We start from the raw sequence: 49,692 nt of genomic DNA on the forward strand, positions 1-49,692 counted from the left end.
GCGAGATCCCGAAGAACGCCGGATCGAACTCACCCGCCTCGTACAGGAACCCGCCATGCCGCGCATACGTGGTCCCGTGACTGTCCGGGTCCGGGTTGTAGAGCTTGTCCAGGTCCCAGCCACGGTCCACGGGGAACTCCCCGATCGTGTCCTGCTCGCGGATCACGACGTTCCACAGGTCGTCAGGGGAGCTCACGCCGCCGGGGAAACGGCAGGCCATGCCGACGATCGCGATCGGCTCGTCCGCCACGGGCCGGGCGGCCACCACGGCCTGGGTGACGTGCTCGCCGGCCAGCTCGGCGCGCAGGAAGCCGGCCAGCGCCTGCGGCGACGGGTAGTCGAACAGCAGCGAGCTGGGCAGGTGCAGCCCGGTGGCGGCGTTGAGCCGGTTGCGCAACTCGACGGCGCTGAAGGAGTCGAAGCCGAGCGCCTTGAAGGCGGTGCCGGGGTCCACGGTCGCGGCGTTGGCGTGGCCGAGGACGAGCGCGATGCAGGTGCGTACGAGCTCGAGGATCGCCTGCTCCTGCTCGGCCTCCGGCAGGCCGCGCAGCCGGTCGGCGAGCGACCGCGTCTCCTCTCCCGAGGCGGACGGCTCCGGAGCCGCGTGCGGGGGCGGGGGCGGCGCGGAGCCGTCCGCCTCGGGAAGCCAGTGGTAGGTGCGCTGGAAGGCGTAGGTGGGCAGCGGGACGCGGCGCGCCCCGGGCAGCACGGCGTCCCAGTCGAGCGTGGCGCCCCTGACCTGCAGCCCGGCCAGCGCCAGCGCGGCGCTGCGGCGTTCCGCCCCGGGGTCGCGCAGCGTGGCGATGAACTGCGTGTACGGGCTGGCGGGCAGGCAGTGCTGCCCCATGGCGGCCAGCACCGACCCTGGCCCCACCTCGACGAACGTGGTGACGCCCGTGTCGGCCAGGGCGCGGATGCCGTCGCAGAACCGTACGGCCTCGCGGACGTGCCACACCCAGTGTCCTGGCGAGCACAGGTCCTCGGCGGACGCGACGGCCCCGGTGAGGTTGGAGACGATCGGGATGGCCGGCTCGCGGTAGGTGAGCGCCTCGGCCACCTGCCTGAACTCCGCCAGCATCGGATCCATCAGCGGGGAGTGGAAGGCGTGGCTGACCCGCAGGCGGTGGGTCTTGCGGCCGCGTCCGCGGAACTCCTCGGCGATCTCCATGACGCGGCTCTCGGAGCCGGAGACCACGGTGGAGTCCGGCCCGTTGATCGCGGCGATGCTGACCGTGGTGTCCAGGAAGGGCAGCACCTCCTCCTCGGTGGCCTGCACGGCGACCATCGCGCCGCCGGCCGGGAGGTTCTGCATCAGCCTGCCGCGCGCCGCGACCAGGGCGCAGGCGTCGGCCAGCGACAACACGCCGGCGACGTGGGCGGCCGAGATCTCGCCGATGGAGTGGCCGATGAGCCGGGCGGGGCGCACTCCCCAGTGCTCGTACAGGCGGGTGAGGGCGACCTCGAAGGCGAAGAGCGCGGGCTGGGCGAAGCCGGTCTGGTCGAGCAGGCCGGCCTCATGAGAGCCCTCGTCGGCGAACATCACGTCGAGGAGCGGCCGGTCGAGCGTGCCGTCGAAGCAGGCGGCGATCTCGTCGAGCGCCCGCGCGAAGACCGGGTGCGCCGCGTACAGCTCGCGGCCCATGCCGGGCCGCTGGCTGCCCTGCCCCGAGTAGAGGAAGGCGATGTCGCCGGTGCTCGGCCGGCCGGTCACGATCTCGGCGGCCGGCTCGCCCTTGGCCAGCCGGTCCAGCACGCCGGCCAGCACGTCGGCCTGCGCTGACGGCTCGTCCACGACGAGCGCCGCCCGCCGGTCGAAGGCCGTACGGGTCGTCGCCAGCGAGTACGCCACGTCGGCGGGAGCGGTGCCCGGCTCGTCGAGCAGGCGGTCGCGCAGCCGGCCCGCCTGGGCACGCAGCGCGGCCTCGCTCTGCCCGGCGAGCGGCACGATCAGCGACCCGGAAAGCGGCCCGGAAAGCGGCCCGGAGAGTGGCTCTGTGCGCGGTCCGGTCACCGAGGTCGGCGGCCCGTCCTGGCGTGCGGCGGAGGCGGTGGGGGCCGCCTGCGGGGGTTCGGCGAGCACCACGTGGCAGTTGGCGCCGCCCATGCCGAAGGAGCTGACGCCGGCCACCAGCGGCGCGTCCTCGCGCGGCCACGCGGACGTCTCGGTGTTGACGCGCAGGTTGAGCTCGTCGAACTCGATCTGCGGGTTGGGCGTCTCGAAGTTCAGCGACGGCGGCAGCGTGCGGTGCCTGATGGCCAGCACCGTCTTCAGCAGGCCGACGATGCCCGCGGCGCCCTCGAGGTGGCCGACGTTGGTCTTGGCGGAGCCGACGACCAGCGGCGTGCCGGAGTCCTTGGCGGTGCCGATGGCCGCGCCGAGCGCGCGGGCCTCGATCGGGTCGCCGACGCGGGTCCCGGTGCCGTGCAGCTCGACGAACTGCACGTCGGCGGCCTCCACGCCGGCCCGCCCGCAGGCCAGCCGGATGACCTCCTCCTGGGCGCGCTGGTCGGGCACGGTGAGCCCGTCGCCGCCCCCGTCGTTGTTGATGGCGCTGCCGGCGATCACGCAGTACACCCGGTCACCGTCGGCGAGCGCGCGGGCCAGCGGCTTCAGCACGACGACGCCGCCGCCCTCGCCGCGGACGTAGCCGTTGGCGCGGGCGTCGAAGGTGAAGCACCTGCCGTCGGGCGACAGGGCGCCGAACCGCAGCGCGGCGAGCGTGCTGTCGGCGGTCAGGTTGAGGTTCACGCCGCCGACGATGGCCAGGCCGGTCTCGCCGTTGCGCAGGCTCTCGCACGCCAGGTGCACGGCGGTCAGCGAGGCCGACTGCGCGGAGTCGACGGTCATGCTGGGCCCGTTGAGCCCCAGCGTGTACGAGATGCGGTTGGCGAGCAGGGCCCGGCTGATGCCGGTGAGGCTGTGCCGGGTCAGCGCCGCGCGCCCGTTGCCCTGGAGCAGCTGGGCGTAGTCGCCGGCCATGGCGCCGATGAAGACGGAGGCGGCGGTGTCGCGCAGGCTCGCCGGGACGATGCCGGCGTCTTCGAGCGCCTCCCAGCTCAGCTCCATGAGCAGCCGCTGCTGCGGGTCGATCATCGCGGCTTCGTTCGGGGAGACGCCGAAGAACTCGGCGTCGAATTCCGCTATCCCGTCGATGAAGCCGCCGCGCAGGGAACTCGTCTCCGGCGCGTCCCACCGCCCGCTGGGCACGTCGGTGATCGCGTCGCGGCCGTCGCGCAGCAACCGCCAGAAGGATTGCGGGTCCGGAGCCTGGGGGAGCCGGCACGAGATTCCGACGATCGCCACCGCGTCGTCGGAAAAACTACGAGAGGAGAGTTCGTAGGACATTGAACCAATCCAAATTCCGACGGAGCGGGAATAGGGCAGGAGAACGCTCTTGCGTGATCAGCTGACGACGTCGTACTTGCCGAATCCGGTGGCCACGGTCACCGGCTCACGAAAGAGGTCGAGCGGAGCTTGGGGGTTGAAGACGCCGGAGTGCGCGTACGCGTCGAGCGTGCCGTCGGGGCGCAGGCCGAGCAGGTCGGGCCGCCCGTCGAGGTCGATGTCCGTGAGCGTCATGATGCGCATGTCCTGCCAGCCGCGGGCGACGGTGTGCCACGTGCCCTCGGCCGTCGTGCCCGGCTTGCCGGCGAACTCGAACAGGTCCATGTCACCGTTGGCGCGGCGGACCAGCAGGTCGGGCGTGCCGTTGCCGGTGAAGTCGGCCATCGCGACGGGGAAGTCGTCGACGTCGACGTCGACGAGCCGCACCGGCTCCTTGTCGTAGGTGTCGTTCCTGACGACGCCCTGGTCGCGGTGCGGGAAGAGGTCGATGTTGCCGGCGTTCTTGCCCCGCCCGAACGTGTCGTCGGTGCCGGTGCCCGTCACGTCGGCGAAGCCGATGGTCTCCCATTCGCGGCCGTCGTCGCGCTTGCTGGACACGCGGAGCGGCTCGGCGAACGGGCCGATCTCGCCGGGCCCGCCGAGGTTGCGCAGCAGGAAGAAACCGAATTCGCCGTTCTCGCCGGGATTGATGTCGTATTCACTGGTGCTGAAAGCGCATATGTCGGCGCGTCCGTCGCCGGACGCGTCCACGGCGCGGACGAAGAAGAAACGCCACCAGCCGAATCCGTCCCCGATCTTCACCGGCGCGCGGAACGTGTCGGTCCCGTCGAACTCACCGCTGTGCGGGTGAACGAAGAGCTCGCCGGTTTCCGTGTCACGTACCAGCAGATCCGGCAGCCCGTCGCCCCGAAAGGACCGGCACTGACCGTTCGCGAAATTCGGCGCCATTGTTTAACGCTCCTCCCCGCCAGGATTTCCCGGTCAAGCGACATCAGTATTTGCGAGGCGGGATAAGGCGGGTAACCCCTAGCAGCCCATTAAATCGGCCGGTCGGCCCCAGTGCGGGAGGCCCCGGGCATGCCGCGGACCCGGCGCGCGGGGTGGCGCGCCGGGTGCCGGGTGAGGCGGCTCAGGCGAGGCGAGAGCGGGAGCGGCTCAGGCGACGCCGGAACGGACGCGGCTCAGGCGTCGCGGGAGCGGAACAGGGCGAACGCCGCGATCAGCAGCACGGCGGTGAAGGCGGCCATCACCCCGAAGCCCGGCCACGGGAGCATGCGCTCGGCGTTCTGCACGGTGGTGGTGATCTGCAGGCCGGCCTGGATGGGCCAGTACGTCTGCACCCAGGCGCCGACCCCGTCGGGCAGCAGCCTGGGACCGATGATCGGGATGATGAAGTTGACCGCGACCAGCACGGTCGTGGCGCTCATGGTGGAGCGCAGCAGGCCGCCCAGCGCCACGCCCGACAGGCCGACCAGCACCCACAGGAGCCCCATGCCGACGACGGCGCGCAGGACGCCCGGCTCGCCGAGGGAGGCGGTGGGGGCGCCGCCGGACCCGAGCACGGCCTGCCCGAGGAAGAACGAGCCGAAGCTGGACACCCAGCCCATCAGCAGGGCGATCAGCGCGAACGTGGCCACCTTGGCGCCCAGCAGCCGGCCGCGCCGCGGCACCACGGTCGTGCTGGTGCGGATCAGGCCGGTGGCGTACTCGTGGGTCACCACGAGCACGCCCAGGGCTCCCACGGTGATCTGGGCGAACAGGAACCCGCCGTACATGCTGATGTAGGTGGGGTCGAACACCGCCCTGGTGGCCTCGGAGGCGGCCTGGTAGTTCTCGCTGGCGCCGTTGGCGGTCAGGGCGCCGGGGAACACCATGAGCGCGACGGCGGTCAGCATGGTGGGGATGTTGGACGGGATCGTCCGGAACTTGGTCCATTCGGAGCGGACGGTGTCCGCGAACGCCATGCTCATGCCGCACTCGCCTGGAACTCGATGCTGTCACGGGTCAGATCCATGTACGCCTGCTCCAGGGAGCGCTGCGGCGTCAGCTCCGTCAGCACCACCTTGGCGTCGAGCGCGGCCTTGCCGACTTCCCTGGCCTCCAGGCCGGTGACGATGAGCGCCCCGTCGGCGCCCGGGAGCACGGTGCCGCCGGCCTCGGTCAGCTTGGCGGCGAGCCGCTCCTGGTCGTCGGCGCGTACGAGCACGTTGGAGCCCTGCCGGATGAACTCGGCGATCCCGATGTCGGCGATCAGCTTGCCCTTGCCGATGACGATGAGGTGGTCGGCGGTCTGCGCCATCTCGCTCATCAGGTGGCTGGAGACGAGGACGGTGCGGCCCTCGGCGGCCAGGCCGCGCATCAGCTCGCGGATCCACTTGATGCCCTCGGGGTCGAGCCCGTTGACGGGTTCGTCGAATAACAGCACCTTCGGATCTCCGAGCAGCGCCACCGCGATGCCGAGCCGCTGCCCCATGCCCAGCGAGAAGCCTCCCGCGCGCTTGCGCGCCACCGACTCCAGCCCGACCACCTGCAGGACCTCGTCGACGCGCTTGGCGGGGATCCCGTTGGTCTGGGCGATGCAGAGCAGGTGGTTGCGTGCCGTGCGCCGGGGGTGCACGGCACGGGCGTCGAGCAGGGCGCCCACCTCGCGCATCGGCCGGGGCAGGCCGACGTAGGCGCGGCCGTTGACCGTCACGCTCCCGGCATGGGGACGGTCGAGGCCGAGGATCGCCCGCATGGTGGTCGATTTGCCCGCCCCGTTGGGTCCGAGAAAACCGGTGACCCGGCCAGGATGGACATTGAATGACAAACCATCCACTGCCGTCTTATTGCCATAACGCTTGGTCAAATCGGTAATTTCGATCATTTTTCCAGTCCCTCCACAGACGGGAGATGGAGCCCGGTTCCCACACCATCAGTCAAGATCTTTGCACTCGACCCGTCTATAGGGTGCCCTTTCCGATAAAGGAACCGCCAGTGCATTAAGCATGGGACGGAACTTCAACCGGGTCTCCTCAAGCTCCGCGTCCGGGTCGGAACCCGCCACGATCCCGCATCCCGCGTACAACGTGGCCGTCCCCTCCTCCAGGTGGGCCGAGCGGATGGCCACCGCGAAGTCGCCCTCCTGGTCGTCGTTCATCCACCCGACAGGGCCGGCGTACCAGCCGCGGTCGAAGGGCTCGGCCTCGCCCAGCCACTCGAGCGCCGCGCGCCGCGGCTGCCCGCCGACGGCGGGCGTCGGATGCAGCCGCTCGACGAGATCGAGCACGCTGGCCGACTCGGGGTCGGCGACCTCGCCGACGATGCGGGTGTGCAGGTGCCGCAGGTTAGGCAGGTCGAGCACGTGCGGCTCGTCCGGCACCGTGACGGTGCCGCAGACCTGCTCGAACGCGCGCCGCAACGTCGCGGTGACGATCCTCTGCTCGCGCCGGGACTTGTCGTCCTCCAGCAGGGCGGCGCGCAGGCACGCGTCCTCGGCCGGGGTCGCGCCGCGCGGCATGGACGCCGCCAGGCTCATCGACTCGGCCCGCCCGCCGCGCAGGCTGACCAGCCGCTCCGGCGTGGCGCCGACGAAGGCCTGCCCGTACGCCGCCACGGCGAACGCGGTGCTGCCCGGCTGCGTGTCGAGCAACGTCCCCATGACGGAGGGCAGGTCGTAGCCGCAGGGCGAGGTGACCCGCAACTGCCGGGCCAGCACCGCCTTGTCGAACCTGCCGCGCCGGATCTGCTCGACGGTGTGCGCGACCAGCGCCTTCCACTCCGACGCCGACGGGACCTCGATCATGTTCGTGCCCGCGAGCTGCGGGCTGGGGCATGGCCGCACCCCGGCGGAGGCGAGCAGGGCGGCGGCGTCCGCGGCCGTCCGCGCGGGACCGTCGGCCGTGGTGCCGCGCGGGTCGACGCACACGCTGAGCGCGAGCGTGGCCCTGCCGTCCCGGTCCTGCGTGATCAGCACGCGCGGCACCCACATCAGGGCCTCCGGCAACGAGCCGGGACGCGGCGCGAAGGCGAAGCCGCCGACCAGCGCCGGAACGCCACGCGCTCCGGGACCGTCGGCCACCGCTGTTCTGGCCGCCTTCTCCCAGCCGCGCCGGATGCCGGCGAACCTGTCGCGGCCGAAGTGCGTGAAGTCCGTGGCGCTGCCCATGGCGATGACGCTGGTCTCGGGCGACACCCAGACGAAGGTGCGCGTGGACCGCTCGAACAGCGGTCTGAGCAGCCCGGCCGGGTCGAAGGGGCCGATGTCCTGGCGCCAGATCGCCAGGGCGGGGCACGCGTTGTTGCGCGCCTCGATGGTCGCTTTGGCGTGCACTTCCCGGAATCCCTGCAGGTCGATGTCTGCGACGTGCATCGGCGATCGTCCTCTGCGTGCGTGGGGTCAGTGGAACATGCCGGCGAGCGTCTTCTTGCTGACCTTGCCGAGCGGGGTGAGCGGAAGTCGGGGGACGATCTCCAGGCGGTCGGGGAACTTGAAGGCCGCGACACCGCGGTCGCGCAGGAAGGCGGCGAGCTCGGCCAGCGTCGGCGCCGTGCCGCGGGGCACCACGCAGGCGCAGGTCCGCTCGCCGAGCACCTCGTCAGGCAGGCCGACCAGGGCGACCTCCCTGACACCGGGATGGGCGAGCAGGTGGTTCTCCACCTCCTCGGCCGCGATCTTCTCCGCTCCCCTGTTGATCTGGTCCTTGACGCGACCTTCGAAGATCACATGACCGGTCGGCAGCAGCCGTACCAGGTCTCCGGTCCGGTAGAAGCCGTCGGCGGTGAACGTCCTGGCGTTGTGCTCGGGCGCCCGGTAGTACCCCCGCACCGTGTACGGGCCGCGCGCCAGGAGCCGGCCCACCTCGCCGGGAGCGACGTCGTTGTCGTCCTCGTCCACGACCCGGACCTCGTCCGCCGGGGAGACGGGCAGCCCCTGGCTGACGAGGACCACGTCCTGCGGGTCGTCCCACCGGTGGAACCCGCACAACCCCTCGGCCATGCCGAAGGCCTGCTGGAGCCGGCAGCCCAGGGCGGGCTCCACCTTGCGAGCCATCTCGGGCTGGAGCTTCGTCCCGCCGATCGTGACCCGCCGCAGGCTGGACAGGTCGTACTCGTCCCACTCTGCCGCCTCCATCCACAGCAGCGCCGCGCCAGGGATCAGCCCGGTCTCGGTCACTCTTTCCCGTTCGATGAGCGGGAAAGCCTCGTCCGGGCTGGGACCCGGGGCCAGCACGAGCGTGCCGGCCGCGTGGAAGGTGGCCAGCAGCCCGTGGGTCAGCGGCCAGTTGTGGCTCAGCGGCAGGCTGACCAGGTGAACGGTCTCCTCGCCGTAGTCGCACGCCTCGGCCACCGCGCGCCCGCTGTACGACCATTCCTGGTGGGCGCGGGGCACCAGCTTGGGAACGCCGGTCGTCCCGCCCGACAGCAGGAAGAGCGCCACGCCGGCGGGGTCGGGCCTGGGCAGGTCGACCGGGTCGCCGTCCAGGGGAAGCGCGGCGAACTCCCCCGGATCTCCCGCGACGAGCACGTGCTTGAGCGTGGGCACCCGCGCCGTCACCTCGGCGGCCAGCTCCCGGTAGTCGAACCCGACGTGCACGTCGGGAATGACGTACGCCACCGCGTCGGTGAACTCGCAGAAGTACGTGATCTCGCTGCTGCGGTGGGCCGGCAGCGCCAGGACCGGCTGGGCGCCGATCCTGAACAGCGCGAACATCAGCGCGACCAGCTCCGGAATGTTCGGCAGCTGCACGACGACGCGGTCGCCGGCGCCGATGCCGATCCGGCGCAGGCCGGCCGCCATCCGGTCGGTCCTGGCGTCCAGCTCGGCGTAGCTCCACCGCTCCCCGCCCGCCACGAGGGCGGTCTTGCCGGGGTGCGAGCGGGCCAGCCCGCGCAGGAGCTCGCCCAGCGTCTCGTCGCGCCAGTAGCCGGCCGAACGGTACCGCTCGGCGAACTCCTCAGGCCAGGGGGTGCATCCATCCAGCACGGGTCCGTCCTTTCCTCGGCGGGGGCCTTGCGGGCCCGACCGCGATCTCAGCCGGGATGGCTCAGCTCATGGCCTCGGCGAGCAGGTGCTCGGCCAGCTCGGCGGGGGTCGGGTAGTCGTAGATCGCGTCGGCCGCCACCTCGATGCCGGTCAGCTCGACGAGCCGGTTGCGCAGCTCCACCGCGGCCATCGAGGAGAAGCCGAGCTCGAAGAACTCCGCGTCCTGCTCGACCGCGTCGGGCAGCGGCAGTTGCAGGATCGCCGCCGCCTCGCCGCGCACCACGCCGAGCACGATGTCCCGGTGCTCCTCGGCCGGGCTGCCGGACAACAACCGGCGGAAGGCCGCCGCGTCGTCGACGGCATCGCCGGAGTCGTCACTCTCCCCGGCTGCCTGCGGGATCTCCTCCAGCAGCCGGACCTGGCCGGACGCGTTGAGCGCGCCCCAGTCGGGGTCGGCGAGCACGAGCGTCCTGTCGCCCTGGTGCAGCGCGTGGCGGACGGCCGACACGGCGTCCCCGGGTTCCTTCAGCCCGGCGGCCACGGCCAGCGCGGGCTGTCCCGCGGCCAGCCGCTCGTCCGCCAGCGCGGCGAAGAACTCGTACGCCTCAGCGCCGTCCCCGCCCCAGGCGGCCCGCGCGGGGGCCAGCATGACGAAGACCTCCACGCCGGCGGCTCTGGCCGGCTCGTCCAGCACGCGAGCCGCCTCCGCCGACGTACACACGACCGCCGACACCCCTGCGGCCCGCGCATGCCCGTTCGCCCCGGACCCTCCGGCCGCGTGCCCGTTCAGCCCGGCGGCCGGGGTCAGGACGCCCATGGCCGCGGCGAGGCCGGTCCGGACGGTCACGCCCGGCTCGCCTTCGAGACCTGCGGCCGGTTCGGTGAGGACGACCCGTTCCGCGCCGTTGCGGACGGCCCATCTGGCCAGTTCCGTGGCGGTCTCGTCGAGGTGGCCCGCCAGCAGGACCGTGCCGCCGGGCCGCCAGTCGCGACCGAGCGGCGTGCCGCGCGGCGGCGCGGGCCGCAGCCTGCGGGCGAAGACCCCGCCGGAGCGTACGGCCACCTCGGACTCACCCGTCAGCCCGGACAGGACCCCGCACAAGCGGCGGATGACCTGGTCGTCGAGCCTGGCCGGCAGATCGATCAGCCCGCCGCGCCGCAGCAGCCCCTCGCCGGCCGCGCTCCGGAGGGCACCCCAGTCCGCGGCCGTCTCGGGTCCGGCCACGCGGTCGGACGGCACCACCTGGATCGCGCCGCGGGTGAGGAACCAGACCGGCGCCGAACCCTCGGGGACCGCCGGAGCCCGCACGCCGTCCGGCAGCAGGCACACGATGCCCGCCACGCCACCGCCAGAGGTACCAGGCAGCACGACCGTGTCCGCCGCGCCTCCGTTGGAAGAGCCGGGCATCTCGGGCAGCATTACCGTGTCCGCCCCGTGGGCGGCGAGTCCCGCAGCCAGCGCCTCCGCCGGTGCGGCGTCGTCCCCCACCACCAGCCAGGTTCCGGAGAGCGCGGGGGCGGGCAGGTCGGTGAGGGGGCGCCAGCCGAGCTGGTAACGCACGTCCCCGTGGCCCGCGCCGTCCTGGCCGCGCAGCCGGGCCAGCGCGGGCAGCAGGTCGGCGACCGTGGCGCCGCTCTCCAGGCCGAGCACCGCGAGCAGGCCGTCCAGGTCGTCGCGGCCGACGGCGTCCCAGAGCCCCTGGTCGGGCCGTACGTCCTCCTCCTGACGAGGAGGGTCGGGCCAGTACCGCTGGCGCTGGAAGGGGTAGGTGGGCAGCGGCACGGCCCGCCCCGAGCCGATCACGGCGGCCCAGTCGACGCCGACCCCGTGCGTGTACGCCTGGGCCAGGGCCTCGATCAGCGTGCCGGTCTCGGCCCGGTCGCGGCGCAGCGCCGGAGCGACGACCCCGGTCCAGCCGTCCAGGCAGTCCTTCACCATGGCGGACAACACCGCGTCGGGGCCGAGCTCGACGAAGGTGGACACGCCCTGGTCGCGCAGGGTCCGTACGCCGTCGCAGAAGCGCACGGCCTGGCGCAGGTGGCGGGCCCAGTACTCGGGCGAGGTCAGCTCCTCGACGGTGGCGAGCTCGCCGGTGACGTTGGAGACGACGGGGATCTCCGGCGGCTGGAAGGCCAGCCCGCTGGCGACGTTCACGAACTCCTCGATCGCCGGCTCCATCAGCGGCGAGTGGAACGCGTGGCTGACGGTCAGCCGCCTGGTCTTGCAGCCGCGCGAGGCCAGCTGCTCGGCCAGCTCCAGCACGCTCGCCTCGTCGCCGGACAGGACCAGCGACGAGGGGCCGTTGACGGAGGCGATGCCGACGTGCTCCTCGTGCCCGGCCAGCAGCGGCAGCACGTCCTCCTCGGTCGCGCCGCGCACCGAGACCATGGCGCCGCCGGGCGGCAGCGCCTGCATGAGGCCGCCTCTGGCGGCCACGAGCGTGACCGCGTCGTCCAGCGACAACACGCCGGCGACGTGCGCGGCGGCGATCTCGCCGATCGAGTGCCCGGCCAGGAAGTCGGGGCGCACGCCCCACGCCTCCAGGCAGCGGAACAGGGCGACCTCGACGGCGAACAGCGCGGCCTGGGTGTACCGGGTCTGGGCGAGCAGGTCGGCGTCGCCGGTGATGACCTCGCGCAGGGGCCGGTCGAGGTGCCGGTCGAACCGGGCGCAGACCTCGTCGAAGGCTTCGGCGTACTCGGGGTAGGCCGCGTACAGCTCCTCTCCCATGCCCGGCCGCTGGCTGCCCTGACCGGTGAAGAGGTACGCCGTCCGCCCCCGCGCGGCCGAGCCGGTGATCACGTTGTCGGCGGGGGTGCCGGCGAGCGCGGACTCCAGCCCTGCGGCGAGCTCGTCGCGGGTGGCGCCCAGGACGACCGTCCGCCGCTTGAACGAGGCCCGCGTCGTGGCCAGCGACCAGGCGACGTCCGTGGCCCGCCGGTCGGCGCCCGGGTGGTCGCGGAGCCTGCGGGCCTGCGCCTTCAGCGCCTCCGCGCTCTTGGCCGACAACACCCACGGGATGACCGGGCGCGGGGTCTCCCCGGGCTCGGCGGGTTCGTCCTGCTCCGGGGCCTGCTCGATGATGACGTGGGCGTTGGTGCCGCTGATGCCGAACGAGGAGACGCCCGCGCGGCGCGGCCTGCCCGTCTCCGGCCACGGGATGGCCTCGGTGAGCACCTTGACCGCGCCCGCGTCCCACGCGACGTGGGTGGTGGGCTCGTCCACGTGCAGCGTCCGCGGCAGCACGCCGTGCCGCATGGCCATCACCATCTTGATGATGCCCGCGACGCCGGCGGCGGCCTGGGTGTGGCCGAGGTTCGACTTCACCGAGCCGAGCCAGAGCGGCCGGTCCTCCGGCCGGTGCTGGCCGTACGTCGCGACGACGGCCTGCGCCTCGATCGGGTCGCCCAGCGTGGTGCCGGTGCCGTGGCCCTCGACGGCGTCGACGTCGGCCGTGGTCAGCCGCGCGTCGGCCAGCGCCTCCTCGATGAGCCGCTGCTGCGAGGGGCCGTTGGGCGCGGTCAGGCCGTAGCTGGCGCCGTCCTGGTTGATCGCGGTGCCGCGCACCACGGCCAGGATCGGGTGGCCGTTGCGCCTGGCGTCGGAGAGCCGCTCGACCAGCAGCAGGCCCACGCCCTCCGCCCAGCCGGTGCCGTCGGCGCCCGTGGCGAACGACTTGCAGCGGCCGTCGGGGGCGAGGCCGCGCTGGCGGCTGAAGTCGACGAACACGCTGGGCGTGGAGAGCACGGTGACGCCGCCGGCCAGGGCGAGCGAGCACTCGCCGCGCCGCAGCGCCTGGATCGCCATGTGCAGGGCCACCAGCGACGAGGAGCAGGCCGTGTCGATGGTGACCGACGGGCCCTCGAAGCCGAAGGTGTACGACACGCGGCCGGAGGCGACGCCCGCCGAGATGCCGGTGCCGACCAGGCCCTCCAGGTCGCTCGTCGGGTTCTGCAGGTGGAAGCCGTAGTCGTGGTACATCAGGCCGACGTACACGCCGGTCCGGCTGCCGCGCAGCGTGCCCGGGTCGATGCCGGCGTTCTCCATCGCCTCCCACGAGCCCTCGAGCAGCAGGCGCTGCTGGGGATCCATGGCCACGGCCTCGCGCGGCGAGATGCTGAAGAACGCCGGGTCGAACGTGGTGGCGTCGTAGACGAAGCCGCCCTCGCGGGTGTACGTGGTGCCCGGGTGCTCCGGGTCCGGGTGGTAGAGCTCGTCCAGGTTCCAGTTGCGGTCGGCGGGGAACATCGACATCGCGTCGCCGCCCTCGGCCACCAGGTTCCACAGCCCGTCAGGGTCGGTGACGCCGCCGGGCAGCCGGCAGCTCATGCCGACGATGACGATCGGCTCCTCCTCGCCGGACTGCGTCCTGGCCGAGACGGCCGACCGTGGCCCGTCGAGCAGCCGGGTCCGCAGATATTCGACGAGGCCGGCGGGCGTCGGGTAGTCGAAGACGAGGGTGGCGGGCAGCCGCAGGCCGGTGGCCGCGTTCATGCGGTTGCGGAACTCGACGGCGGTCAGCGAGTCGAACCCGGCCTCGTTGAACGGGCGGTCCTGCTCGACGGCGGCGGGGTCCCGGTAGCCGAGCACGGTCGCCACCTGGCCGAGCACGAGGTCGAGCAGCACCCTGGCGTGCTCGGACTCCGGCATGCGGGCCAGGCGCTCGCGCAGCTCCGACGCGGCGGCCGGGTCGTTGCCCACCACCCGCCGCTTCGACGTGGGGACCAGCTCCTGCAGGATCGTGGGGAGCGCCCCGAACTGGGCCGCCATCCGCAGCGCGGCGAACTCCAGCCGGATCGGCACCAGCGCCGCCCGGTCCGCGACGCAGGCGGCGTCCAGCAGCGCGAGCCCGTCGGCGGTGGACAGCGGCGCGACCCCGGTGCGGGCCAGCCGCGCCCTGTCGGTCTCGCTGAGCGTTCCGGTGAGCCCGCTGTCCTGCTCCCACAGGCCCCATGCCAGCGACAGCGCGGGCAGGCCGAGCTTTCTGCGCCGCTCGGCGAGCGCGTCGACGAACGCGTTGGCGGCCGCGTAGTTGCCCTGGCCGGGCCCGCCGAAGACGCCGGCCGCCGAGGAGAAGAGCACGAACGCGGTCAGCGGCAGGTCCTCGGTCAGCTCGTGCAGGTTCAGCACGGCGTCGGCCTTGGCCCGCAGCACGGTGTCGATCCGCTCGGGCGTCAGCGCGGCGAGGACGCCGTCGTCCAGGGCGCCCGCCGTGTGCACGACACCGGTGAGCGGATGCCCGGCGGGGACGGCCGCCAGCACGTCGGCCAGGGCCTGCCGGTCGGCGGCGTCGCAGGCGGTGACGGTCACGTCGGCGCCGAGCGCGGTCAGCTCGGACATCAGCTCGGCCGCGCCCGCGGCGGCGGGGCCGCGGCGGCTGATCAGCAGCAGGTGGCGGATCCCGTGCTCGGTCACCAGGTGGCGGGCGACGATCCCGCCGAGGGTGCCGGTGCCGCCGGTGATCAGCACGGTTCCGTCCGGATCCCACGAGGCGGCGGCCGGTCGCGTTTCCGCGGGCGCCTCAGAACCCGCCCCCGCTTGCGCGGGTGCGGCGGCGCCCGGTCGCGCTTGCGGGGATACGGCGGTGCGCCGGCGGGACAGTCGCGGCACCAGGGCCTCGCCCTCGGCGAGCGCGATCTGGGGTTCACCGGACGCGACCGCGGCAGGGAGCGCCTGCCACGACTCGTCCGTGCCGTCGAGGTCGAGCAGGACGAAACGGCCCGGGTTCTCCGACTGCGCCGAACGGATCAGCCCCCACACCGCGGCGGCCGGCAGGTCGCCGCCCTGAGCCATCGTGCCCTGGGTGACGATGACGAGGGGCACGTCGGCGTACCGTTCTTCGGCGAGCCAGGACTGGGCGGCGGCCAGCACCTCGCTGGTCGCGCTGCGTGCTCCCGTCGCCGGATCGCCCGCCGGGTCGGGGGAGCACACCCAGAACGCCAGGTGCGGCGTGGCGCCGTCCGGGTCGAGCACGTCGACCTGCGCTCCTGCCGCCTCCAGCGCGGCCTTCAGCCGGCTGCCGTCGCCGCCGGCGATCGCGTAGCGTGCGCCGTCAAGCCCGGCGTCCGGCCCAGAAACCGGCCCAGAAACCGGCCCAGCGGGCACCCAGTCGAGGGCGAACAGGGCGTCGCGCAGCGGGTCGGTGGCGGCCTTGAGGTCGGCGGCGGCCATCGCGCGGACGACCAGCGAGTCCACGGAGGCGACGGGCGCGCCGGTGGCGTCGGCGACCTCGATCCGCACCGCGTTCGCACCCTCGGGCGCGAGCCGGACCCGCAGCGTGGCGGCGCCGGTCGCGGCCAGGCGCACGCCGGTCCAGGCGAACGGCAGCACGGGGCCGCCGGTGGCCTGGGCGGGGAAGAAGTCGCCCACGGCGAGCGGCTGCAGTGCCGCGTCGAGCAGCGCGGGGTGCAGCCCGAACCCGCCGGTCTCGGTGCCTTCCGGCAGGGCGACCTCGGCGAACAGCTCCCGGTCGCGCCGCCACACGGCTTGCACGCCGCGGAAGGCGGGGCCGTAGTCGACGCCGATGCCCGACAGCAGCTCGTACACGCCGTCGGCGCCGACGGCGGTAGCTCCGGCGGGCGGCCACGACGCCTCGGCGAAGGCGGCCGTCCCGGTGTCCTTGGCGAGGAAGCCGGTGGCGTGCCGGGTCCACGGCTCGTCGTCGAGCCGCGAGTGGATGGTCAGCGCGCGCCGCCCGTCCTCGTCGGGCGCGCCGACGGCCACCTGCACCTGGACGCCGCCGCGTTCGGGCAGGACCAGCGGGGCCTGCAGGGTCAGCTCCTCCAGCAGGTCGCAGCCGGCCTCGTCGCCGGCCCTGACGGCCAGTTCCACGAAGGCGGTGCCGGGCAGCAGCACCTGCCCGCTGACCATGTGGTCGGCCAGCCACGGGTGGGTCTTCAGTGACAGCCGGCCGGTGAGCAGCACGCCTTCGCCGTCGGCCAGCGACACGGTGGCCGCCAGCAGGGGGTGCCCGGCCTGGCCCATGCCGAGCTGGGTGAGGTCGGCGTTCGACTGGATGTTCTTCGGCCAGTACGGCTCCCGCTCGAAGGCGTAGGTGGGCAGGTCGACCCGGCGGGGACGCGCGGGGGCGTAGGCCTGGGCCCAGTCGACGTCCACGCCGCGCACCCACAACTCGGCCGCGCTGGACCACAACCGGCGCAGGCCGCCGTCGTCGCGGCGCAGCGTGCCGACGGACACCGCCTCGCCGCCCGACTCCTCCAGCGTCTCGCGCGTGCCGATCTGCAGCACGGGGTGCGCGCTGGCCTCCACGAAGAACCGGTGGCCGGCCTCCGCCAGGACGTTCACCGCCGGAGCGAACCACACGGTCTGCCGCAGGTTCTCATACCAGTAGGCGGCGTCGACCTCGGTTCCGGACAACCATTCCTGCCGCACCGTGGAGTACCACGCCACGTCGGCCTCACGGGGCGTCACCGGGGCGAGCAGCCGGGCCAGTTCGTCCTCGATGGCCGCCACATGCGCCGAATGCGAGGCGTAGTCCACATCGATCCGCTTGGCCCGCACCCCCTGCGCCTCGCAATGCGCCAGCAACTCGTCGATGGCGTCCACATCGCCTGACACCACCGTCGAAGCGGGACCGTTCACCGCCGCCACCGACAGGCGGCCGTCCCAGTGCGTCAGCAGCTCGCCCACCTCACCCGAGCCGAGCGGCACCGACGCCATACCGCCACGGCCGGCCAGCGCCACGATCGCCTGGCTGCGCAACGCCACCACCCGCGCGCCGTCCTCCAGCGACAACGCCCCCGCGACCACCGCCGCCGCGATCTCCCCCTGCGAGTGACCGACCACCGCCGCCGGGACCACACCGAGGGAGCGCCACACCTCCGCAAGCGACACCATCACCGCCCAGAGCACCGGCTGCACCACATCCACCCGGTCATAACCCGGCTGGCCGTCCTCACCCCGCAACACACCCGTCAACGACCAGTCCACGAACGCAGCCAGCGCCGCCTCACACTCAGCCATCCGCGCCCCGAACACCGGCGAAGCGTCCAGCAACTCCACCCCCATCCCCAACCACTGCGACCCCTGACCAGGGAACACGAACACCGGCTTACCGCCACCACCGGCGACGCCCTGCACCACGTCGGGCACCGGCGCGCCCTCGGCCAGGCCGTCCAGACCGGACAACAGCTCGTCCCGGCCGGCGCCCACCACGACCGCGCGGTGGTCGAAGGCCGTCCGGCCCGTCAGCAGCGACCAGCCGACGTCGGCCGGGCTCTCGCCGGGACGGGTACGCGTCCACGCGGACAGCCGCCCGGCCTGCCGCCGCAGGCTCTCCGCGCCGCGCCCCGACAGCAGCCAGGGGATTGCGGGAGGCTCCTGGCGCGGCCCGTCCTCGGCCGGCGGTGCGGCCGGCGCCTCCTCGATGATCACGTGCGCGTTGGTGCCGCTCATGCCGAACGACGACACGCCGGCCCTGCGCGGCTCCGCGCCGGCGGGCCACGGGCGGGCGTCCGTCAGGAGCTCCACCGCGCCCTTCGACCAGTCGATGTGCTCCGACCGCTCCTCCGCGTGCAGGGTCGCGGGCAGCACGCCGTTGCGCAGCGCCATCACCACCTTGATGACGCCCGCGGCGCCGGCGGCGGCCTGCGCGTGGCCGATGTTGGTCTTCACCGACCCGAGCCAGAGCGGGCGGTCCTCCGGCCGGTCCTGGCCGTAGGTGGCGATGATCGCCTGGGCCTCGATCGGGTCGCCGAGCTCGGTGCCCGTGCCGTGCGCCTCCACGGCGTCCACCTGGACGGGGGCGAGCCTGGCGTCGGCCAGGGCGGCGCGGATGACGCGCTGCTGCGACGGGCCGTTCGGGGCCGTGAGCCCGTTGCTGGCGCCGTCCTGGTTGATCGCCGAGCCGCGGATGACGGCCAGCACGGGGTGGCCGTTGCGGCGGGCGTCCGACAGGCGCTCGACCAGGAGGACGCCCGCGCCCTCGGCGAGCGCCATGCCGTCCGCGGCGGCGGAGAACGCCTTGGAGCGGCCGTCCCTGGCCAGCGCGCGCACCCGGCTGAAGCCGATGAACGTGCCGGGCGACGACAGCACGGTCACCGCTCCGGCCAGCGCCAGCGAGCAGTCGCCGTTGCGCAGCGCCCGTACCGCCAGGTGCAGCGCCACCAGCGACGACGAGCAGGCCGTGTCGATCGTGACGGCCGGCCCCTCCAGGCCCAGCGTGTACGAGATGCGGCCCGACACCACGCTCGTGGCGACGCCGGTCATCAGGTAGCCCTGCAGCTCGGGCGGCGCCTGCGTCATCAGCGTGAGGAACTCGGAGCTGTTGGCCCCCACGAACACGCCGGTCCTGCTGCCGTGCAGGGCGGCCGGGTCGATCCCGGCCCGCTCGATCGCCTCCCACGACGTCTCCAGCAGCAGCCGCTGCTGCGGGTCCATCGCCTGCGCCTCGCGCGGGGAGATGCCGAAGAACGCCGGGTCGAACGCCGTGACGTCCTTGACGAAGCCGCCCTCGCGGACGTACGAGGTGCCGAACGCGTCGGGGTCGGGGTTGTACATCGACTCCAGGTCCCAGCCGCGGTCGTCGGGAAGCCCGGAGATGGCGTCGGCCCGGCCGGACACGATCCGCCACAGGTCCTCGGGGCTCTCGATCTCCCCGGGGTAGCGGCATCCGATGCCGACGATGGCGATCGGCTCGTGGTCCTTGTCCTCGGCCGCCTGCAGCCGCTTCTTGCTGTCGTGGAGCTCGGTCGTCACCCGCTTGAGATATTCGACGAGCTGTTCCTCTGTCGCCATGGTGTTGCCTTCCTAGCCGTCGGTGACGCCTGCTCAGGAGAGTCCGAGTTCGCTGTCGATGAAGTTGATGATCTCGTCGGCGGTCGCCGAGCTGAGCTGGCCCGCCACGTCCTCGGCGGTGGTGTCGGCCTCGTGGTGCCGTTCCTTCCACGAGAAGGCCAGCTGTTCGAGCCGGGAGGTGATCTCGCCGGCGGTGGCGCAGCCGGCCGCCATGACGGCCAGCCTGGCCTCGATCCGGTCGAGCTCGGCCAGGATCTGCTGCTCGGCGCTGTGGGCCGGCGGCGCCAGCTCCTCCAGCAGGTGCCCGGCGAGCGCGGCGGAGTTCGGGTAGTCGAAGACCAGCGAGGCCGGCAGCCGCAACCCGGTGACCGTCTTCAGGCGGTTGCGCAGCTCCACGGCCGTCAGCGAGTCGAACCCGATCTCCTTGAACGCCCGTGCCGGTTCGACCGCCTCGGGCCCGGGGAAGCCGAGCACCGCGGCGACGTGGCCGCGTACCAGGTCGAGCAGCATCGGCAGCCGGTCGTCGTCGGGAAGGGCGGCCAGCCGGTCGGTGAGCGAGTCGGCCTGCGGCGCCTCGGCCGCCACCACCGCGCGGCGGGTGGCGATGCGGACCAGGCCGCGGAACATCGGGTGCCCGAAGCCCTTGGCCGCTCCCGCGCGCAGGACGGCGAGGTCGAGGTTGATCGGTACGAGCGCCGCCTCGTCCGCGCCCAGTGCCCGGTCGAACAGCTCCAGGCCCTGGCCGACCTCGAGCGCCCCCATGCCGGACCGGCTGAGCCTGCCCAGGTCGGCCTCGTCGAGGTGCCCGGTCATGCCGCTGCCGCTCTGCGGCGTCCACAGGCCCCAGGCCAGGGAGGTCGCGGCCAGGCCGCGGGCCCGGCGGTGCCGGGCGAGCGCGTCCAGGAACGTGTTCGCCGCCGCGTAGTTGCCCTGGCCCGGGCTGCCGAGCACGCCGGCCGCGCCCGAGTACAGGACGAACTGCGCCAGGTCGAGGTGCTCGGTCAGCTCGTGCAGGTTCACGGCCGCGTCCACCTTCGGGCGCAGCACGGCCGCGACCCGTTCCGGGGTGAGCGACGAGATCATGCCGTCGTCGAGCACACCCGCCGTGCTGACGACCCCGGTGAGCGGGTGCTCGGCGGGGATCGCCGCGAGCAGCCCGGCCAGGGCGTCGCGGTCGGCGGCGTCGCAGGCGACGATCCGTACGGCGGCGCCCAGCCCGGTCAGCTCCTCCTCCAGCGCCGCCGCGCCGTCGGCGGCGGGGCCGCGCCGGCCGGCCAGCACCAGGTGCCGGACGCCGTGCTCGGTGACCAGGCGCCGGGCGGCCATGGCTCCGAGCGCGCCGGTGCCGCCGGTGACGAGCACGGTGCCGTCGGGGTCGAACGCGGGCGGCGCGGTCAGCACGACCTTGCCGATGTGGCGGGCCTGGGCCACGTGCCGGAACGCCTCGGGGGCGCGGCGCACGTCCCAGGTTCGCAGCGGCGGCAGGCGGAGCGCGCCGCGCTCGAACAGCTCGGCGATCTCCGCCAGGATCTCGCCGGTCCTGGACGGGTCGAGCAGGGTGAGGTCGAAGTTCTGGTAGCGAACTCCGGGCAGGCCATCGGGGTCGCGCACGTCCGTCTTGCCCATCTCGATGAAGCGCCCGCCGGGCCGCAGCAGGCCGAGCGAGGCGTCCACGAACTCTCCGGCGAGGGAGTTGAGCACGACGTCCACGCCCGCCTCGAAGGTCCGCGCGAACTCCAGCGTCCTGGAGGAGGCGATGCGCTCCTGCGGGACTCCCAGCTCCCGTATCGCGGGCCACTTGGGCTCGCTCGCGGTGCCGTACACCTCGGCGCCCAGGTGGTGGGCCAGCTGAACCGCGGCCATGCCGACACCGCCGGCGGCGGCGTGCACGAGCAGCGACTCGCCGGCCTGGAGACCGGCCAGGTCCACCAGGGCGTGGTAGGCGGTGACGAAGGCGATCGGCACGGACGCGGCCTGCGCGTACGACCAGTCGCCGGGGATGCGGGCGAGCATCCGGTGGTCGGCGACCGCCTGCTGGGCGAACCCGTCGATGATGCCCATCACCCGGTCGCCCGGCGCGAACGCGGTGACGTCGTCCGCCACCTCGATGACGACGCCGGCGCCCTCGCCGCCCATGGGCGCGTCACCCGGGTACATGTCCAGGGCGATCAGCACGTCGCGGAAGTTCAGCCCCATGGCCTGGGTGCTGATGCGCACCTGGCCGGGGGCGAGCGGCGCGACGGGCGCGGGCATCAGGGCGAGGTCGTCGACCGTGCCGCGGCTGGTCACGTCCAGCCGCCAGTTCACCGCCTCGGCGGGCGGGACGAGCGCGCCGCCGCTGCCCGGGCGGGCCAGGCGGGGCGCGTACGCTGTGCCCTTCCTGATCGCGAGCTGGGTCTCCCCCGTCGCGAGCGCGGCGGGCAGCGCACGGTACGACTCCGGGTCGCGGTCGAGGTCGGCGATGACGACCCGTTCGGGGGTCTCCGACTGCGCGGACCTGACCAGGCCCCAGACTCCGGCGTTGACCAGGTCCGCCACCTCGTCGTCCGCCGTGGCGCCGACCGCGCCGTGGGTGATGAGGACGAGCCTGGACGCCGGGTGGTCCTCGTCGGCCAGCCACGTACGCAGCAGGTCGAGCACGTCGCAGGTCCGGTCGTGCACCGCCGCCGCCAGATCGCCGCCGTGCCCGCCCTCCAGCGGTACGGCCACCCACTCGGGCACCTGCCCGCCGGCGATCAGGTCGGCCACGGTGTCGTGCGTTTCCGCTGCAGGAAGGGCCGACGGGTCGCCGACGACCGCCCACCGCTGCTCCCCCGCGGGTTCGCCGGTGGGGACGGGCGCCCATTCGAGCGTGTAGAGCGCGTCGTCGTCCGCGTCTCGTGCCGGCGTGCCGAGTTCGGCGGGCAGGGGGCGCAGGATCAGCGAGTCCACGTCGGCGACGGGCACGCCGGTGGTGTCGGTGACGGCCAGCGCCACGCGGTCGGCGTCGCGGGGCGTGAGCCGTACCCGGATCGACGCGGCGCCCGTCGCGTGCAGGCGCACGCCCGTCCAGGCGAACGGCATGCGCGGCCCGTCCTCCGCGGTGGCCGCGTTGAGCGCGACGGCGTGCAGCGCGGCGTCGAGCAGCGCGGGATGCAGCCCGAACCCGCCGGTGCCGGTGTCGTCCGGCAGGGCGACCTCGGCGAACAGGTCCTCGCCGCGCCGCCAGACGGCCTTCAGCCCCTGGAAGATCGGTCCGTAGCCCAGGCCGACCTCGCCGAGCCAGTCGTACATGCCGTCCAGTTGGAGCGGCTGCGCGCCCTCGGGCGGCCATGCGGCCGTCTCCTGCGCGGGCGGGGGCGCGGTCACCGGGGCGAGCACGCCGCTGGCGTGGCAGGTCCACGGGTCGTCGGCGGTCCCGCCGTCGGGCCGGCTGTGCACGGTGAGCTGCCGCCGCCCGTCCTCACCGGCGGCGCCCACGGCCAGTTGGAGCTGAACGGCGCCGCGCTCGGGCACGATGAGCGGCGCCTGGATGGTCAGCTCTTCGAGGAGGCCGCAGCCGGCCTCGTCGCCTGCCCTGATGGCCAGGTCGACGAATGCCGTGCCGGGCAGCAGCACCTGGCCGTTGACCGCGTGGTCGGCCAGCCACGGGTGGGTCCTGAGCGACAACCTTCCGGTGAGCAGTACCCCGTCGGCGTCGGCCAGCGAGACCGCCGCGCCGAGGAGGGGGTGTCCGGCCGCGCCGAGCCCGGCCGCGCCGACGTCGCCCGCGACCACGGTGCGCTCCTCCAGCCAGAAGTGCTGGTGTTGGAAGGCGTAGGTGGGCAGGTCGATGATCCGCGGGCCGGACTCGGCGTAGGTTTGCGGCCAGTCGACGTCGACGCCGTGGACCCACAACTCCGCCGCGCTCGACCACACCCGGGCAAGACCACCATCATCACGCCGCAACGTGCCACACACCACCACCTCCCCACCAGCACGCTCAACCGTCTCCTGCACCGCCATCGTCAACACCGGATGCGCACTGACCTCAACAAAAACCCCGAAGCCCTGCTCCACCAACGCACCCACCGACGGCTCCAACCACACCGTCCGCCGCAGATTCTCAAACCAGTACGAGGCATCGACCTCGGCACCGGTCAACCACTCCCGCCGCACCGTCGAGTACCACGCCACCTCCGCCTCGCGCGGCCTCACCGGAGCCAGCAACCGCGCCAGCTCCTCCTCGATGGCCTCCACATGCGCCGAATGCGAGGCGTAGTCCACATCGATCCGCTTGGCCCGCACCCCCTGGCCCTCACAATGAGCCAGCAGTTCATCGATCGCATCCACATCACCGGACACCACCGTCGCGGCAGGACCATTCACCACCGCAACCGACAACCGGCCGTCCCAGCGCTCCAGCAGCTCACCCACCTCAACCGAGCCGAGCGGCACCGACGCCATACCACCACGGCCGGCCAGCGCCACGATCGCCTGGCTACGCAGCGCCACCACCCGCGCGCCGTCCTCCAGCGACAACGCCCCCGCGACCACCGCCGCGGCGATCTCCCCCTGCGAATGCCCGACCACCGCCGCCGGGACCACACCGAGGGAGCGCCACACCTCCGCAAGCGACACCATCACCGCCCAGAGCACCGGCTGCACCACATCCACCCGGTCATAACCCGGCTGGCCGTCCTCATCCCGCAACACACCCGTCAACGACCAGTCCACGAACGCAGCCAGCGCCGCCTCACACTCAGCCATCCGCGCCCCGAACACCGGCGAAGCGTCCAGCAGCTCCACACCCATCCCCAGCCACTGCGACCCCTGACCAGGGAACACGAACACCGGCTTACCGCCACCACCGGCAACGCCCTGCACCACACTCGAGGCGGCACCATCGGCCAGCTCACGCAACCCCGCCACCAGCTCATCCCGATCAGCACCCACCACCACCGCACGGTGATCGAACACCGACCGCGAAACCACCAGCGAATGCGCCACATCCACCGGCCGCGCACCAGCACCCACACCGGCCACCACACCGGCCCCCACACCGGCCACCGCATCGGCCAGCCGGCCCGCCTGAGCCCGCAACGCCTCCGCACTCCGGCCCGACACCACCCACGGCACCACCGGCGCCCCATCCACCGGCTCACTCATCGGCTCGGGCTCCTGCTCCGTGGCAGGCCCCTGCTCGATGATCACGTGGGCGTTGGTGCCGCTGATCCCGAACGACGAGACGGCCGCGCGGCGGACGTGCCCGTTCTGCTGCCACGGTTGCGGCTCGGTCAGGAGCTCGACCGCGCCGGCCGACCAGTCCACGTGCGGCGACGGCTCATCCACATGCAACGTCTTCGGCAACACCCCATGGCGGAGCGCCATCACCATCTTGATCACACCCGCCACACCCGCAGCCGCCTGCGTATGACCGATGTTCGACTTCACCGACCCCAACCAGAGCGGCTCGTCGCGATCCTGACCATAGGTCGCCAGCAACGCCTGCGCCTCGATCGGATCACCCAGCGTCGTACCCGTGCCATGCGCCTCCACCGCATCCACCTCAGCCGCCGACAGACCCGAATTCGCCAGCGCCTGCCGGATCACCCGCTGCTGCGACGGACCATTCGGCGCCGTCAGACCATTACTCGCACCGTCCTGGTTGACCGCGCTGCCCCGCACCACGGCCAGCACCCGATGCCCCAGCCGCTCGGCATCCGACAGGCGCTCCACCAGCACCATCCCGACGCCTTCCGACAGCCCGAAGCCGTCCGCCGCGCCGGCGAAGGACTTGCACCTGCCGTCCCTGGCGAGCGCGCCCTGCAGGCTGAACCCGATGAACCCGACGGGGCTGCACATCACCGTCACGCCACCGGCCAGCGCGAGGTCGCAGTCGCCGTTCCGCAGCGCCTGCACGGCCAGGTGCAGCGCCACCAGCGACGACGAGCAGGCCGTGTCGACCGTCACGGCCGGGCCTTCGAGGCCCAGCGTGTAGGCGACCCGTCCGGACACGATGCTGCTGAGCGTGCCGGTGACGAGGTGCCCCACCGATTCCAGCGGGATCTGGTCGGAGTTGCGGCCGTACTCCTCGTAGGCGGCGCCCACGAACACGCCGGTACGGGTGCCGCGCAGCGAGGCGGGGGCGATCCTGCCGTGCTCGATGGCCTCCCACGAGGCCTCGAGGAGGAGCCGCTGCTGCGGGTCCATGGCCAGGGCCTCACGCGGCGAGATCCCGAAGAACGCCGGATCGAACTCGCCCGCGTCGTACACGAATCCGCCGTCCTGCGTGTACGAGGCGAGCGGCGCGTCCGGGTCGGGGTCGTAGATGCCGTCGACGTCCCAGCCGCGGTTGCCGGGGAGCGGGGAGATGGCGTCCCTGCCCTCGAAGACCAGCCGCCAGAGGTCGTCGGCGTTGTGCACGCCACCGGGCAGCCGGCAGGCCATCCCGACGATCACGATCGGGTCGTCGGCGACGGGGCCGCCCGCTCCGCTCGCGGGCACGATCTCGGCCTGCGTGCCGAGCAGTTCGTCGCGGACCAGGCTCGCGAGCACCTTGACGTTCGGGTAGTCGAAGATCACGGTCGCGGGGAGCCGGACGCCGAGTGCGGCGTTGAGCCGGCCGCGCAACTCGACCGCCGTGACCGAGTCGAAGCCGAGGTCCTTGAAGGCCCGGTCCACCTCCACCTCGGCGGGGGCGTACCCGAGCACGGCGGCCACCTGCTCGCGCACCTGCTCCACCAGCAGGCGCTCGCGGTCCTCGTCGCTCATCGGCAGGAGGCGGGCGCGCAGTTCCGAGGACTCGGCGGTGGTCTCGGTCTCGTTCTCGCGGGCCGCGAGGGCCTCGGGTACGCCGTCGAGCAGCGGGCGCGGCCGGGAGGCGGTGAAGACGGGGGTGAAGCGCGCCCAGTCGACGTCGGCGATGACGAGGTTGCCCTCGCCGTCGTCGAGCGCCTGCCGCAGGCCGTCGATGGCGATCGCGGGATCCATGAACGTGACGCCGGTCCTGCGGGCGTCCTCCTCGTCGAGGAGGGTGGTCATGCCGCCGCCCGCGGCGTCCCAGAATCCCCAGGCGACGGCCGTGCCGGCGAGGCCGCGGCCGCGGCGGTGCGCGGCGAGCGCGTCGAGGTAGGCGTTGCCGGCGGCGTAGGCGCCGTTGTGCGCGCCGCCCCAGATGCCGGCGCCGGAGGAGAAGAGCACGAAGGCGTCGAGCGGGCCGGTGAGGATCCGGTCCAGGTTGGCCGCTCCGGTGATCTTGGCCTGGGTGGCCTGGGCCAGCTCGTCCGGGGTGAGCCCGGTGATCGCCTGGATGTGGGGCACGCCCGCCGTGTGGAAGACCGACCGGATGGTGTCGCCGCCGTCCTCCACCCCGCGTACGAGTGCGGCGAGCGCGTCGCCGTCGGCCACGTCGCACTTGGCCACGGTCACCCGCGCGCCGAGCTCTTCCAGCTCGGACACCAGCTCGGCGGCTCCCGGGGCGTCGGCGCCGCGCCGGCTGGTGAGCACGAGGTGCTCGGCGCCGCTGCCGGCGAGCCACCGGGCGACGTGCGCGCCGAGGCCGCCGGTGCCGCCGGTGATCAGTGCGCTGCCGCGCGGCCGCCGGCCCTCGGCGGGACCGGTGCCCGTTCTGGGCGCCCTGGTGAGCCTGCGGGCGAAGACGCCCGAGGCGCGGACGGCCACCTGGTCCTCGTCCCCGATGCCGGCGAGCACGGCCACCAGGCGGGCCGCCACCCGCTGGTCGATCGTCTCCGGCAGGTCGACGTGGCCGCCCCAGCGGCCCGGGTGCTCCAGGCCGAAGACGCGGGCGAGCCCGGCGACCGCGGCCTGCTCGGGGTCGCGCAGCAGGTCGACCCGGCTGACGCTCTCGGCGCCGTCGGTGGCGACCCAGAGCGGCGCGTCCACGCCGGCGTCGTCCATGGCCTGCATCAGCGCGAGCGTCTCGGCCGGGCCGCAGAACAGGGACAACACGCCGGCCGGCGGGTCGTCCTCGCGCAGCAGCGCGGCGAGGTCCTCCCTGCCGGCGGCACGGACCGTCACGCACCGGGCCCCGTGCCGTTCGAGCGCGTCGACAACGCAGCTCACCGCGTCGTCCGCGGCCCTGCCGGCGGTCCTGTCAGCGTCCCTGCCGGCGGGGGCGACGACGCGCCACGTGCCGGACAGCGCGGGAGGTTTCCCACCGGGAACGGTGAGGGGCTCCCAGGTGACGCGGTAGCGCCAGGAGTCGAGCACGTCCTGGTCGCGCCTGCGCCGCCGCCAGGACGACAGCGCCGGCAGGATCGCGGCCAGCGGGGAGCCGTCCTCGATGCCGAGCGTGGCGGCGAGGGCGGCCACGTCCTCCCGCTCGACCGCCGCCCAGAACTCGGGATCGACGGAGTCCGCGGCCGGCTGCTCGGCCGCGGCGGTGCCCGGCATGTACCAGAAGCGCTTGCGCTGGAAGGCGTACGTGGGCAGGTCGACACGCCGGGGGCAGGCGTCGGCGAAGTAGGCGTTCCAGTCGACGGTGACGCCCCGGCAGTGCAGGTGGCCGAGCGCCTCCGCGAAGGCGCGGGCCTCGTCGCGGTCCTTGCGCGCGGCGGTGACGAAGGCCGCGGCGTCGTCGCCGTCGAGCGTCTGCCTGGCCAGGCTGGTCAGGGTCCCGTCGGGGCCGATCTCCACGAACACCGTGGCGCCGCCGGCGCGGGCGGCGGTGACGGCGTCGGCGAAGCGGACCGCCTGGCGTACGTGGTCGACCCAGTAGCGGGCGTCGGTGAGCTGCCCGGCCTCCGCCTTCCTGCCGGTGACGTCGGAGATGACGGGGATGGCGGGCTCGTGGTACGTCAGCGACCCGGCGACCTGCCCGAACTCCTCCAGCATCGGCTCGACCAGCGGCGAGTGGAAGGCGTGGGAGACACGCAGCCGCCGGGTGCGCACCTGCCGCCCGGCGAGCGCTTCGGCGATCTCGTCGATGTCCGCCGCCGAGCCGGAGACGACGACCGCGCCCGGCGCGTTGACGGCGGCGATGCCGGCCCGGCCGGCGCTGCCCTCCAGCAGCGGCAGCACGTCCGCCTCGGGTGCGGCGACGGCGAGCATGGCGCCGCCCGCGGGCAGGGCCTGCATGAGCCGGGCGCGGGCGGCGACCAGCGTGCAGGCGTCGGGGAGCGAGAGCACCCCCGCCACGTGGGCGGCGGCGATCTCGCCGACCGAGTGCCCGGCGAGCACGTCCGCCTCGACGCCCAGCGAGGTCAGCAGCCGGTACAGCGCCACCTCGAAGGCGAACAGCGCGGGCTGGGTCATGCCCGTCTCGTCCAGCACACCGTCGGGGTCGGTGAACATCACGTCCCTGATGGGGTGCGGCAGCAGCGGGTCGAGGACCTTGCAGACGTCCTCCAGCGCGTCGGCGAACACCGGGAACGTCTCGGCCAGCGCGGCGCCCATGCCGACCCGCTGGCTGCCCTGGCCGGCGAACAGGAAGGCGACCTTGCCGCCCGCCCCCGCACCGGTGACGGTTCCCGGCGCGGCGGAGCCGCCGGCCAGGGCCCGGAGCCCGGCCATGAGCTCGTCCCTGCTCTCCCCCACGATGACCGCGCGCTGGTCCAGCGAGGCCCGCCCGGTGGCGAGCGACCAGCCCACGTCGGCGGGGCGCAGGTCCGGCCGCTCGTCCAGCCAGTCGGCCAGCCTCTCCGCCTGCGCGGCGAGCGCCTGCCGGTCGCGGGCGGAGACCGCCCACGGCACGAGCGGGAGGGTGAGCCCGGCGGCCTCCTGTTCGTCCTCGGCCGGCGCCTCCTCGATGATCAGGTGGGCGTTGGTGCCGCTGAAGCCGAAGGCGGAGACGGCGGCGCGGCGGGGCGCCTCGTCCCGCTCCCATTCCCGGGCCTCGGTGAGCAGCTCGACCGCGCCGGCCGACCAGTCGACGTGCGTGGACGGCTCGTCCACGTGGAGCGTGCGCGGCAGCGTGGCGTTCCGCAACGCCATCACCATCTTGATCACGCCGCCGACGCCCGCGGCGGCCTGCGCGTGGCCGATGTTCGACTTGAACGAGCCCAGCCAGAGCGGCCGGCCGCCGTCACGGTCCTGCCCGTACGCGGTGATGAGCGCCTGCGCCTCGATCGGGTCGCCCAGGGTGGTGCCGGTGCCGTGTGCTTCGACGGCGTCGACCTGGGAGGCCGACAGCCCGGCGTTGGCCAGCGCCTGCCGGATCACCCGGACCTGGGAGGGCCCGTTCGGGGCGGACAGGCCGTTGCTGGCGCCGTCCTGGTTGACCGCGCTGCCCCGGATGACGGCCAGCACCTGGTGGCCGTTGCGCTGGGCGTCCGCCAGCCGCTCGACCAGCAGCACGCCCACGCCCTCGCTCCAGCCGGTGCCGTCGGCGGAGTCGGCGAACGACTTGCACCGGCCGTCGGCGGACAGCCCGCGCTGCTGCGAGAACTCGATGAACGTGTTGGGGGTGGCCATGACGGTGACGCCGCCGGCCAGCGCCAGCGAGCACTCGCCGCGCCGCAGCGCCTGCACGGCGAGGTGCAGGGCCACCAGCGACGAGGAGCAGGCCGTGTCGATCGAGACCGCCGGCCCCTCCAGGCCGAGCGCGTACGAGACGCGACCGGAGATGACGCTGCCGAGCGCCTCGGCCCGGAAGTAGTCGTGGTACATGACGCCGGCGTAGACGCCGGTGCGGCTGCCGCGCACCGAGGCCGGGTCGATGCCGGCGCGTTCGAACGCCTCCCAGCACGACTCCAGGAACATCCGCTGCTGCGGGTCGGTCCCGAACGCCTCGCGCGGGGAGATGGCGAAGAAGCCGGCGTCGAAGTCGGCGGCGTCGTAGACGAAGCCGCCCTTGCGCGCCGTGGTCGTCCCGGGGTTGTCGGGGTCGGGGTGGTAGAGGTTCTCGCTCCAGCCCCGGTCGGTGGGGAACTCGGAGATCGCGTCGCCGCCGCCGTCGACGAGCCGCCACAGCTCCTCGGGCGAGGTGACCCCGCCGGGGTAGCGGCAGCTCATGCCGACGATCGCGATCGGCTCGTGCTCCCTGCCTTCGATCTCTCGCAGTTGCTGCCTGGTCTGGTGCAGGTCGGCCGTGACCCGCTTCAGGTAGCCCCGGAGCTTGTCTTCGTTTGCCATCGAACTAGCCCTTCTCAGCCGCTGCGAAATATCAAGAGATCTCAAGCTCGTTGTCGATGAAGGCGAACATCTCGTCGTCGGACGCGGACTCGATCTGGTCGACGACGTCGGATGTCCCGCCGGGGCCGTTGAGGCCGGACAGGAGCTCCTTGAGGCGCGTGGTGAGCCGGCTGCGCACCGTGCTGTCCTCGGCGAGTGTGGTGAGTGATTCTTCGATCTGGTCCAGCTCCGCGAAGAACCGCAGGATGCCGGCCTCCTCGTCCTTCGTCTCGGCGAAGTACCCCATGAGGTGCTCGGTCAGGGCGACCGGGGTGGGGTAGTCGAAGACGGCGGTGGCAGGGAGCCGCAGCCCCGTGGCCTTGCCGAGCTGGTTGCGGAACTCGACCGCGGTCAGGGAGTCGAACCCGAGGTCCTGGAACGGGCGCTGGGGGTCGATCGCCGATCCGTCGGTGAAGCCCAGCACGGTGGCCGCCTGGCCGCGGACGATGTCCGCCAGTGCCGAGCGGCGCTCGTCGGGTTCCAGCGTGGCCAGCCGGTCGGCGAGCCCGTCGCCGGTGCCGGCCCGCCGTACGGAGGTCCTGGCGCTGGTGCGGGCCTGCACGAAGCGGGCGGGGATGAGCAGTGCCTTTCCTGACGGTACGGCGGCGTCGAACAGGCCGAGACCGTCGTCGGCGGACAGCGGCGCCAGCCCCATCCGGGCCAGCCTGCGCAGGTCGGCTTCGGACAGCTCGCCCGTCATGCCGCCCTGCTCCCAGAGCCCCCACGCCAGCGACGTCGCCGCCAGCCCTTCGGCGGCCCGCAACTGGGCGAGCCCGTCGAGGAAGGCGTTCGCCGCCGCGTAGTTGCCCTGGCCCGCTCCCCCGAGCACACCCGCCATCGACGAGAACAACACGAACGCCGACAGGTCCAGGCCCCGCGTCAGCTCGTGCAGGTGCCAGGCGGCGTCCGCCTTCGGCCGCAGCACCCGGTCGAGCCGATCGCCCGACATCGACGTGATGACGCCGTCGTCCAGGACGCCGGCCGTGTGCACCACGCCGACCAGGTCGTCCACGCCCTCCAGCACCCGGGCGAGCGCGTCGCGGTCGGCCACGTCGCAGGCGGCCACGTCCACCCGGGCGCCCAGCTCCGACAACTCCGCCACCAGCTCGGCCGCACCGGGCGCCTCCGGCCCGCGCCGGCTGACCAGCAGCAGCCGCCTGACCTCGTGCTCGGTCACCAGGTGACGGGCCACCAGCGCGCCCAGCCCGCCCGTACCGCCGGTGATCAGCACCGTTCCGTCAGGTCCGAACACCGGCTCCGGGTCTGCCAGGTCCGCGGCCCTGCCGAGCCGTGGCGCCCGCAGCTCACCGCCTCTGATCGCCAGTTGCGGCTCCCCGGTGGCCAGCGCCTGGCCGACCACCGCCGGGTCCAGCCGGTCGGTGTCCGCGTCGCCGTCAAGGTCCAGCAACACGAACCTGCCGGGCTGCTCGGCCTGCGCGGCCCTGACGAGCCCGCCCACCGCCGCGTGGGCGAGGTCGGGACGCTCGCCGGGGGCGGCGGCGACGGCGCCACGCGTGAGGATGACCAGTCGCGCCGTTTCGAGCTGCTCCTCGGCCAGCCAGCTCTGCAGCAGTTCGAGGGTTTCGTGCGTCGCGGCGTGGTGGTCCCCGGCAGGGCAGCGGACCAGGACGGCCTCGGGCAGGTCGGCCGGGTCGTGCAGCGAGCCGAGCGTGGCCGCGTCCGGGTAGGTCGCCGCTCCGGTGCCGAGGTCGTCGGTGCCGAGCAGCGCCCACCTGACCGCCTCCTGCGCGGGCGCGCCGGTGACGGGGGTCCACTCGATCTCGTGGAGTGCGCCCCGGTTCGTGCCGCCCAGTTGCGCGGCGGCCAGGGGGCGCAGGGAAAGGGTGTCGACGACGGCGACCGGGGCGCCCAGCTCGTCGGCGATGGCCAGCGTGACGGCGCTCCCACCGGCGTTGGCGAGCTTGACGCGCAGGCTCGTCGCGCCTGCCGCGTGCAGGGACACGCCCGACCAGGCGAACGGCAGGTACGGCCGCCCGGGCTCCGGCCGGGGCAGCAGGCCGCCCAGCGCGGTGGCGTGCAGCGCGGCGTCCAGCAGCGCGGGGTGCAGCCCGAACCGGCCGGCGTCCGCGTGCGCCTCCTCGGGCAGGACGATCTCGGCGAACACCTCGCCGCGCCGCTCCCAGGCGCTGGTCAGCCCCTGGAACGTCGGCCCGTAGTCGAGCCCGATCGCCACCATGTCGTCGTAGAGGTCCTGGACGGCGACCGGCTGGGCGCCCGCGGGCGGCCACTGCGCGAGATCGACGTCGGGCTCCGGCACGCTCGCCGTGAGGGTGGCCTGCGCGTGCTGGGTCCACTCGGTGGCGTCCTGCGCCCGCGAGTGGACGGCCAGCGCCCGCCGGCCCGGCTCCTCGGTGGCCGTGGACACCAGCTGGAGCTGCACGCCGCCGTCCTCGGGCACCACCAGCGGGGCCTGCAGGGTGAGCTCCTGCAGGTGCGGGCAGCCGCTCTCGTCCCCGGCCCGGACGGCGAGCTCCACCAGCGCCGTGCCTGGCACGATGACGCTGCCGCCGACCACGTGGTCGGCCAGCCAGGGGTGTGTGGCGACCGACAGCCGCCCGCTGAAGATCACCGTTTCGCCGCCGGCCACCTCGGTCGCCGCGCTGAGCAGTGGGTGCTCGACGGCTCCCAGGCCCGCGGTGGTGACGTCGCCGGTGCCGGGTCCCGGGCGGAGCCAGAAGTGCTCGTGCTGGAAGGCGTAGGTGGGCAGATCCACGCGGGACGGGCGCGCCGCCGCGAAGTACGCCGCCCAGTCGACGGTGACGCCGTGCGCGTGCATCCGGCCCAGCGCCTGAACGAACGTGCGCGCCTCGTGCCGGTCCTTGGCCCTCGTGTTGACGAAGGTCTCGTCTCCCGTGAGGGTCTGCTGGGCGAGCCCGGTCAGCGTGGTGTCGGGGCCGAGCTCGACGAAGACGGTGGCCCCCGCCGTACGGGCGGCGGCGACGCCGTCGGCGAACCGGACGGCTCCGCGTACGTGCTCGACCCAGTAGGACGGGTCGGTCAGCCGGCCGGGCTCGGCCAGGCGGCCGGTCACGTTGGAGACGACCGGGATCGTCGGCTCGTGGAAGGTGATCCCACCGATCGCCTCGGCGAAGTCGGCCAGCATCGGCTCCATCAGCGGCGAGTGGAACGCGTGCGAGACCCGCAACCGCCGGGTGCGCGCCTCCGTCCGGCTCTCGATCTCCGTGACGGCCGCCTCATCACCCGACACCACCACCGCCGCCGGGCCGTTGACCGCCGCGATGCCGGCGCGGTCCTCGTACCCGTCGAGCAGCGGCAGGACGTCCGCCTCCGGCGCGGCGACGGCCAGCATCGCGCCACCGGCGGGCAGCGCCTGCATCAGCCGGGCCCGGGCCGCGACCAGCGTGCAGGCGTCCTCCAGCGAGAACACCCCCGCCACGTGGGCGGCCGCGATCTCGCCGACCGAGTGCCCGGCCAGCACCGCGGGCGCGACGCCCAGCGATTCCAGCAGCCGGTACAGGGCGACCTCGAAGGCGAACAGCGCGGGCTGGGTCATGCCCGTCTCGTCCAGCACCTCGGCAGGGCCGTCGGCCATGGTCGCGCGCAGCGGGTGGGGCAGCAGCGGGTCGATCACCCGGCAGATGTCGTCCAGCGCCCGCGCGAAGACCGGGAACGCGTCGGCGAGCTCCCGTCCCATGCCGATCCGCTGGCTGCCCTGGCCGGCGAACAACATCGCCGCCTTGGCCCTCGACCGGGCCAGGCCGGTCTCGACCGCCGGCTCGCCGTGCCTGCCGTCGGCCACCGCCGCCAGCGCCGCCAGCAGCTCGGCGCGGTCCGCGCCGGCGACGACCGCACGGTGCTCCAGCACCGCCCGGCCCGTCGCGAGCGACCAGCCGACGTCGGCCACGTCCAGGTCCCGGCGCGACTCCATCCAGGTGCGCAACCGTGCCGCCTGCGCCGCGAGCGCCTCCCCGCTCCTGCCGGACAACACCCACGGCACCACCGGCAGCTCGGCCGCCGGCTCGGGCTCAGTCGCCGGCTCGGCCGGCGACTCCTCCAGCACGACGTGCGCGTTGGTGCCACTGATGCCGAAGGAGGAGACGGCGGCGCGACGGGGCGCCTCGTCGCGCTCCCACGGCCGGGCCTCGGTGAGCAGCTCGACCGCGCCGCCCGACCAGTCCACGTGCGTGGACGGCTCGTCCGCGTGCAGGGTCCGCGGCAGCTCGCCGTTGCGCAGGGCCATGACCATCTTGATGACGCCCGCGACCCCGGCGGCGGCCTGCGCGTGGCCGATGTTGGACTTGATCGACCCCAGCCACACCGGCCGGTCCTCGGGGCGGTCCTGCCCGTACGTGGCCAGGATCGCCTGCGCCTCGATCGGGTCGCCCAGGGTGGTGCCGGTGCCGTGGGCCTCGACCGCGTCGACGTCGGCCGCCGACAGCCCGGCGTTGGCCAGGGCCTGCCGGATCACCCGCTGCTGCGACGGCCCGTTCGGAGCGGTCAGGCCGTTGCTGGCGCCGTCCTGGTTGACCGCGGAGCCGCGCACCACGGCGAGCACCTGGTGCCCGTTGCGCCGCGCGTCCGACAGCCGCTCCACCAGCAGCACGCCCGAGCCCTCCGAGAGCCCGACGCCGCCTTCCGACTCGGCGAACGCCCGGCACCTGCCGTCGACGGACAGGTTGCGCTGCCGGGAGAACTCGATGAACGTCCACGGCGTCGCCATCACCGTCACGCCGCCGGCCAGGGCGAGGTCGCAGTCGCCCGACCGCAGTGCCTGCACCGCCAGGTGCAGCGCCACGAGCGACGACGAGCACGCCGTGTCCACGGTCATCGCCGGGCCTTCGAGCCCGAAGACGTACGACACGCGGCCGGAGGCGACGCTGCCGGAGTTGCCGGTGCCGATCAGCCCTTCGAGCTGGTCGGGCACGGAGGACAGCTGGCTGGCGTAGTCGTGGTACATGACGCCGGCGAACACGCCGGTCCGGCTGCCGCGCAACCGGGTCGGGTCGATCCCGGCCCGCTCGATCGCCTCCCACGACGTCTCCAGCAGCAGCCGCTGCTGCGGGTCCATGGCCAGGGCCTCGCGCGGGCTGATCCCGAAGAATCCCGGGTCGAACTCGCCCGCGTCGTGCAGGAAACCGCCGTGCCGGGAGTAGGAGGTGCCGCGGTTGCCGGGCTCGGGGTCGTACAGCGTGTCCAGGTCCCAGCCGCGGTCGGCGGGGAACTCGGAGATCGCGTCGCCGCCCTGGGCGAGCAGCCGCCACAGTTCCTCAGGGGATTCGACGCCGCCGGGGAAGCGGCAGGCCATGCCGACGATCGCGATGGGCTCGTCGTCGGCTGCCGTGACCCGCGCCTGGACGGCGCTCTCCTGCTTGCCGAGGAGCTCGCCTGCCAGGTAGCGGACGAGCGCCTCCGGGGTCGGATAGTCGAAGATCAGGGTCGCGGGGAGCCGCATGCCCGTGGCCGCGTTGAGCCGGTTGCGGAATTCGACCGCCATCAGCGAGTCGAATCCCAGCTCCTGGAACGGCATTCCGTCGTCGACCGCCGACGGGTCGGCCAGGCCGAGCACCACGGCGACCTGGGAGGCGACGAGATCCCGCAGCGCGGCCTGCTGCCCGGCCGGCGGCAGGGCAGCCAGCTGCTGCTTGAGCGTGGCCGCGGCCTCCGACGCTGCGGTCACCACGCGCCTGCCGGACCCGGTGACCAGGCCACGCAGCAGCGGGGGAACGGCGTCGGCCTGGGCGCCCATGGCCTTGACGTCGAGGTGGGCGGGGACCAGCAGGGCACGGTCGTGCCGGAGCGCGGCGTCGAACAGGCCGAGACCGTCGTCGGCGGACAGCGGCGTCACGCCCATCCGCGCCAGCCTGCGCAGGTCAGCCTCGGACAGCTCGCCCGTCATGCCGCCCTGCTCCCACAGCCCCCACGCCAACGACGTCGCCGCCAGCCCTTCGGCGGCCCGCAACTGGGCGAGCCCGTCGAGGAAAGCGTTCGCCGCCGCGTAGTTGCCCTGGCCCGCTCCCCCGAGCACACCCGCCATCGACGAGAACAACACGAACGCCGACAGGTCCAGGCCCCGCGTCAGCTCGTGCAGGTGCCAGGCGGCATCCGCCTTCGGCTCCAGCACCCGGTCCAGCCGCTCGGCCGACAACGACGTGACCACGCCGTCGTCCAGCACGCCCGCCGTGTGGACCACGCCCACCAGCGAGTCCGCGACCGAGGTGATCACTCCGTAGAGCGCCTCGCGGTCGGCCACGTCGCAGGCCGCCACGTCCACCCGGGCGCCCAGCTCCGACAACTCCGCCACCAACTCGGCCGCACCGGGCGCCTCCGGCCCGCGCCGGCTGACCAGCAGCAGCCGCCTGACCTCGTGCTCGGTCACCAGGTGACGGGCCACCAGCGCGCCCAGCCCGCCCGTACCGCCGGTGATCAGCACGGTCCCGCCCACGCCGAACGCGGGCCGCCCCTCACCGCTCGGCACGGTCCGGCTCAGCCTCGGCACCCACACCTGGCCGTCGCGCACGGCCAGCTGCGGCTCGTCCGACGCCAGAGCCTCGCCGATCGTGCCGTCCGCGTCGCCGTCCAGGTCCAGCAGCACGAACCTGCCGGGCTGCTCCGCCTGCGCGGCCCGCACGAGCCCCCACACGGCGGCCTGATGCACATCCTGTACGGGCGCGTCGCCTGCGGGCACGGCACCCCGGGTCACCACGACCAGCCGCGACGCCGCGAACCGGTCGTCGGCCAGCCACTCCTGCAGCGCCGCCAGCACGTCGTGGACGGCCAGGCGGGAGCCGGCGGGCGCTTCGATCAGCACGCGCTCGGGAACCGTCGCGCCCCCGGCCAGCGCCGCCAGGCTGGAGACGGTCTCGTAGCCCGCCTCGGCCGCGCCGTTCTGCGGCAGCCTCACCCAGTCGAGCTGGAACAGCTTGTCGCGATGTTTCCTCGTGCCGGAGCCGTCCTGCGGCCCGACCGGCACGGGGCGGGCGGCCAGAGCGCCGATCGTGGCCACGGCCAGCCCTTCGGTGTCCATCAGCGTCACGGAGACCGCTCCCTGGCCGGCCGGAGAGATCCGCACACGGAGTCTCGTCGCCCCGGAGGCGTGCAGCGCCACATCGCTCCAGGCGAACGGCAGGTACGGCCTGCCGGGCTCGGGATCGGCCAGGAACCCGCCGAGGGAGACCGCGTGCAGGGCGGCGTCGAACAACGCCGGATGCAGTCCGTACCCGTCGGCGTCGGTGTCGTCCGGCAGCGCCACCTCGGCGAAGACGTCGTCGCCCCGCCGCCAGGCCGCCCGCAGCCCGCGGAACGTCGTGCCGTAGTCGAGGCCCATGCCGGCGAGGTCGTCGTAATGCTCGTCCAGGGCCACGGCCCGCGCCTGCTCCGGCGGCCAGGTGCCGACCGGCTCAGGGACCGCCGCATCGGCCGCGGCCAGCACGCCCGCGGCGTGCCGCACCCAGTCGGTGGCGTCCTGGATCCGCGAGTAGATGCCGAGCTGCCGCCGCCCGTCCTCGTCCGGTGCGCCCACGGCCAGCTGGAGCTGGACCGCTCCGGGCTCGGGCACGATGAGCGGCGCCTGGATGGTCAGCTCTTCGAGGAGGCCGCAGCCGGCCTCGTCGCCTGCCCTGATGGCCAGCTCGACGAGTGCCGCTCCGGGGAGGAACACCTGCCCGTTGACCTTGTGGTCGGCCAGCCACGGGTGGGTGGCGACGGACACGCGGCCGGTGAGCACGACCTCTCCACCGGCGGCCAGGCCGGTGAACGCGCCGAGCAGCGGGTGGCCGGTGGCCTCGAGTCCAAGGCTGGCCGCGTCGCCCGCGCTCGCCGATCCCTGCAGCCAGTAGCGCTGGTGTTGGAAGGCGTAGGTGGGCAGGTCGATGATCCGCGGGCCGGACTCGGCGTAGGTTTGCGGCCAGTCGACGTCGACGCCGTGGACCCACAACTCCGCCGCGCTCGACCACACCCGGGCAAGACCACCATCATCACGCCGCAACGTGCCACACACCACCACCTCCCCACCCGCACGCTCAGCCGTCTCCTGCACCGCCATCGTCAACACCGGATGCGCACTGACCTCAACAAAAACCCCGAAGCCCTGCTCCACCAACGCACCCACCGACGGCTCCAACCACACCGTCCGCCGCAGATTCTCAAACCAGTACCCGGCATCCACCTCCGACCCGGACAACCACTCCCGCCGCACCGTGGAGTACCACGCCACGTCGGCTTGGCGGGGCGTGACCGGGGCGAGCAGCCGGGCGAGTTCGTCCTCGATGGCCGCCACGTGCGCCGAATGCGAGGCGTAGTCCACATCGATCCGCTTGGCCCGCACCCCCTCCGCCTCGCAATGCGCCAGCAGCTCGTCGATGGCGTCCACATCGCCCGACACCACCGTCGAAGCGGGACCGTTCACCGCCGCCACCGACAACCGGCCCTCCCAGCGCCCCAGCAGCTCACCCACCTCAACCGAGCCGAGCGCCACCGACGCCATACCGCCGCGGCCGGCCAGCGCCACGATCGCCTGGCTACGCAACGCCACCACCCGCGCGCCGTCCTCCAACGACAACGCACCCGCGACCACCGCAGCCGCGATCTCCCCCTGCGAATGCCCGACCACCGCCGCCGGAACCACACCGAGCGACCGCCACACCTCCGCAAGCGACACCATCACCGCCCAGAGCACCGGCTGCACCACATCCACCCGGTCATAACCCGGCTGGCCGTCCTCACCCCGCAACACACCCGTCAACGACCAGTCCACGAACGCAGCCAGCGCCGCCTCACACTCAGCCATCCGCGCCCCGAACACCGGCGAAGCGTCCAGCAACTCCACCCCCATCCCCAGCCACTGCGACCCCTGACCAGGGAACACGAACACCGACTTGCCACCACCACCGGCAACGCCCTGCACCACACTCGAGGCGGCACCATCGGCCAGCTCACGCAACCCCGCCACCAGCTCATCCCGATCAGCACCCACCACCACCGCACGGTGATCGAACACCGACCGCGAAACCACCAGCGAATGCGCCACATCCACCGGCCGCGCACCAGCACCCACACCGGCCACCACACCGGCCCCCACACCGGCCACCGCATCGGCCAGCCGGCCCGCCTGAGCCCGCAACGCCTCCGCACTCCGGCCCGACACCACCCACGGCACCACCGGCGCCCCATCCACCGGCTCACTCATCGGCTCGGGCTCCTGCTCCGTGGCAGGCCCCTGCTCGATGATCACGTGGGCGTTGGTGCCGCTGATCCCGAACGACGAGACGGCCGCGCGGCGGACGTGCCCGTTCTGCTGCCACGGTTGCGGCTCGGTCAGGAGCTCGACCGCGCCGGCCGACCAGTCCACGTGCGGCGACGGCTCATCCACATGCAACGTCTTCGGCAACACCCCGTGACGCAGCGCCATCACCATCTTGATCACACCCGCCACACCCGCAGCCGCCTGCGTATGACCGATGTTCGACTTCACCGACCCCAACCAGAGCGGCTCGTCGCGATCCTGACCATAGGTCGCCAGCAACGCCTGCGCCTCGATCGGATCACCCAGCGTCGTACCCGTGCCATGCGCCTCCACCGCATCCACCTCAGCCGCCGACAGACCCGAATTCGCCAGCGCCTGCCGGATCACCCGCTGCTGCGACGGACCGTTCGGCGCCGTCAGACCATTACTCGCACCGTCCTGGTTGACCGCGCTGCCCCGCACCACGGCGAGCACCTGGTGCCCGTTACGTTCCGCGTCCGACAACCGCTCCACCAGCAGTACGCCGACGCCCTCGCCCCAGCCGGTGCCGTCGGCGTCAGCGGAGAACGCCTTGCACCGTCCATCCGGGGACAGACCGCGCTGGCGCGAGAACTCCACGAAGGTGCCGGGCGTGGCCATCACGGTCACGCCGCCGGCCAGCGCCATGTCACACTCGCCCGACCTCAGCGCCTGCGCCGCCCAGTGCAGGGCGACGAGAGAGGAGGAGCAGGCGGTGTCCACGGTCACCGCGGGGCCCTCCAGCCCGAAGGTGTACGACAGGCGGCCGGAGACGACGCTGCCGGAGTTCCCGGTGGCGATGAGCCCTTCCAGCTCCGTGGGCACGGTAGTGAGGTGGGCCGCGTAGTCGTGGTACATGACGCCCGCGAAGACGCCGGTCCTGCTGCCGCGCAGCGCGGCCGGGTCGATCCCGGCCCGCTCGATCGCCTCCCACGAGGCCTCGAGGAGGAGCCGCTGCTGCGGGTCCATGGCCAGGGCCTCACGCGGCGAGATCCCGAAGAACGCCGGATCGAACTCGCCCGCGTCGTGCAGGAAACCGCCCTGCTTCGTGTACGTGGTGCCGGAATTGTCGGGGTCCGGGTGGTACAGCCGGTCCAGGTCCCACCCCCGGTCGGCGGGGAACCCGCCGATCGCGTCCGTACCGGCGCTCACCAGCTGCCAGAGGTCCTCCGGCGAGAGCACACCGCCCGGGTACCGGCAGGCCATGCCGACGATCGCGATGGGCTCGTCGTTCAGCGGCGTCGTGGCCGCGGTGACGGCCGTCGCCTCCGCCCCGGCTCCGGTGAGCTCCGTCTCCAGGTAGTCGGCGACGGCTCGCGCGTTGGGGTAGTCGAAGACCAGCGTGGCAGGGAGCCGCAGCCCGGTGCCCGAGTTGAGCTGGTTACGGAGTTCGACGGCCGTGAGGGAGTCGAAGCCGAGCTCCTGGAAGGCGCGGTCGGGCTCCACGGCGTCCATGGAGGCGTGACCGAGAACCCTGGCCACCTCCTGGCGGACCAGCTCCAGCAGCATCCTGCCGCGCTCGGACGCCTCCAGCCCGGCGAGCCGGCGGGCCAGCCCGGATCCGGCCGCGCGGGCCGCCTGGCGTGCCGATCCGCGTACCAGGCCGCGGAGCAGCGCGGGAAGCTCCGTACCTCGGCCGCGCAGCGCCGCGGCATCGACCCGCAGCGGCACCAGCGCCGCCGCGTCCGAACCCGACCCCGCATCGAACGACGCCAGCGCCTCGTCCACCGTCAACGCCGGCAGGCCCTGGCGCCGCATCCGCTCGAAGTCGGCCTCGCTCAGCCAGGCGCTCAGCCCGGTGTCGGTGTCCCACAGCCCGAACGCCAGCGACGTCGCCACCAGCCCGGACGACCGCCGGTGCACAGCGAGGGCGTCGAGGAACACGTTCGCGGCGGCGTAGTAGGCCTGTCCCGCCGCCAGGACGGAACCGCCGGCGGAAGAGAACAGCACGAACGCCGACAGGTCCAGGTCACGGGTCAGCTCGTGCAGGTGCCACGCCGCGTCCGCCTTCGGCCCCAGCACACCGTCGAGGCGCTCGACCGACAGCGACCCCACCAGCCCGTTGTCGCCCACGCCTGCGGCATGCACCACGCCACGCAGCGCGCGCTCCTCGGGAATGGACGCGATCAGCGCGGCCAGCGCCTCACGGTCGGCCACGTCGCAGGCCGCCACGTTCACCTCGGCGCCCAGCTCGGACAGCTCGGTCGCCAGTTCGGCGGCGCCTGGCGCGTCCGGGCCGCGCCGGCTGACCAGCAGCAGGTGCCGTACGTCGTGCTCGGCTACCAGGTGACGGGCCACCAGCGCGCCCAGCCCACCGGTCCCGCCGGTCACCAGCACGGTGCCGTCAGGTCCGAACACCGGCTCGCGCTGCTCCAGGGCCCTGACCCGGTTCAGTCTCGGCACCAGCACCCGGCCGTCCCGGAGCGCGGACTCCGGCTCGCCCGAAGCGACCACCGATCCCACGGCGGCCCACGACTCGGCGCTGCCGTCCACGTCCACCAGCACGAACCGGCCCGGGTTCTCCGCCTCGGCCGCCCGTACCAGGCCCCACACCGGGGCCGCCGACACGTCCACCTGATCGCCGTCGTCAACGGCCACCGCACCCCGCGTCACCACCACCAGCCGCGACGACGCGAACCGCTCGTCGGCCAGCCATTCCTGGACGGAGGTCAGCGCGTACGCGGTGGCACGCCGCACCGCGGCGGGGATGTCGTCGCCGGGCTCGGTGACGGGGCATTCCACGAACGCCCACTCCGGCATGGCGTCCGTGTCCCTGAGCGACGCCAGGCTCGGATACTCCTCATCTCCGGCGGCAGGGAGCTCGGCAGGCTCCGTCCAGGTCACCTGGTAGAGGGTGTCCAGGGCGCCTGCGGTGAGTTCGGTGGACAGGGCGCGCAGGGTGAGCGTGTCGATCTCGGCCACGGGGGTGCCGGTCTCGTCGGTGATGCTCAACGTGATGCTGGTCTCGGAGGAGCCGCGGGTGACCTTGACCCGCAGGCCGGTCGCGCCCGCCGCGTGCAGCGACACGCCGTTCCAGGCGAACGGCAGATACGGCCGCCCTTCCGCTCTCGGCACCAGATCGCCCAGGGCTGCGGCATGCAGCGACGCGTCCAGCAGCGCCGGGTGCAACCCGAACCGTCCCGCATCGGCGTGCCCCTGCTCGGGCAGGGCGATCTCGGCGAACACCGAGCCGTCGTGCTGCCAGGCGGCCACCAGCCCCTGGAACAGGGGTCCGTAGTCCAGGCCCATCGCCGCCATGTCGTCGTACAGGTGCTCGACATCGAGCGGCCGGGCACCGGCCGGCGGCCACTGCTCCGCAACCGCGACCGGCTGACCGCTCTCCTCGGCCAGCACCCCTTGTGCGTGCAACGTCCACTCCTCCTGACCCGCACGCGCATACAAGCTCACCTGGCGGCCACCGGACTCTTCGCACGGCCCGGCCACCAGCTGCACATCCACGCCCCGCCCGTCCGGCACCACCAGCGGCGCCTGCATGGTCAACTCGACCAGCCGCGCACACCCCAGCTCCTGACCGGCCCGCAGCGCAAGCTCCACCAGCGCCGCCCCCGGCACCACCACCCGGCCGTCCACCTGGTGATCGGCCAGCCACGGCTGCCCCGCCGGCGACAACCTGCCGGTGAAGGTGTGGGTGTCGGAGTCGGGTGCGGAGATGGCCGCACGAAGCATGGGATGGTCGATGGCGCCGAGCCCGGCCTCCCCCACGTCCTGCGACTCCAGACTGGCCGGCACCCAGAACCGCTCGTGCTGGAAGGCGTACGTGGGCAGGTCGGCGAACCGGCCGGGGGTCAGCACCTTCGTCCAGTCCACGGTGATGCCCTGGACGTGCAACCCACCCAGCGCCTCGATCAGCGCCCGGGTCTCGTCACGGTCCTTACGCACGGCCGGGACGAACACCGCGTCCTCGACACTCTGCTGCGCCAGCCCGGTCAGCACTCCGTCCGGACCGACCTCCAGGAAGTGACTTGCACCAGCCGAGGTCACCCCGTCGGCGAACCGCACCGCGCCACGCACATGCTGCACCCAGTAGGCGGGATCGGTCAGCTGCCCCGGCTCGGCCAGACGGCCCGTCACATTCGAGACGACCGGAATCGTCGGCTCGTGGAACGTAAGCCCGCCGACCACCTCGGCGAACTCCGCCAGCATCGGCTCCATCAACGGTGAGTGGAAGGCATGCGACACCCGCAACCGCCGGGTCCGCGCCTTCACCAGACTCTCGATCTCGGCGATCGTGGTCTCGTCACCGGACACCACCACCGCAGCCGGACCGTTCACCGCCGCGATCCCCACCCGATCCTCACGACCGGCCAGGAGCGGCAGGACATCGGCCTCCGGAGCGGCCACCGCCAGCATCGCCCCACCAGAGGGAAGCGCCTGCATCAGGCGGGCACGGGCCGCGACCAGCGTGCAGGCGTCCTCCAGCGAGAACACCCCGGCCACATGAGCGGCGGCGATCTCCCCGATCGAGTGACCGACCAGTACATCGGCCCGCACACCCAACGACTCCAGCAACCGGAACAGCGCGACCTCGAAGGCGAACAACGCGGGCTGCGTCATACCCGTCTCGTTCAGCGCACCCTCGGGGTCGCTGAACATCACCTCACGCAACGGATGCGGCAACAACGGATCGAACCGGGCGCAGATCTCGTCCAGCGCCTCGGCGAACACCGGGAACCTCTCGATGAGAGACGCCCCCATGCCGACCCGCTGACTGCCCTGACCGGCGAACAACAACGCCAGCTTCCCAACAGGCGTGACCCCTTCGGGAGCCAGCTCCCGAAGACCGGCCACCAGTTCGTCCCGATCAGCTCCCACGACCACCGCGCGCTGCTCCAGCACCGCCCGGCCCGTCGCCAGCGACCACGCCGCATCCGACACCACAACCGACGGCTCCGACTCCAGCCACGACGCCAGCCGATCGGCCTGCGCCCGCAACGCCCGCCCGTCCTTCGCCGACACCAGCAACGGCACCACCGGCGCCTGCTCCGCCGGCTCGGGCTCCGGCTCCGTGACCGGGCCCTGCTCGATGATCACGTGAGCGTTCGTGCCACTGATCCCGAACGACGACACAGCGGCCCGGCGAGCATGCCCGTTCTCCCGCCACGGCTGCGCCTCGGTCAGCAGCTTCACCGCACCCGCCGACCAGTCCACATGCGGAGAAGGCTCATCCACATGAAGCGTCTGGGGAAGCATGCCGTTACGCAGCGCCATGACCATCTTGATCACACCGCCCACACCTGAGGCGGCCTGCGTGTGACCGATGTTCGACTTCAGCGACCCCAGCCACACGGGCCGGTCATCAGGCCGCTCCTGGCCATACGTCGCCAGCAGCGCCTGGGCCTCGATCGGGTCGCCCAGCGTCGTGCCGGTGCCGTGCGCCTCCACCACGTCCACGTCGGCGACCGACAAGCCGGCGTTCGCCAAAGCCTGCCGGATCACCCGCTGCTGCGAAGGACCATTCGGAGCCGTGATCCCGTTACTCGCACCATCCTGATTGACCGCACTCCCCCGCACCACCGCCAGCACCCGATGACCGTTACGGCGAGCATCCGACAACCGCTCCACCAACAACACACCAACGCCCTCACCCCACCCCGTGCCATCAGCACCAGCCGAGAACGCCTTACACCGCCCATCCGCAGCCAACCCCCGCTGCCGCGAAAACTCAATGAACATCCCCGGCGTCGACATCACCGTCACACCACCGGCCAACGCCAGATCACACTCACCCGACCGCAACGCCTGCGCCGCCCAATGCAACGCCACCAACGACGACGAACACGCCGTATCCACCGTCACCGCCGGACCCTCAAGCCCCAACGTGTACGACACCCGGCCCGACACCAAACTCCCACCACTGGTATTCGCCGGCGTCCCCAACCCATAATCGTGATACATCACCCCCGCAAACACACCCGTCCGACTCCCCCGCAACCCCACCGGATCAATCCCCGCCCGCTCAACCGCCTCCCACGACGCCTCCAGCAACAACCGCTGCTGCGGATCCATCGCCAACGCCTCACGCGGCGAAATCCCGAAAAACCCCGGATCGAACTCAGCCGCGTCATACAGGAACCCGCCGTGCCGGGCGTACGAGGTGCCCCGGCTGTCCGGGTCGGGGTCGTAGAGCTTGTCCAGGTCCCAGCCACGGTCGGCGGGGAACTCCCCCACCCCGTCGCGAGCCTGCGCCACCAGCTCCCACAGATCCTCCGGCGACACCACGCCACCCGGATAGCGGCACGCCATCCCCACGATCGCGATCGGCTCGTCGACCGTCTTCGTGGCGGTCACGACGGCCTGGGCGGCCTGCCCGCCGGCCATCTGGTTGGCCAGGTGGTCGGCGATGGCCTCAGCGGTCGGGTAGTCGAAGATGAGCGTGGCCGGGAGCGGCACGCCGATGGCGGCCGTGAGCTGGTTACGGAACTCGACGGCCGTCAGGGAGTCGAAGCCGAGCTCCTGGAAGGCGCGGTCGGGCTGCACCGCGTCCGCCGAGGCGTGGCCCAGCACCTTGGCCGCTTCCTTGCGGACGAGTTCCAGCAGCAACATCCTGCCGCGTTCCGCGCCCTCCAGCCCGGCGAGCCGGCGGGCCAGCTTCGATCCGGTCGAGCGGGCCACCTGCCGTACCGACCCGCGCACCAGGCCGCGCAGCAGCGCGGGAATACGGGAGCCGCGGCCGGCCAGCGCGCTCGTGTCGATGCGCAGCGGCACCAGCGCCGCCGCGTCCGAGCCCGATCCGGCGTCGAACAGCGCCAGCGCCTCGTCCACGGTCAACGCCGGCAGGCCCTGGCGCCGCATCCGTCCGAAGTCGGCCTCGCTCAGCGAGCCGCTCATGCCCGCGTCGGTCTCCCACAGCCCGTACGCCAGCGACGTGGCGACCAGCCCCGACGTCCGCCGGTGCGCCGCGAGGGCGTCGAGGAACACGTTCGCGGCGGCGTAGTTGGCCTGTCCCGCCGCCAGGACAGAACCGCCGGCGGAAGAGAACAGCACGAACGCCGACAGGTCGAGGTCCTGGGTGAGCTCGTGCAGGTGCCACGCCGCGTCGGCCTTCGGCCCCAGCACGCGGTGCAGCCGTTCGGCCGACAGCGACGCGACCAGCCCGTTGTCACTGACGCCTGCCGCGTGCACCACGCCGCGCAGCGCGCGCTCCTCGGGAATGGAGGCGATCACCGTGGCGAGCGCGTCGCGGTCGGCCACGTCGCAGGCCGCCACGTCCGCCCGGGCGCCCAGCTCCGACAACTCCGCCACCAACTCGGCCGCACCGGGCGCGTCGAACCCGCGCCGGCTGACCAGCAGCAGGTTCCTGACCTCGTGCTCGGCCACCAGGTGACGGGCCACCAGCGCGCCCAGCCCACCGGTCCCGCCGGTCACCAGCACGGTCCCCTCGGGCCCGAACACCGGCTCGCCGGCCGAGGTTCCGGCCCTCACCAGCCGCGGAGCCCGGATCTGGCCACCGCGGACGGCCGCCTCCGGCTCTCCGGAGGCCGCCACCCCGGCCAGCGTGTCCCATGACTCGGCGCTGCCGTCCACGTCCACCAGCACGAACCGGCCCGGGTTCTCCGCCTCGGCCGCCCGTACCAGACCCCACACCGGGGCCGCCGACACGTCCACCTGATCGCCGTCGTCAACGGCCACCGCGCCCCGCGTCACCACCACCAGCCGCGACGACGCGAACCGCTCGTCGGCCAGCCATCCCTGCACCGCGCTCAGCACGTCGGCGGCGGTCTCGTGGACGGCGTCGAGCACCTCGGCCTCCGGCGGGGTCACCACGTACGTGACCGCGTCCGGCACGGCGGCGTCCTCCGCGACCGACGCCAGCTCGGGCAGCTCGGACTGCCCGGCGGTGTCGGGGGCGGAGACGGGAGTCCACTCCACCCGGAACAGCGACTCGGCGTGGTCGTTGCCCGCGGTGGTGAGCTGGTCCGCCGAGACCGGGCGGACGGCGAGCGACTCGACCGACAACACCGGCGCGCCGTCGGCGTCGGCGATGGTCAGCGCGATGGAGGTCTCGCGGAGGCGGGAGATCCGCACCCGTACGCTGCTCGCGCCCGCCGCGTGCAGCCGCGCCCCGGCCCAGGAGAACGGCAGCACGGTCTGCCCGTCCCCGGCGATCAGCTGGGCGTGCATCGCGGCGTCGAGGAGTGCGGGGTGCAGCCCCGATTTGGCCGCGTCGGCGTGCGCCTGCTCGGGCAGCTCGACCTCGGCGAACACGTCCTGGTCCCGCCGCCAGGCGGCCTGCAGGCCCTGGAAGACGGGCCCGTACTCGTATCCCATGCCCAGCAGCAGCTCGTACGCGCCGGACACGTCGACCGCGTCGGCGCCGGCCGGCGGCCACTGCTCGAGCCCGTCCGCGGGCACGGTCGCGGCGGCGGACAGCGCGCCGTCGGCGTGCCGGGTCCACGTGCCGGCGGTGTCGCCGTCGGCGCGGGAGTGGATGGCGATCGGCCGCGCGCCGGAGGGGTCGGCGGCGCCGACGACCACCTGCACCTGGCGCCCGCCGCCGGGGGACAGCAGCAGCGGCGCCTGCAGGGTGAGCTCCTTGACGAGCGGGCTGCCCACCTCCTGGCCCGCCTGCAGCGCCAGCTCCAGGAACGCCGTGCCGGGGAGCAGGATCGTGCCGTTGACGGCGTGGTCGGCCAGCCACGGCTGGGTGGCCACGGACAGGCGGCCGCTGAAGATGACGGACTCGCCGCCGGCCACCTCGGTCACCGCGCTCAGCAGGGGATGGTCGAAGGCCGCGAGCCCCGCCCCTGCCATGTCGCCGGCCCCGGCGCGCGCGGAGATCCAGTACCGCTGGTGCTGGAAGGCGTAGGTGGGCAGGTCCACGAGTGACGGGCGGGCGGGGGCGAAGAACGCCTCCCAGTCGACGGCCACGCCGCGCACATGCAGGTGGCCCAGGGCCTGCACGAACGCGAGCGGCTCGGCGCGGTCCTTGCGCGTGCTCGGGACGAAGACGCCGTCCTCGGCGCTCTGCTGGGCCAGCGCGGTCAGGGTGGCGTCGGGCCCGACCTCGATCCAGACCTTGACACCGGCCGTACGGGCGGCGGCGACGCCGTCGGCGAACCGCACCGCACCGCGTACGTGCTCCACCCAGTAAGCAGCATCAGTCAGTTGCCCAGGCTCGGCCAGGAGGCCCGTCACATTAGAAATGACCGGAATCGTCGGCTCCTGGAAGGTGACCCCGCTGATCGCCTCGGCGAAGTCGGCCAGCATCGGGTCCATCAACGGCGAATGGAACGCATGCGACACCCGCAACCTGCGCGTCCGCACCTCCACCTGGCTCTCGATCTCCGCGATCGCCGCCTCATCACCAGAGACCACCACCGCAGCCGGACCGTTCACCGCCGCGATCCCCACCCGGTCCTCACGACCAGCCAGGAGCGGCAGAACGTCCGCCTCCGGGGCGGCGACGGCCAGCATCGCCCCGCCGGAAGGAAGCGCCTGCATCAACCGAGCCCGAGCAGCCACCAGCGTGCACGCGTCCTCCAACGAGAACACCCCCGCCACATGAGCAGCGGCGATCTCCCCGATCGAATGCCCCACCAGCACATCCGCCCGCACACCCAACGAAGCCAGCAACCGATACAGCGCCACCTCGAAGGCGAACAACGCAGGCTGCGTCATCCCCGTCTCGTTCAGCACACCCTCGGGATCGCTGAACATCACCTCACGTACGGGATGCGGCAAGAGCGGGTCGAGCACCCGGCAGATCTCGTCCAGTTCGGCGCCGAACACGGGGAACGCCTCGGCGAGCTCGCGGCCCATGCCGAGCCGCTGGCTGCCCTGGCCGGCGAACAGCAGCGCCACCTTCCCGCCGCAACCGCTTCCGGAGATCGCGCCGGAGGGGTCCTCGGCCAGCGCCTCCAGCCCGGCCAGCAGTTCGGAGCGGTCGGCGCCCACGACGACCGCGCGGTGCTCCAGCACGCTGCGACCGCCGGCCAGCGTCCAGGCGATCCCGGCCGGGTCGGTCTCGGGGCGTTGCGCCACCCACGAGGCGAGCCGCCGGGCCTGCCCGGCCAGCGCCTCGGGGCTCTTGGCCGAGATGAGCCAGGGCAGCACCGGCAGAGCCCCGTCGTCGCCCGTGGTGACCTCGAACTCTTCGCCCTGTTCGATGATCACGTGGGCGTTGGTGCCGCTCACTCCGAAGGAGGACACGGCGGCGCGGCGGGGACGGTCCAGCTCGTCCCACGGGCGGGCCTCGGTCAGCAACTCCACCGCACCCGCCGACCAGTCCACATGCGGCGACGGCTCATCCACATGAAGCGTCCGGGGAAGCA

General features: G+C 73.2%; 9 protein-coding genes. All 9 read right to left on the reverse strand.

The genetic code is table 11. The features are described from left to right. Positions 1-3,346, reverse strand: a 3,346-nt coding sequence (locus ABGB01_RS42440) for a beta-ketoacyl synthase N-terminal-like domain-containing protein (protein WP_347779687.1), incomplete at its 3' end; no start/stop codon positions are given. 57 nt (positions 3,347-3,403) lie between these two features. After that, complete coding sequence (locus ABGB01_RS42445) at positions 3,404-4,294, reverse strand: VCBS repeat-containing protein (RefSeq protein WP_347779688.1); 891 nt, start codon at positions 4,292-4,294, stop codon at positions 3,404-3,406. 233 nt (positions 4,295-4,527) lie between these two features. Continuing rightward, complete coding sequence (locus ABGB01_RS42450; protein ID WP_347779689.1) at positions 4,528-5,316, reverse strand: ABC transporter permease; 789 nt, start codon at positions 5,314-5,316, stop codon at positions 4,528-4,530. Beyond that, a complete protein-coding gene (locus ABGB01_RS42455; RefSeq protein WP_347779690.1) occupies positions 5,313-6,212 on the reverse strand; it encodes an ABC transporter ATP-binding protein in 900 nt (299 codons plus the stop codon). The genes ABGB01_RS42450 and ABGB01_RS42455 overlap by 4 nt, the downstream gene beginning before the upstream one ends. A gap of 48 nt (positions 6,213-6,260) precedes the next feature. Then, positions 6,261-7,697 carry an isochorismate synthase gene (locus ABGB01_RS42460; protein WP_347779691.1) on the reverse strand — a complete coding sequence of 479 codons (1,437 nt, stop codon included), beginning with the start codon at positions 7,695-7,697 and terminating at the stop codon, positions 6,261-6,263. 27 nt (positions 7,698-7,724) lie between these two features. Continuing rightward, entirely contained in the window at positions 7,725-9,311 is a 1,587-nt protein-coding gene (locus tag ABGB01_RS42465; RefSeq protein ID WP_347779693.1) for an AMP-binding protein, read from the reverse strand. A 61-nt stretch (positions 9,312-9,372) separates the two neighbouring features. Beyond that, the gene (locus ABGB01_RS42470; RefSeq protein WP_347779694.1) at positions 9,373-19,068 is read right to left on the reverse strand and encodes a type I polyketide synthase; all 9,696 of its coding nucleotides are present in this window, start codon (positions 19,066-19,068) and stop codon (positions 9,373-9,375) included. Positions 19,069-19,101: 33 nt separating this feature from the next. After that, positions 19,102-30,120, reverse strand: coding sequence for a type I polyketide synthase (locus ABGB01_RS42475; RefSeq protein ID WP_347779695.1), 11,019 nt, complete (start codon positions 30,118-30,120; stop codon positions 19,102-19,104). A gap of 31 nt (positions 30,121-30,151) precedes the next feature. Next, entirely contained in the window at positions 30,152-49,672 is a 19,521-nt protein-coding gene (locus tag ABGB01_RS42480; RefSeq protein ID WP_347779697.1) for an SDR family NAD(P)-dependent oxidoreductase, read from the reverse strand. Positions 49,673-49,692: the final 20 nt, after the last annotated feature.

Origin of the sequence: Nonomuraea sp. B5E05, from assembly GCF_039880665.1 — a bacterium.
GTDB lineage: Bacteria > Actinomycetota > Actinomycetes > Streptosporangiales > Streptosporangiaceae > Nonomuraea.

Excerpts from the sequence above, each read along its gene's own strand:
- ABGB01_RS42445 (WP_347779688.1), bottom strand. The coding sequence starts at position 4,294 with ATGGCGCCGAATTTCGCGAACGGTCAGTGCCGGTCCTTTCGGGGCGAC.
- ABGB01_RS42450 (WP_347779689.1), bottom strand. The coding sequence starts at position 5,316 with ATGAGCATGGCGTTCGCGGACACCGTCCGCTCCGAATGGACCAAGTTC.
- ABGB01_RS42455 (WP_347779690.1), bottom strand. The coding sequence starts at position 6,212 with ATGATCGAAATTACCGATTTGACCAAGCGTTATGGCAATAAGACGGCA.
- ABGB01_RS42460 (WP_347779691.1), bottom strand. The coding sequence starts at position 7,697 with ATGCACGTCGCAGACATCGACCTGCAGGGATTCCGGGAAGTGCACGCC.
- ABGB01_RS42470 (WP_347779694.1), bottom strand. The coding sequence starts at position 19,068 with ATGGCGACAGAGGAACAGCTCGTCGAATATCTCAAGCGGGTGACGACC.
- ABGB01_RS42475 (WP_347779695.1), bottom strand. The coding sequence starts at position 30,120 with ATGGCAAACGAAGACAAGCTCCGGGGCTACCTGAAGCGGGTCACGGCC.